Source organism: Amycolatopsis sp. NPDC051102, from assembly GCF_040682815.1.
Taxonomy (GTDB): domain Bacteria; phylum Actinomycetota; class Actinomycetes; order Mycobacteriales; family Pseudonocardiaceae; genus Amycolatopsis.
In genome coordinates this window covers 94,993-135,662 of the sequence record NZ_JBFBBT010000026.1, presented here as the reverse complement: position 1 = coordinate 135,662, position 40,670 = coordinate 94,993, and the positions used below count along the sequence as shown (strand labels likewise).

Sequence of the window (40,670 nt, the reverse complement as noted above, 5' to 3'; positions counted from 1 at the left end):
GGCGCGCCACCCCACCGGCCTGTGGGGCCCGACCCCCCCCGCGCCACCCCCCCGGGGGTTGTGTGTTACGGGTTTTAACAACGCGCCTTACCACTCACGACGTCGTCGGGGGCCTCCTCCAGGATCATGTGCGCGTTGGTGCCGCTGGCGCCGAACGACGAGATGCCGCCGCGGCGGGGACGGTCGCCGCGCGGCCACTCCCGCGGCTCGGTCAGCAGCTCGATGGCCCCGGCCGACCAGTCGACCTGCGGCGTCGGCGCGTCCACGTGCAGGGTCGCCGGCAGCTTCCCGTGCCGCAGCGACTGCACCATCTTGATCACGCCGGCCACGCCGGACGCGCCCTGCGTGTGCCCGACGACCGACTTCACCGAGCCGAGCAGGAGCGGCTGCTGCGGGTCGCGGCCCTGGCCGTAGGTGGCCAGCAGGGCCTGCACCTCGATCGGGTCGCCGAGGACCGTGCCGGTGCCGTGGCCCTCGACGGTGTCCACATCGGACGTCGTCAGGCCGGCACTGGCCAGTGCCTTGCGGATGACCCGCTGCTGGGCCGGGCCGTTGGGGGCGGTGAGGCCGTTGGAAGCGCCGTCCTGGTTGACCGCGCTGCCGCGGATGACGGCGAGGACCTGGTGCCCGCGTTCCCGCGCCACCGACAGCCGCTCCAGCAGCACCACGCCGACGCCCTCGGCCCAGCCGGAGCCGTCGGCGGCCGCGGCGTAGGACTTGCAGCGACCGTCGAAGGCCAGGGCCCGCTGCCGCGCGAAGCCGACGAACCCGCCCGGCGTCGCCATCACGGTCGAACCGCCGGCCAGCGCCATCGAGCACTCACCGCGGCGAAGTGCTTGTGACGCAAGGTGTATCGCGACCAGCGACGACGAGCACATCGTGTCCACGGTGACGGCGGGACCTTCGAGACCGAGCGTGTAGGCGACCCGGCCGGAGGCGACACCGCCCGCGGTGCCCAGGGCCCGCTCCAGGCTCATGAACCCTTCGAACCCGCTGAGGTCGGGGGCGTAGTCCTGGTGGACGACCCCGGCGTAGACACCGATGTCGCTGCCCCGCACCGAATGCGGGTCGATCCCGGCGCGTTCCAGGGTCTCCCAGGACACCTCCAGGAGCTGCCGCTGCTGGGGGTCCATCGCGAGGGCCTCGCGCGGCGAGATGCCGAAGAAGCCCGCGTCGAACTGGGCCGCGTCGTGCAGGAAGGCCCCTTCCCGCACGTACGTCGTGCCGGGGTTGTCGGGGTCCGGGTGGTAGAGGCCCTCGATGTCCCAGCCACGGTCGGTGGGGAAGCCGGTGTAGACGTCGGCGCCTTCGGACACCACGCGCCAGAAGTCCTCCGGGCCGCGGATGCCGCCGGCGTAGCGGCAGGCCATGGAGACGATCGCGATGGGCTCCGCCGCGGCCGCGGCGAGCGCGGCGTTCTCCTGCTGAAGCCGGACGTTCTCCTTCAGCGAGGCGCGCAGTGCGTCAACGATCTGCTCGTTCGGCGCGGACATGTTCTTCCTCCACGATTCGTTCGCCATCGGCGGTCAGCTCGTCTGCCCGAGGGCCCGTTGCACGAGACCGGAGATGTCCAGTGCGTCGATCAGTTCTGCGTCGCCGGCGGCCGGTTCGGGAACCGCAGGCTCGGTGTCCGCTTCCGCGTCGGTGCCGGCCAGGCCGAGCAGGGCCTCCAGCACGCCCGCCTCCTTGAACCGGGCGAACGGCACGGCCGCGAGGACCCGCCGGAGGTCGTCTTCCCGGCCCTCCAGGCCGTCGTCGGCCTCCCGGAGGAGCTCGACGCGCAGGTAGCCGACCAGCGCCTCCGGGGTGGGGTAGTCGAAGATCAGCGTCGCCGGCAGCCGCAGCCCGGTGGCCGCGTGCAGGCTGTTGCGGAGGTTGACCGCGGCCAGCGAGTCGAAGCCGACCTCCTGGAACGCCTGCCGCGGGCCGATCCCTTCGGCGCCGCTGTGCCCGAGGACGGTGGAGGCGTGCCCGCGGACCAGCTTCAGCAGGATGCGGTTCTGCTCGGCGTCCGGGACCGCCCGCAGGGAGTCCGCGAGCGACGACGCCGTGTCGCCGTCTTCGCCGTCGTCCTGCGTGGCCTGGAGGATCGCCTTCGCTTCGGGCAGGTCGGCGAACAGCGGGCTGGGCCGCACCGACGTGAACGCCGGGATGAAGGCGGCCCAGTCCATGTCGGCCACCGCCACGGCCTTCTCGTTGCCGGCGACCGCCTGCACCATCGCGGTGACCGCCAGCGGCGGCGGCATCGGGATGACACCGCGGCGGCGCAGCTGGGCGAGCGCGGCCTCATCCATGCCGATGCCGATCTGGTCCAGGGCGCCCCAGGCGATCGACGTCGCCTTGAGGCCGCGCGCCCGGCGCCATTCGACGAGGGCGTCGAGGACGGCGTTCGCCGCACCCGCCGGGCCCTGGCCACCGCCGCCCCAGATGCCGGCGATCGAGGAGAACACGACGAAGGCGTCGAGCGGGGTGTCCTCGAACAGCTGGTCCAGCCACACCGCAGTGGTCACCTTGGCGGTGAACACCTCGTCGAGGTCGGCCACGCCGGTGTCGTCGACGGAGCTGGTCTGCGCGATGTCGGCGGCGTGCACCACGGCGGTCACCTCCGAGTCCGCCACCAGCCGCGCGATCGCGTCGCGGTCGGTCTCGGCGCAGAACTCGATCGCGGTGCCGAACCCGGCCAGCTCGGCCCGCAGTTCCTCGACGCCGTCGGTGCCGGTGACGATGAGCCGTTCGGCGCCGGACTGCGCGAGCCAGACCGAGGCGTGCCGGCCGAGCCCTTCGGCGCCGCCGGTCACCAGGACCGTGCCGCGGGGTTCCCACTTGCTCGTCGCGGACTCCGGCACGGGCTTGCGGACGAGCCGCCTGCTGTAGACGCCGGACCGGCGGACCGCCAGTTGGTCTTCCCCGCCGGCGCCGTTCAGGACACCGAGCAGGGACTGCGCCGTGCGGGCGTCGAGCGCGGCGGGCAGGTCGACCAGGCCGCCCCAACGGTCGAGGCGCTCCAGCGCGACGGCGCGGCCGAGGCCCCACACGGCCGCCTGGGCCGGTGCGGTGACGGCGTCCTGGATGCCGATGTTCACCGCGCCGGAGGTGAGGCACCACAGCGGCGCGGACGTGTTCGTGTCGCCCAGGGCCTGGACCAGCGCGAGCGTCGAAGCGGTGACCTCGGTCGCGTCCGTGGGGCCGCCGTCGAGCGCGAGCAGCGAGAGCACGCCGGTGAGGTCGTGCTCGGCCAGGACACCCCGCAACCGCTCGGCCAGGTGTTCCCGGGAAGCTTCCTCGATCTCCAGCCGGACGATGTCGAGTCCCTGGCTGGTCAGCTCGGTCAGGAGCGCGTCGGTGGTGCCGGCCGGGACGACGGCCAGCCAGCGCCCGCCCGGCACGCCGGTGGCTTCGCGCTCCAGGGGCTGCCAGGTGACCTGGTACCGCAGCTTCTCGGCGGTCGAGCGTTCGCGGCGCCGGTCGCGCCACCCGGCCAGCACGGGCACGACGGTGCTGAGCGCGCCGCGCTGTTCGGGCACCAGGTCGAGCAGCTCGGCCAGGCTGTCCACATCGGACCGTTCGATCGCGGTCCAGAACTCGGCGTCCGCGCCTTCGCCGGCCTCGGCCTCGGCGGTTTCGGCATCGTGGAGCCAGAAGTGCCGCCGGTCGAAGGCGTACGTCGGCAGGTCGACCCAGCCGGCCGCGGGCACGGCGGCCGTCCAGTCCACGGCCACGCCCCGGACGTACAGCTCGGCCGCCGACGCCAGCAGGCGGCGGAGCCCGCCGTCGTCACGGCGCAGCGACCCGGTCACCACGGCGTCGTCGCTGAGTTCGCTCAGGGGCTGGACCAGCACCGGGTGGGCGCTGATCTCCACGAACACCGTGTGGCCGAGCCCGGCCAGTGCCGCCGCCGAGGGACCGAACCGCACCTGCTGCCGCAGGTTCCGGTACCAGTAGCCCCCGTCGACGACGGCGTCTTCGATCCACGTGCCGAGGACGGTGGAGTAGAACGGGATCGCCGGCGCCTGGGCGGTGATGCCGTCCAGGGCCTTGTCCAGGGTTTCGGCGATGGCCTCGACGTGCCGGGTGTGCGAGGCGTAGTCCACCGCGACCCGCCGGACCCGCACGCCGGCGCCGGCCAGGGCGTCGAGAGCCTCGTCGAGGGCTTCGGCGTCGCCCGCGACGACGACCGAGGATGGGCTGTTGACCGCGGCCACCTCGACCCGGTCCGCCCACGGCGTCAGCCGGGCGACCGCGTCTTCCTCGCTCAACGCGACCGACGCCATCCCGCCGCGGCCCGCCAGTTCCGCGGCGATCGCCTGGCTGCGCAACGCGACCACCTTCGCCGCGTCCTCCAGCGACAGCGCGCCGGACACGCAGGCGGCGGCGATCTCGCCCTGGGAGTGGCCGAGCACCGCGTCCGGGGTCACCCCGAGGGAGGTCCACACCGCGGCAAGGCCGACCATCATCGCGAAGCTCGCGGGCTGCACGACGTCGACGCGGTCCAGCAGGTCGGCGTCGCCGCGGAGCACGTCGAGCAGCGACCAGCCGGTCCACTGCTCCAGCGCGGCGGCGCACTCCTTGATCCGCTCGGCGAACACCGGCGAGGAGTCGAGCAGTTCCCGGCCCATGCCGAGCCACTGCGAGCCCTGGCCGGGGAACACCCACACGACCTTGCCGGGCTTGCCCGCGGTCCCGGTCACGACGCCAGGCGCGTTCTCGCCGCGGGCCAGCGCCTGCAACCCGGCCTGGGCTTCGCTTGCCGAGCCCGCGACGACGACCGCGCGCTCGTTCAGCGTCGCGCGGCCGGACACCAGGGCGCCAGCCACGCCGACCAGCGACTCGCGATCGAGGACCGCGGCCAGCCGTCCGGCCTGCCCGGCCAGCGAACCGGTGCTGCGCGCGGACACCACCAGCGGCACCACGGAAGCCGCCTCTTCCGCGACGGTTTCTTCCGCGGGTCCTTCTTCGATGATCAGGTGCGCGTTCGTGCCGCTGGCGCCGAAGGACGACACGCCGGCCCGGCGCGGACGCCCGGTGCGCGGCCACTCCCGGGCCTCGGTGAGGACCTCGATCGCGCCCGCGGACCAGTCCACCTGGCTCGTGCGCTCGTCGGCGTGCAGCGTGGCCGGCATGACGCCGTGGCGCATGGCCATGATCATCTTGATCACGCCCACGACCCCGGCCGCGGCCTGCGTGTGCCCGACGTTCGACTTCAGCGACCCCAGGTACAGCGGCTGGTCCCGCTCCTGCCCGTAGGTGGCGAGCAGCGCCTGCACCTCGATCGGGTCACCCAGCGCCGTCCCGGTCCCGTGGCCCTCGACGACGTCCACATCAGACGGTGCCAGCCCGGCGCTCGCCAGCGCGCCGCGGATCACCCGCTGCTGCGACGGCCCGTTCGGCGCGGTCAAGCCGTTCGAAGCACCGTCCTGGTTCACCGCACTGCCGCGCAGGACGGCCAGGACGCGGTGCCCCCGCTCCCGAGCCACCGACAGCCGTTCGAGGACGACGACGCCGACGCCCTCGGCCCAGCCCGTGCCGTCCGCGCCTTCCGCGTAGGCCTTGCACCGGCCGTCGGCGGACAGGCCGCGCTGGCGGGAGAACTCGAGAAAGGCGTCCGGGCTGGCCATCACGGTCGCGCCGCCGGCGAGCGCCATCGAGCACTCGCCCTGCCGCAGTGCCTGCGCCGCGAGGTGCATCGCGACCAGCGACGACGAACACGCTGTGTCCACCGTGACCGCCGGTCCCTCGAAGCCGAACACGTAGGCCACCCGGCCGGACGCGACGCTCGAAGCCGTCCCGGTCATGGTGTAGCCCTGGACGTCTTCGGGCACTTCGCGCAGCCGTGTCACGTAGTCGTGGTGGACGATCCCGGTGAAGACGCCGACGTCGCTGCCGCGCGCGGAAAGCGGGTCGACACCCGCGCGTTCGAGGGCCTCCCACGACGTCTCCAGGAGCAGCCGCTGCTGCGGGTCCATCGCGAGGGCTTCGCGCGGCGAGATGCCGAAGAGCCCGGCGTCGAACTGGGCCGCGTCGTGCAGGAAGCCGCCCGAACGCGTGTAGCTCGTCCCGGCGTGGGCGGGGTCCGGGTGGTAGAGGCCGTCCAGGTCCCAGCCGCGGTCGACGGGGAAGCCGGAGATCGCGTCCCGGCCTTCCGCGACGAGGTTCCACAGCTCTTCGGGGCTGTCGGCGCCACCCGGCAGCCGGGTGCTCATACCGACGATCGCGATCGGCTCGTCCGAGACGTCCCGCGTCACCGTCACCGGCGCGGCCGGGCGCTCGCCGGACAGCTCGGCCCGCAGGTGGTCCGCGAGGACGGCCGGGTTCGGGTAGTCGAAGATCAGCGTGCTGGGCAGCTCGACGCCGGTGAAGTCGCGCAGGCGGTTGCGCAGCTTGATCGCGCTGAGGGAGTCGAACCCGTGGTCCTTGAAGGACCGATCGAGGTCGAACGCGCCGGTGTCCCGGTGCCCGAGCACCACCGCGGCGCTCTCCCGGACCAGCTCGAGGACGTCTGCCACCGGCCGGGCGGCGATCGGCTCGGCAGGCGGGGCGACTTCCGCCGTTTCGCCGGTGTCCACCCAGAAGCGCTGGTGCTCGAACGCGTACGTGGGCAGCACGGTCCCGACCGCCGCACCCGGCTCGTCGAACACCGCCGTCCAGTCCACGGCCACACCACGCACGTGCAGTTCCGCGAGCGCGGTCAGGACGTCGGGGACCTCCACGCCGTTCTTGCGCAGGGTGGCGACGCAGCTCTGCTCCGGACCGCCGAGCATGCCGAGCGCCATCGCCGCGAGCGCTCCACCCGGGCCGAGCTCGAGGAACGTCGTCGCGCCCTGGGCGCTCAGCTCGGTGATGGCGTCGCTGAACCGCACGGCGTTGCGCACCTGGCGGACCCAGTAGTCCGGGGTGTCGAGCGGCGCGAGTTCCCCGGTCAGCGTCGAGACGACGGGCAGCGAACCGGGCCGGTAGGTCAGGCGTTCGGCGACCGCGCGGAAGTCGTCGAGCATCGGCTCCATGAGCGGCGAGTGGAAGGCGTGGCTGACCGTCAGCCGCCGCGTCTTGCGGCCGCGGCCCGCCAGTTCGGCCGCGACGGCCAGCACGGCGTCCTCAGCGCCGGAGAGCACGACCGAGTCCGGGCCGTTGATCGCGGCGACGCAGACGGCGTCGCCGAGCAGGGGCGCGACCTCGCCTTCGGTCGCCTGGACGGCGACCATCGCGCCACCCGCGGGCAGCGCCTGCATCAGCCGGCCGCGCGCGGCGACCAGTTCGCCCGCCTCGGCCAGGTCGAGCACGCCGGACACGTGCGCGGCGGCGAGCTCGCCGATCGAGTGGCCGGCGAGCAGGTCCGGCCGCACGCCCCAGGACTCGAAGAGCCGGAACAGCGCGGTTTCCACGGCGAACAGCGCGCCCTGGGTGTACATCGTCTCGTCGAGCAGTGCGCTGTCGTCGAACACGACCTCGCGCAGCGGACGTCCGTCCAGGTGCGAGTCCACGGCGTCGCACGCGGCCTCGAAAGCCGCACGGAAGACCGGGAACGTCCCGGCGAGCTCGCGGCCCATCCCGGCCCACTGGCTGCCCTGGCCGGTGAACAGGAACGCCAGCTTGCCGTCGACCGGCGTCCCGGACACGACACCCGGACCGAAGGTGGCCAGGTCGCTGCGGAGCTGTTCCCGGTCGGTGGCCAGGACGACGGCTCGGTGGTCGAGCTGGGCCCGCGTGGTGGCGAGCGCGTGAGCGACGTCGGGGACGCGCACGTCAGCGCCGAGGAAGTCCGCGAGGCGCGCGGCCTGCCCGCGCAGCCCGGCCGCCGAACGCGCGGAGAAAAGCACCGGCACCAGGTACTCGGCCGGCTCGGGCTCCGGCGTCACGACCGGCTGGGGAACCTCTTCCAGGACGACGTGCGCATTGGTGCCGCCGATGCCGAACGACGACACGCCCGCCCGGCGCGGGTGGCCGTTGGCCGGCCAGTCACGAGCCTCGGTCAGCAGCTCGACCGCACCCGCCGTCCAGTCCACATGGGACGACGGGCGGTCGACGTGCAGCGTCTTGGGCAGGACGCCGTGGCGCATGGCCATGACCATCTTGATCACGCCCGCGACGCCCGCCGCGGCCTGCGTGTGCCCGAGGTTCGACTTCACCGACCCGAGCCACAGCGGCTGCGCACGATCTTGGCCGTAGGTGGCGAGCAGCGCCTCGGCCTCGATCGGGTCGCCGAGGGTCGTCCCGGTCCCGTGCGCTTCCACCGCGTCGACGTCCGTTGTGGACAGTCCGGCGGCGGCCAGTGCCTTGCGGATCACGCGCTGCTGCGACGGGCCGTTCGGGGCGGTCAGGCCGTTCGACGCACCGTCGGAGTTGACCGCCGACCCGCGGACCACGGCCAGCACCTGGTGCCCTCGCCGCCGGGCCTCGGACAGCCGCTCCACCAGGAGCAGCCCGACGCCTTCGGACCAGCCGGTGCCGTCCGCGCCGTCGGCGAACGCCTTGCACCGGCCGTCGGGGGCCAGCCCGCGCTGCCGCGAAAACTCGACGAACGTCTCGACCGTGCCCATCACCATCACGCCGCCCGCGAGCGCCATCGTGCACTCGCCGCGTTGCAGCGCCTGCACCGCCATGTGCAGCGCGACCAGCGAAGACGAGCACGCCGTGTCGACCGTGACGGCCGGTCCTTCGATGCCGTAGTGGTAGGCGACGCGGCCGGACAGGACGCTCGCCGAGCCGCCGGTGAGCCGGAAGCCCTCGACGCCGGCCGCCCGGTGCATCCGCATGCTGTAGTCGTGGCTGTTGACGCCGGCGAAGACGCCGATGTCCTGCCCGGCCAGGGTGGTCGGGTCGATCGCGGCCCGCTCGAACAGCTCCCAGGACGTCTCCAGCAGCAACCGCTGCTGCGGGTCCATGGCGAGCGCCTCGTTCGGTGAGATGCCGAAGAAGGCGGCGTCGAACCCGGCGGCGTCGTCGAGGAAGGCGCCGTGCCGGACGTACGTGGTGCCTTCGTGGTCGGGGTCTTCGTGGTAGAGCCGGTCGGTGTCCCAGCCGCGGTCGGCGGGGAACTCGGTGACGGCGTCGACGCCGTCGGCGACCAGCCGCCACAGGTCTTCGGGGCTGTGCACGCCCCCGGGGAAGCGGCACGCCATCGCCACGATCGCGATCGGCTCGTCGGCCGCCGCGGCGGTCCCGATTTCGGCCGGCCGCGTCGCCGCCGCTCCGAAGAGCTTGGTGCGCAGGTGTTCCGCGAGCGCCGGTGGCTTCGGGTAGTCGAAGATCATCGCCGGGGACAGGGTGAGCCCGGTCGCGGCCGCGAGGCGGTTCCGGAGTTCCACCGCGGTCAGCGAGTCGAAGCCGGCGTCCTTGAACGTCCGTCCCGTGTGGACGGAGCCGACGCCGCTGTGGCCGAGCACTTCGGCGGCGTGCCGCCGCACCAGGTCCAGCAGGGCTTCGGCCTGCTCGGCCTCGCCCAGACCGGCGAGGCGTTCGGTCAGCGACGCCGTCTTCGCCGCCGCCCGCCGCGGCAGCGGAGCCAGGCCGCGGAGAAGCGGCGGAACCGGGCCGCCGGCCTTCGCCGCCGCCCGCAGCGCCGGCACGTCGAACTTCGCCGCGACCAGGGCGCCACCGGTGCCGATGGCGGCGTCCAGCAGCGCCATGCCCTCGTCGGCGTCGATGCCGGACATCCCGATCTGCTGGTTGCGCCGCAGGTCGGCGGCACCCAGGTGTTCGGTCATGCCGCTGACCGTCGACCAGTAGCCCCAGGCGATGGACACCGCAGGCCGACCTTCGCTGTTACGCCGGCGTGCCAACGCATCCAGCCCGGCGTTGGCGGCCGCGTAGCCGGCCTGACCGGGGTTGCCCAGCACGCCCGCCGCCGAGGAGAACAGCACGAACGCGGCGAGGTCGGCGTCCCGGGTCAGTTCGTCGAGCAGCAGTGCCGCGTCCACCTTCGGGCGCCGCGCGGTGGCGATCCGGTCGGGGGTGAGCTCCGTGACGACGCCGTCGGCCAGGACCCCGGCGGTGTGCACGACGGCGGTGAGCGGGTGCTCGGCCGGAATCGCCCGCAGGACGGCTTCGAGCTGGTCCCGGTCCGCCGCGTCGCAGGCGGCGATGGTGACGGACGCCCCCAGCGCGGTCAGCTCGTCCCGCAGCTCGGGAGCTTCACCGCGGCGGCTGACCAGCACCAGGTGCCGGACGCCGTGCGCGGTGACGAGGTGCCGGGCGGTCAGCGCGCCGAGCGTGCCGGTGCCGCCGGTGATCAGGACAGTGCCCGCGGGGTCGAGCGGGCGGGCGTCCCGCTGGGGCGCAACGCGGACCAGCCGCGGCACCGAAGCGACGCCGTTGCGCACCCTGACCTGCGGTTCGCCGCTCGCCACCACGGCGGGCAGCACGGCGTGGTCGTCGAGGTCGGCCAGCACGATCCGGCCGGGGTGTTCGGACTGCGCCGAGCGCACCAGACCCCAGATTTCGGCCGCGCCGGGCTCGTCGCAGTCCCCGGTGACGACGGCCAGCCGGGTTTCCGCGGGGTCCGCCAGCCAGCCCTGAAGCGTCGACAGGGTCGCCTCGACCGACGTGGCTTCGTACGGCAGGAAGTCGGCTTCGCCCAGGGTGGGCAGCGGGATTTCCGTCCAGTCGACGCGGAAGAGCGCGTCGGTGGCGCGCTGTTCACCCGCGTACGGCGTGCCGCGCACGGATTCGACGGTCAGGACGGGCTGCCCGGCCGGGTCGGTCAGCCGCAGGCCGGTCGCCGTCGGCGTACACGTGACGGCCGTCGCGCCGGCGGCCAGCAGGGACACGCCGGTCCAGACGGACGGGAGCAGGTCGTCGCCGACGACCGTGCGGACGGCGGCGTCCAGCAGCGCGGGGTGGATCCCGTACCGGTCCGCGTCGCGCAGGCCGTCCGCGGTGACGTCGATGGCGTCTCCCGCCGCCGGGCCGGTCGCCTCAGCGACGGCGGGAGCAAGTGTGCCGTGGGCGTGCCGCGTCCACGGTTCGTCCGCCGCACGGGAAAAGACCTCGATCGGCCGCCCCTGCTCGCCGGGTTCGCCGACGATCAGCTGGACGTCCCGGCCACCGCGGGACGGCAGCACCACCGGAGCGTCGATAGTCAGTTCCGCGAGGAAGGGCGTGGCCGCCAGGTCGCCCAGCCGGATGGCCGCCTCGACCAGCGCCGCGTTCGGGACCAGGCCGTCCACCGCCCAGGGCTGCGCCCGGCGCGTCCACCGGGCGACGGCGGTGAGGCGGTCCGAACCGGGCGTGCTGACGATCGTGCCCAGGAACGAGTCGCCGTCCGACGCCGGTTCCGCCGGCTCGAGCCAGTAGTGCCGGTGGTCGAAGGCGTAGGTCGGCAGGTCCACCCAGCCGCCCGCCGGCACGACCGCGGTCCAGTCCACGTCGACGCCGGCGGTGAACACCTCGCCCATCGAGGTCAGCAGGCGACGCAGGCCGCCGTCGTCGCGCCGCAGCGTCCCAGTCACCACCGCATCGGTGAGCTCGCTCAGCGGCTGGACCGTCACCGGATGCGCGCTGACCTCGACGAACACCGTGTGCCCCTGCTCGAGCAGCGCCGCCGCGGCCGCACCGAACCGGACCTGGTTGCGCAGGTTGCGGTACCAGTAGCCGCCGTCCAGCACCCCGGCGTCGCGAATCCACTCGCTCGTGACGGTGGAGTAGAACGGCACCGCCGGGGCCTGCGCGGTGATCCCGGCCAGCGTCTCGGCCAGGGTGTCGCGGATGTCTTCGACGTGCCGGGTGTGCGAGGCGTAGTCCACCGCCACCCGCCGCACGCGGATTCCGGCACCGGACAGCGCTTCCAGCGTTTCGTCGAGGGCTCGGGCGTCGCCGGCGATCACCACGGACGCCGGCCCGTTGACGGCGGCCACCTCGACCCCGTCCACCAGCCGCGACACGACGTCGTCTTCGCCCAGGGCGACCGACGCCATTCCCCCGCGGCCGGAGAGCTGTGCCGCGATGGCCTGGCTGCGCAGGGCCACCACCTTCGCCGCGTCTTCGAGGGACAACGCCCCCGAGACGCAGGCGGCGGCGATCTCGCCCTGCGAGTGACCGACGACGGCGTCCGGGCGCACGCCCACGGACTCCCAGACCGCGGCCAGCCCGACCATCACCGCGAAACAGGCGGGTTGCAGCACATCGACCCGGTCCAGATCGCCGTCACCGCGGAGGACGTCGAGCAGCGACCAGTCGATCCACGGCTCCAGCGCCGTCGCGCACTCGGCGATCCGCGCGGCGAACACCGGCGACGACTCCAGGAGCTCCCGGCCCATCCCGGGCCACTGCGTCCCCTGCCCGGGGAACACCCACACGACCTTGCCCGGCGTCGCAGTGGGGCGGGGAGCCAGCGTCCGCAGCCCGGCCACGGCTTCCTCGCGCGAACCGGCCACGACGACCGCGCGCTCGTCCAGCACGGCACGCCGGGACACCAGCGCCCCCGCGACCTCGGTCAGCGAGACGTCCCCTTCGAGGACGGACGCCAGCCGTTCGGCCTGCCCGGACAGCGACTCCTGGCTGCGCGCCGACACCACCAGCGGCACCACCGCAGCCTCGGGCGCGGAGACCGGCTCCTCGGCGGGCGCTTCCTCGATGATCACGTGCGCGTTGGTGCCGCTGACGCCGAACGACGACACGCCGGCCCGGCGCGGACGGCCGGTCCGCGGCCACTCGCGAGCTTCCGTCAGCAGTTCGACGGCGCCGGCCGACCAGTCCACCTCTGAAGTCGGTTTGTCGACATGCAGCGTCGGCGGCAGGACTTCGTGCCGCAGCGCCTGCACCATCTTGATCACCCCGGCGACACCGGCCGCCGCCTGCGCGTGACCGATGTTCGACTTCAACGACCCCAGCCACAGCGGCGTCTCCCGCCCCTGGCCGTAGGTCGCCAGCAGCGCCTGCGCCTCGATCGGGTCACCGAGGGTCGTCCCGGTCCCGTGCGCCTCGACGGCGTCCACATCGGACGGTGCCAGCCCGGCCCCGGCCAGCGCGCGGCGGATGACCCGCTGCTGCGACCGGCCGTTCGGCGCGGTGAGCCCGTTGGACGCGCCGTCCTGGTTGACCGCGCTGCCGCGCAGCACGGCGAGCACCCGGTGGCCCCGCTCCCGCGCCACCGACAGCCGCTCGAGGACGACCACGCCGACGCCTTCGGACCAGCCGGTCCCGTCGGCCGCGGACGCGAACGCCTTGCACCGGCCGTCGGGCGCCAGGGCCCGCTGGCGGGAGAACTCCACGAACGAACCCGGCGTCGCCATCACCGTGACGCCACCGGCCAGCGCCATCGAGCACTCGCCCTGCCGCAGCGCCTGCGCCGCCAGGTGCATCGCGACCAGCGACGACGAGCACGCCGTGTCGACGGTGACCGCCGGGCCTTCCAGCCCCAGCACGTAGGAGACGCGGCCGGACGCCACGCTCGACGCGACCCCCGTGGTGACGAACCCTTCGAGCTCCGGGGTCACCGCGCCGGCGCCGTAGCCCTGGTTCATCAGGCCGGAGAACACCCCGGTGTCGGTGCCCTTCAGCGCGATCGGGTCGACGCCGGCGTGTTCGAGGGCCTCCCAGGACGTCTCCAGCAGCAGCCGCTGCTGCGGGTCCATGGCCAGGGCCTCCCGCGGCGAGATGCCGAAGAAGCCCGCGTCGAAGAGCCCGGCGTCGTGGAGGAAACCGCCGTGGCCGACGTACGACGTCCCGGGGCGTTCCCGGGCCGGGTCGACGAGGGTCTCCAGGTCCCACCCGCGGTCGGCGGGGAACTCGGAGACGGCGTCGCCGCCCTCGGCCACCAGCCGCCACAGGTCTTCGGGCGAGGCCACCTCGCCCGGCAGCCGGCACGCCATCCCGACGATCGCGATCGGCTCGCCCGGATCGGCCGCCACCGCCGGCTCGGTGACGTCCTGGCCGATACCGAGCAGCTCGGCCCGGACGCGCCCGGCCAGCGCCGACGGCGTCGGGTGGTCGAAGACGGCACTGGCGGGCAGCCACAGGCCGGTGCGGCCGGTCAGCCGGTTCCGCAGTTCGACGACGGCCAGCGACGTGAAGCCGAGGTCGCGGAAGGCGCGGTCGCCCGGGACCGGCTGCCCCAGCACGTCGGCGGCCTCCTCGCGGACGAGCTCTTCCAGCAGCTCGACCTGCGCCCGCTCGTCCAAAGTGGACAGCCGGGCGCGCAGGGCCGCGGCCACGGCTTCGTCGGGCTCGGTCTCCCGGGACGACTCCTCGTGTTCCGCCGCGGTGTACCGCAGCTCGCCGGGCTCGTCGGCCAAGAGGCCGCGCCGGATCTTGCCCGACGCCGTCCGGGGGATGTGGGCGACTTCGAGGATCCGCTCCGGCACCTTGTACGTGGAAAGCCGTTCACGGCACTTTTCGATCAGCGCCGCCGGGTCGAACCCGGACGGCGCGGGGATCACGTACGCGACCGGGACTTCCCCGAGCGTCTCGTGGGGCGCGCCGGCGACCGCCGCGTCGGCGACGCCGTCGGCGGTGCGCAGGACCGCCTCGATCTCGCCGGGGTGGATGTTCGCCCCGCCCCGGATGATGAGCTCCTTGATCCGGCCGCGGATGGTGAAGTAGCCGGCGTCGTCGCGGCTGGCCAGGTCCCCGGTCCGGAACCAGCCGTCGCGCATCGCCGCGGCGGTCGCCTCCGGGCTGTTGTGGTAGCCGACCATGACGTTCGGCCCCTTGACCCAGACCTCGCCCTCCTGGCCCGCGGGGACGTCGAGCCCGGTTTCGGGATCAACGACCCGCACGCCGACGCCGGGCACGGGCAGGCCGCAGGACCCTTCGACGCGGGCGCCGTCCGGCGGGTTCATGGTGATGGCGCCGCAGGTCTCGGTGCTGCCGTAGGCGTCGATCAGCGGAACCCCGAAGGTCTCCTCGAACTCGCTCCGCAGCCCGGCGCCGAGGACGGCGCCCCCGGCCAGGCCGACGCGCAGGCTCGGCGCGTTGAACCCGCGCTGCCGGGCGGCCCGCACCAGGTGGTGGTAGGTGGTCGGGACGCCGGCCAGGAACGTCGTGTCCTCCGCGCGGAGCAGCCGGATGACGTCGTCGGCGGAACTGCCGTCCGTGATCCGGACGGTCGCGCCGACGACGGTGGCCGACAGCACGCAGGCGATGTGCGAAAGGCTGTGGAACAGCGGCAGCGGCCACAGCACCCGGTCCTCATCGGACAGTCCCGGGAACGGCACGTAGCAGGAGGCGACCGACCACAGGCAGTTGCGCTGCGTCGACAGGACGCCCTTGGGCCGTCCGGTCGTCCCCGACGTGTAGAACATCCACGCCGGCTCGTCGAGCCCGAGGTCGTCCGGGGCCGGCCGGTCCGGTTCGGTGACGGCGAGTTCGTCGTACGCGTGGGCACCCGCCGGGACGTCGCCCGTCACCAGCAGCCGGACCTCCGGGGCGAACCGGAGCCGCGCTGCCTGGGTGGCGTCGGTGATGACGGCCACGGCGCCGCTGTCGGCCAGGGGGTACTCCAGCTCGGCCGTCGCCGAACCGGGGTTGAGCGGCACGCCGACGGCGCCCGCGCGCAGCACCGCGAAGTAACTCTCCACAGTGGACACACGGTTGCCGAGGCAGATCGCCACCCGGTCGCCGTGCCGGACGCCCAGCCCGGCCAGGTGCCCGGCGAGCCGGCGCGTCCGCGCCTCCAGCTCGCCGTAGGTCACGGCCCGGTGGTCGTCGGCGAACGCGACCTTTCCGGCGAAACGGGTCGCGTTCTCCAGGAGTGCGACGTGAAGTGGCTTGATGAGATCGGTGCGCACCGTGCCGCAGATCCTTTCGGACATTCGGAGGGGAAGAACGCTCACCAGGCGAGCGGGAGCTTCTCCACCGAGAAGACGGAACCCTTCAGCCGCAGCGGAACCTCGTCGGCCGGGACGGCCAGGCGCAGGTCCGGGAACGCCCGCAGCAGCGCCGTGAAGCCGGCGCGGAGTTCGATGCGCGCGAGGTTCTGGCCGAGGCACTGGTGGATGCCGAACCCGAAGGCGACGTGCCCGGAGGTGTCGCGCTCGATGTCCAGCTCCGCGGGACAGCCGAACTTGGCAGGGTCGCGGTTGGCGGCGGGCAGCGACACCGTCACCGTGTCGCCCTTCTTGATCAGCTCGCCGTCGAGTTTCAGGTCCTCCAGCGCGGTGCGGTAGGTGTGGTACTGGTTGACGGTGATGTAGCGGAGGAGTTCCTCGATCGCGGCGTCGAGCTTGGCCGGCTCCGCGCGCAGCTTCGCCAGCTGGTCCTGGTGGTGCAGCAGCGCGAAGGTGCCGACGGACAGCGCGCCCTCGGTGGTCTCGTACCCCGCGAACAGCAGCAGGGTGACGATGTTGCGCAGCTCCTCCAGGGTCAGGTCCTCGTCGACGAGCGAGCTGATCAGGTCGTCCTGGGGTTCCTGGCGCCGCCGCTCGATGACCTCGTCGAAGAACGCCTGGGCCTGCGCGTAGGCCTCCGCCGCCTCGACCGGGTCCGCTTCCGCGTCGTGCAGGAGGGTCACCGCGGGCACGTACCGGTCGCGTTCGGCGTAGGGCAGGCCGACCAGCTCGCCCAGCATCCGCAGCACGAGCGGCTTGGCGAAGTCGGTCACCAGGTCCGCGGGTGCCCCGTGCGCACGCATGACCTCGATCTGCTCGGCGGCCACGGCCTCGACGCGCGGGATCAACCGGCTCGTGCGGCGGACGGTGAACTCACCGGTCAGCAGCTTGCGGTAGCGGGTGTGCTCCGGGGGGTCCATGTGGATGAACATCCCGGGGATCAGCGGGTGGGTCGGGATCACCTGACCCTGGTGCGTCACCGGGAAGTGGCCGACCTCGCAGCTGTGGCTGAACCGCGGGTCGCTAAGCACTTCACGCACCAGCTCGTAGCTGGAAACGATCCAGCCGACGTGCCCGTCCGGATAAACCATCTTCGCCAGCGGCCGTTCTTCGCGGAGGGTGTCGAATATCGCGGGCGGGTCGAACTTGTCGATTCGCGCCCACGGCCCCTCGAAGGAAATTGCCTCGGTCATGGAAACCTTTCTCCAGGGACGGGTCAGGAGTGCTATTCGGCGATTTTCGTGCGGTGCGACCACCGGAAGACCGCGATGTCGCCGGCCTGGAATTCCCCACCGTGCACGAAGTGCTCGTAGCCGGCACCGTGGCGGATCTTGAGCGTGCGGTCCAGCGCGGACGCCTGGACACTGCGTTCCGTCGCCGCCAGTTCGGCCGGCCCACCGCTCAACGCGATTTTCACCTGCGTAACATTCATCGCGGCCTCCACCTGTTTCGCCGGTTCTCCCAGCACAGACCGGTCCCTGCATTCTCGATTCAGGCTAGGCGAGCCACCACCGGGCGGCATCCCTCACTCTGGTAGAGCGGTTCAGACCCCTTCACGGGCGCACGAAAACGGGGACTTCCTTCCCCGGAAAAGGAAAGAAGCCCCCGTGGACCCGCCGTCAGGCCAGGTCGACCGGCTGCCCGGTCTGCGCTGATTCGTAGGCCGCCTGGATGATCCGGAACGTCCGCAGCGCAGCCTCGCCGTTCGGTGCCGGTGCGTCGCCTTCGCTCAGGAAGTCCCTCAACAGCAGGGAAAGCAGGTCCTCGCCACCGAGGGCGTCGTCGACGCCGTCGAGCAGCTTCGGGCCGGCGTCGTACTGCACGCTCGCCTTGTCCCCGATGAGGGTGACGGTGGGCCGGCCTGTCCCGGCCGGGTCCCGGCGGAGGTCGAACGAAGCGACCTGCCCGCTCCGGTACCGGACGGTGAGCACCGCCGCGCTTTCCGCGCTCTGTCCACCGAGGACGGAGTTGGTCTGGGCGTACACCTGCTGCGCGGGCTCGCCACCGAGGACGGCGTCCGCGAGGTCGAGCAGGTGGGGCGCGGCGGCACCCAGCACCCCGCCGTCCGCACTCGTGTCCAGCGACCCGAGGATCGTCGTGAGCTCGCCGATGCCGCCGTCCGCGATTCCCTTGCGCACCACGGCGAACGCCTCCCCGTGGCAGGCCGGGGACGCGAACGTGAGCCGGTCGCCGCCGGCGTCGACCACGGCCTTCAGGTCGGTTTCCTTGACGGCGGAGGGGTATTCGCACAGCACGCGGGCGCCCGCCTCGGCCGCCCGCAGGACCGGCTCGAACGCGTCCCAGCCCGCCGTGGCCACGACTTCGACGTCCGGCCGGCCGCGCAGGCCCTCGGCGTAGACCTCGGGCGTGGCCGAGAGGATGGCGACCTTCACGCTGCTCCCTCCACCGGAAGTTCGACGGCCCGCCCGGTCCACGCGGACTCGGCGGCGGCCTGGGTGATCCGGACGGCGGCCAGCGCGTCCTTCGCGCCGATCCGCGGCTCGGGGCCGCCCGCGAAGGCGGTGGCGAACTCGCGCATTTCGGTGGCGAACACCGACGGCCCGTAGTAGCCGAAGTTCGTGGTTTCGCCGTCGACGACCCGGACCTCCTGAGGCCATTCGGAGTCGTAACTGACCGTCCCGCGCGTCCCGGTGACGTGGTAGGTGACCCGCACGGGTGGCTTCGGCGTGGCGGTCCACCGGCTGACGACCTGGCTGATGGCCCCGCTCGCGTGGGTGAGCACGACGGTCCCGGCGGCGACGGCGCCTTCCGGCGCGGGCGTGGCGATGTCGCCCTGGTAGCAGGCGTGCACGCGGACGACGTCCCCGAAGACCCAGTGGGCGAGGTCGGCGCCGTGCAGGAACTGGTCGGTGAGGATGCCACCCGAACGAGCGGAGGCGTGCCCGGTCCACGGCCGCGGGTGGTAGGCGGAGAAGGAGAACCGCCCGAGGGCGACTTCCCCGAGCCGCCCGCTCGCGACGAGCTCGTGCAGCCGCGCGTAGGGAGCGGCGAACCGCACGTCGTGGGCGGGATAGAGCCGGACGCCGGCCGCCTTGGCCGCGGCCACGATCTCGGCGGCCTCGTCGGCGTCCGCGGTCAGCGGCTTCTCGCACACGACGCCGACACCGGCGGCGATGGCGGTCATGGCGATCTGGTGGTGACTGCCGGTCGGGGTGCAGATGTCGACGGCGTCGGCCCCGTCCAGCGCCTCGGCCAGCGACCCGGCCGCGGTGGCCCCGAACTCCTCCGCCAGCTCGTCGCTGCGGCCGTCGTCGGAGAAGACCCGCACGGCGGCCCCGGTGCCGAGCCACGCTTCCAAGTGCAGCCGGGCGATGAGCCCCGCACCGATCAGAGCCACCTCGAGCTGCCGCAACGTCTTCACGTACCGAGACTCGCCCACACCGCGGGCAGGAGCCATAACCAACGTGGGTAGTTCGGAAAACCCTACTTGGACGGTGCCGGTGAAGCCGGAGCCGACGACGGCGCCGCGGGCACCTTCGGCGCGTTGTAGGTGTCCATGTCCGTGATCTTCCACTTGTCGCCCTGCAGCTGGGCGTTCAGGTGGAGCTGCGCGGTGCCCGCGGTGGTCTTCTTCGTGTCCGTGCGGGTCGAGGTCTGGTCGACGAAGACCATCACCTTCGCCAGGTCGCCGTTCAGCATGATCACCGCCGCGCGCGTCACCTTGCACGTCACGATCATCTTCTGCTGCGGGGCCAGCCGCTTCACCTCGCCCATCAGCGAGTTGTACTTGTTCTTGACGTCGTCGTTGGCGAGCAGGTCGTTCGCCGCGTCCTCGGTCTTCTTGATGTTGTTGAAGTCGTAGGAGAACAGCGCCTCGGCCGCCTTCGACACCGCGTCCTTGACCTGCGCCGTCTTCGCGACGTCCAGCAGGGCCGTGTTGCTCGTCGCCGACGAGATCTCGGATTCCTTGGTGTGAAACCAGAACGCCAGCCCGCCCAGGATCACCGCGACCAGCACCAGCGCGCCCGCGACCAGGTACGTCCGCTGCACCTTCGGCGCCGCCGGCTCGTCCGGCGAAGCCGAATCCGTGACCGGGACCTCGGATTCCGCCGTCGGCTTCGCGATCCCGGTGTCCCGCACCTTCCGCCGCGGCACCGGCCGCGAAGGCGCCTCCTCCTCGTCGGCCGACGGCTCGCCCGTGAGCGCGTCGACCTGCGGCTCCTCGGTCTCGACCGCCGCGAACACCTGCGTGTCTTCGGCCGGCGAAGTGTCGAGCTCCCCGGACGCCGGCTCGTCGACCGGCCGCGGCACCGGACGCGGTGCCGGCCGGGGGCGCGGCTTGCGCGGTTCGGCGGGGACGGCGGGCAGCTGGCCGGTCCGCTCGGCGGCGGACTCGTCCGTCGAAGGCTTGCGCAGCCCGGCCACGCGGGGACGCCGCGACGGCGTCGGGGTGCTGCGAGGCGGCTGACGGCGGGAGGGGGGCACTACTGGCTCCTTCTGGGTGACGCTACTGGCCGGCCGCGACAAGCGGGACGCTGTCGATGCCGGACAGCTTCCAATCCTCGCCCACCCGGGTCATCGACACTTCGAGACGCAGCGGCTTCGCGCTGCTCTTGTCGCCCTGGGTGACGGTGGTGGCGATGGCGGCGAGGAAGCTGGCCTTGCCTTCGTGGTCGTCCAGCTCCTCGACGGCGATGTCCTGGACGTCGGTGGTGACCTTCGTCTTGGCGTCCGTGAGCGCCTTGCGGAACGTCGGCGCGGACTGGTCGATCTGCTGCGCCATCTTGTCGTCCGACACGGCCTTCTGCCGGGCGAAGAAGCCGTCGAGGTCGTTGTAGTCGACCTCGGTGTAGGCCTTCAACGCATTGGTGCCCGCCTTGACGACGGCCTCGCGGGAGGCCGCCAGGCCGGCGTTGTCGTCGGCCGCCGCCGCCCACCACTGGATGCCGAAGAACGCCGCGGCGATCAGGGCGGCCAGCGCCAGGGCTCCGGCGCCGAGCACCAGGATCCGCGAGGAGTCCTTCGCAGGCGTCTCCGAAGACTCCGAAGCCTCCGTGGCCGGCTCGTCGGTGCTCATGACACTCCAGGGTAGGTAACGGTCATCAAATCCACGTCAGGACAGGCCGAGCAGCGAGCCCAGGCTGTTCAGGCTGACGCCGGGGCTGCCGACGATGCCCGGAACGCCCCGGGTGTTCCGTTCCTCGGCCAGCTCCTGGGCCGGCCGGTTCGCGTTGGCCGAGACGTCGCTGTCCGACGGCGCGACCGGCACCCCGCCGTACGGCGCGTTCTGCGCCCCGCGGACGTTGATCGGGCTGCCCTTCGGTTCGGCACAGTACGCGTCTTCCTTCGCCGGCTTCGCCGAGAGGTCGTTGCCGGCGCGGTACTGCGAGTACGGCAGGTACCCCTTCGTGCAGGACGGCGGGTTGAACAGGTTGAGCACCAGGCCGAGGTGCGCGGTGCCGTCGCCGGGGGCGACGCTGCTCGCCGCGCCGGCCAGCGCCGGGTAGGTGACCAGGCCCTGCTCGATCCCGTCGAGCCGGGTGACGGTCAGGTTGGCCGTGGTGAGCAGGTTCGCCGTCAGCGCGCCCAGGCCGGGGCCCGACTCCTTCAGCACCTGGCTGACCTGCGCGGCCACCTGCGGCGTGATGCCGATCAGCTTGCGCAGGTCGCCGTCGGAGTTCTTCAGGGTGCCGGTGAGCTCGTTGAGGCTCTTGCTGAACGACGCGAAGTTCTTCGCCTCGTCGTTCTGCGTGTCGAGCACCTGGCCGCCGGCGTCCAGCAGCTGGATCGTCTGCGGCAGGTACTGCTGCGCGGTGGTGGTGAAGCTGCGCGCGGTGTCCAGCAGCTTCTGCAGGTCGCCGCCGGTGCCGCGGAAGGCGTCGTAGGACTCGTCGACGACCGTGCGCAGCGAGTCGACCGGGACCGACGCGGCGAGCGAGTCGAGGTCGCCGATCAGCCGGTCGGTGCTGACCGGGGTGGTCGTCTTGTTCGCCGGGATGACCGAGCCGGCCGCCAGGTACGGGCCCTGGTCGGCCTTCGGCTTGAGGTCGACGTACTGCTCGCCGACCGCCGACCGGTTGGCGACGACGGCGTCGAGGTCCGCGGGCACCTTCGGCGCCGACGGGTCGATGTTCAGGTCGGCCTCGAGCCCGGTCGGGGTGAGCCGCATTTCGCCGACCCGGCCGATGTTGTAGCCGCGGTAGGTGACCTCGGCGTTGGTGAAGATGCCGCCCGATTCGTTGAGCTGCAGTTTCACCGTGTAGCCGTCGTTGCCGAACACGCTGCCGAGCCCGGCGAACCGGATGAGCGCGTACACGATCGCGACGACGGAGATGACCGCGAAGGCCACCAGCTGGATCTTCGTCCGGCGGATCAGCATCAGCCCGCACCTCCCGAGAGGAGCCCGAAGAGGTTGCCGAGGCCCGGCTTCGACGACTGCTGCCCGGCGCCCGGGATCGGCAGCGGCGGTGGCTGGTTGGCCGGCGTGCCCTGGACACCGCCGGTCAGCCCGGCCAGCGGCAGCTGCCCGGACAGGGCGTTCTGCCGGCTGTTGCCCAGGTTGTCGACGATGGTCTTCAGGTTCAGGTCCACCTTCGCGTACAGGTTGAAGTAGTCGCCCTTGACGCCGTTGACGGCCTGGTCGCTGAACGGGAACGTCAGCAGGAGCTGCAGCGCCTTCGGCAGGTCGTTGCCCGCCTCGCCGAGCTTCTGCAGCGTCGGCGTCAGCGCCTTCAGGTCGGCGACGAGGTCCTTCTGCGACTTGTTGACCGTGTCGGTGGCGACGCCGGAGAGGTTGTCCAGCGCCTGCAGCATCGTGACCAGCTGACCCCGCTGCTGCTCCAGCACGCCGAGCCCGGGCCCGAGGTTGTCGACCGCGCCGACCAGCTTGTCCTTCTGGTCGTTCAGCGTGGAGGACAGCCGGTTCAGCCCGTCGATCGCGCGGGTGATGTTCTGCGACTGCTTGTCGAGGTTCGTCACCAGCTGGTTCGCGTTGTCCAGCAGCGCCTTGATGTCCGGCTCGCGGCCGGACGTGGCGTTGTTGAGCTCCTTGGTGATGGTGTTGAGCTGGTCGACGCCACCGCCGTTGAGCAGCAGCGACAACGCGCCGAGCAGCTCTTCGACCTCGACGCTGCGGTTCGTCCGGGCCAGCGGGATGGTCGCGTTGTCGGCGAGCTTGCCCTGGGCCTGGTCGGTGCCGGGCGAAGCCAGCTCGACGTACTTCTCGCCGAGCAGGCTCGACTGCTTGACGTTGGCGATCGCGTTGGCCGGCAGCTTGATGCCGCCGTTGACCTTGAGGGTGACCAGCGCGTGCCAGCCGTCCTTGGTGAGGCCGACGTTCTCGACCCGGCCGACCGGCACCTCGTCGACCTTCACCCCGGCCTGCGGGGTCAGGTCGGTCACGTCCCGGAACTCGACGTTCACCGTGTACGGGTGGTCGCCGAGGTCGGCGCCGCCGGGCAGCGGCAGGTCGTAGATGCCCTTGAAGGCGCAGCCGGACAGCGTCAGCGCGGACGCCGTTGCGAGGACGCCTGCGGTCAGGAGCTTCTTCATTGGCCACCTCCGTAGAGCTGCCCGGCGATGGGCAGCGGGAGCGGCGGCAGCTGACCGGACTGCAGGGCCTGCACGGTCTGCGCCACGGACGGCAGCGGGATCACCTTGTCGACCACGGCGGCGATGTTCTCGCAGGCGTTGCCGAGCACGTCCGGGATGCCCTTGGTGCCGACCTGCTTGAGCAGCCGGCAGATCATCACCAGCGGCGGCTGGGTCAGCTCGTTGAGGTTTGGCCGGGCGTCGAGCGTGCCGGACGCGCCGTTGTAGGTGTTGACCAGGTTGCTCAGGCCGACCGGGGCGACGTCCAGGATCTCGGCGAGCGAGCTGCGCTGGTCGACGAGCACCTTGGTGATCCCGGCCAGCTTGTCCACATTGGACTTGAGCCGGTCGTGGTTGGCGTCGATGAACGTCTGCACCGAGGTGAGCGTGGTGCCCAGCTGCTGCACGGTCGCGGCCAGGTTGTCCTTTTCGGACGCCAGGTAGCCGCTGACGTCGGCGAGCTGGCTCTCGAAGCTGCGGACCTGCTTGTCGGAGTCGGCCAGCGTCTGCGAGAACTTCCCGAGGTTCTGGACGGTGGTGAACAGGTCGTCCTTGTTGCCGGCCAGCGTCCCGGCCGCCTGGCCGAGCTTGGTGATCGTGTCGTGCAGGGCCTGGCCGTTGCCGTCGACGTTGGCCGCCGCGGTGTTCAGCAGGTTCGACAGCGACCCGCTCTTGTTGGCGCCGTTCGGGCCGAGGGTCTCGCTGACCCGGGCCAGGCTCGCCGCCAGCTGGTCGACTTCCAGCGGCACCTCGGTGCGGTCGAGGCCGATGACTGCGCCGTCGGAGATCCGCGGGCCGCCGGTGTAGGCCGGGGCGAGCTGGACGTACCGGTCGGACACCAGCGACGGCGCCACGATGAGCGCCTTCGCGTCCGCGGGGACGGCGACCGAGCGGTCGTACTCGAAGTCGACCTTCACCTGGTTGCCCATCGGCGTGATCTTGGTGACCGTGCCCATGTCGACGCCGAGCATCCGCACGCTGTTGCCTTCGTACAGGCCGACGGCGCCGGCGAAGTACGCGGTCAGGTGGTTGCGGCCGGCGTCCTTGAGGGTCCACCAGATGCCACCGGCGACGACGAGCGCGAGCACGACCGCGATGGTGAAGCCCCGGGTCAGGGCCGCGCCCAGACGGGTGTCACTCATTTCGTGTAGCACCCCTCTTCGTTGATCGGGCCGAACGACGGCAGCAGCAGGCCGCAGATGTAGTTGTCGAACCAGCGGCCGTTGCCGATGGTGTTGGTGAAGACGCGGATGAAGGGCGCGAACTTCTTGAGCCCCTCGGCCAGCGAGTCCTGGTTGCGCTGCAGCATCGACGTCAGCTGGTCGAGCTGGGTGAGCACCGGGTCCAGCTGCTTGCCGTTGTCGTCGATCAGGCCCTGCAGCTGCGTCGCGAGTTCGCGGGAGCCGTTCAGCAGCGCGGTGATCGCGTCCTCGCGCTTGGCCAGCTCGGCGAGCAGGTCGTTGCCGTCGTCGAGCAGCTTCTGCACCTCGGCGTCGCGGTCGACCAGCGTCTGCGACACCTCGCGGGTGTTGGCGAGCAGGTTCGACAGCTGCTGGTCGCGCGAGGCGATCGTGTCCGACAGCTTCGACAGCCCCGACAGCGCGCCCTTCACGTCCTGCGGCGTGTTGGCGAAGGTCTGCGAGATCGTGTCGAAGCTCTGCGCCAGCTGCTTGGTGTCGATGTTGTCGACGGTCTGGGACAGCCCGCGGAAGGCGTCGAGCACGTCGTAGGGCGCCATCGTGCGGTCGCGCGGGATGCCGGTACCGGGGTTCAGCGCCTTCTCGCCCTGCGGGTCCAGCGAAAGGTACTTCTGCCCGAGCAGCGTCTTGATCTTGATCGCGGCGCTGGTCCGGTCGCCCAGCCAGGCGTCCTTGACCTTGAACGACACCTTCACCGACGCGCCGTCGAGCTCGATGTCGCTGACCTTGCCGACCTTGACGCCGGCGATCCGGACGTCGTTGTCCTTCTGCAGCCCGGAAGCCTCGCTGAACTCGGCGCTGTAGGTGGTGCCGCCGCCGATCACCGGCAGGTCTTCGGAGTTCAGCGCGGCGGTGAAGGCGAGCGCCAGCACGACGATCCCGACCAGCGCGATCGGCACGGGGTTGCGCTTCTGGAAGGACTTCATCCCTGGCACCTCGCCCGGTTCACCGGAATCAGGGGCAGGGCGACGTCGTTGATCAGTGGCGGCAAGCTCACGCTCCCGGAGAACTCGCAGGCGTAGAAGTTGAACCAGGAGCCGTAGTCCGCGGTGCGGGTCAGCGTGCTCACCTTGGTCGGCAGGAACTGGATGAAGTGCTCCAGCTCCGGCTCGTTCTTGTTGAGCTGCTGCGTCAGGTTCCCGAGCGCGCTGATGTCGTTCTTCAGCGGCTCGCGGACCTCGCCGAGCAGCCCGGAGGTCGTCTGGGCCAGGTTGCCGAGGCTTTCGATCGCGTCGCCGATCGGCTTGCGGTCGGCGGCCAGCCCGGACACCAGCTGCTGCAGCTTCACGATCAGGTCGTTGAGCTGCGGGGTGTGCGCGTTGACCGTGTCGAGCACCGAGTTGAGGTTGTCGATGACCTCGCCGATCACCTGGTCCTTGTCGGCGATCGTGGTGGCCAGCGACGCCGTGTGCGACAGCAGGCTTTCCACGGTGCCGCCCTCGCCCTGCAGGACCTGGATGACCTCGTAGGACAGCTTGTTGACGTCCTCGGGGTTGAGCGCGGTGAACAGCGGCTTGAAGCCGTTGAACAGCTCGGTCAGGTCCAGCGCCGGCGTGGTCCGCTCCAGCGGGATGGTGCCGCCGGGCGGGAGCGTCTTGCCGGAGCTGTCGTCGCCCTCGCCGAGCGAGACGTACCGCTGGCCGACCAGGTTGCGGAACTTGATCTGCGCGGTCACCCCGGCCGGCAGCGTCCGCCCGGCGTCCACTTCGAACTCGACCTCGGCCTGCCGCTTGTCGACGATCTTGACGTCCTTGACCTGCCCGACCCGGACGCCGGCGATGCGGACGTCGTCGTTGGGCAGCAGCAGCGTCGCGTCGGTGAACCGCGCGTTGTAGGCGTTGGTGCTGGTGGTGTTGATGTTGGCGATGCTGATCCCGAGGATCGTCGTGAACAGCACGGTGACCACCACGAAGATGCCGAGCTTGATCAGCGGCGCGAGCAGGCCCCTCACTTGACCGTCACCTCCGCACCCCGGTACAGCGGGCCGACGAGCAGCGAGCTCCAGCCCGGGACGTCGGCGGCGTTCATGCCCAGCTGCGGGCCGAGCAGGTCGGCCAGGAAGCCCTGCTCCGCCGTCGAATACGCCAGATCACCACCGCTGCCGCCGTTGCCGGCCGCGTCGGCCTTGAACTTGGCCGGGTTGAGGCCCTCGCCGACGCTCTTCGGCGCGGCCTGGTGCAGCGTGCCGTCCTTGAACGCGCCGTCCGGCGGTTCGGACGGGAACGGCTTCGGAATGTCCTTGATGTCGTAGCAGCGCGGGCCGCGCTTGTCCTCGAACCGCGGCTCTTCCTTGCCCGCCTGGTAGGGCGCGCGCGGCACGATGATCTCGATCGTGGCGTGCAGGCCGGGCTGGTTGGTGCCGGCGCCCAGCGCCTGGTCGATCAACGGCACGTTCTTCGCCATCTGGGAGATCACGCAGGGGTACTCCGGCGCGTACTTCGCCAGCAGCTCGGCCGTCGGCCGGGCGGTGTCGACGAGGGAGATGATGTTGTCCTTGTTGTTCTGCAGGAACGTCTGGAGGTCCACCGACGCCTGCGTGAGGCTGCCGTAGAGGTCGCTGAGGTGCTGCCGCTCGTCGACCACGGTCCGGGTCGTCGTGCTCAGGTTGTCCAGGCTCTGCACCAGGTCCGGCGCCGCGTCCTTCAGGTGGTCGGAGAATTCCGCGAGCGCCTTCAGGTTGTGCTGCAGCTCGGGCTCGTGCGGGTTCAGCTCGCCGATGTAGGTGCCCAGCTGCGAGAGCGTGTCGCCGAGCTGGTTGCCGCGGCCCTGCAGCGCCGTCGAGATCGCGGTGAGCGTCGCCGACAGCTTCTGCGGCTGCACCGCCTGCAGCACCGGCATCAGGTGGGAGAACGCCTGCTCCAGCTCGACCGCGCTCGACGTGCGGTCCTGCGGGATGACGTCCCCGTTGGCCAGGGGCTTCGCCGACGGGTCCTTCGGGATCTCCAGCGAAACGAACCGCTCGCCGAAGAGCGTCTTCGGCAGGAACCGCGCCGAAACGTTCGCCGGGATGAGCTTCGCCGACTCCGGCTGCAACGCCAGCGTCAGTTCGGCGCCGTGGTCGGTGGCGACGATGTCCTGCACCGAGCCGACGATCAGCCCGCGCACCTTGACGTCGGACTGCTTGATCAGCTGGTTGCCGATCTTGTCGGCCTGCAGCTTGACCGTGACGACGGGCGTGAACGCCTTGTCGTAGAGCGCGATGGACAGCGCCACCCCGCCGACCATCACGGCGATGAGCAGCAGGCCGAGCAGCCTGCGTCGGAGCGTCCTCATCCCGCGATCCTTACCGTGACGTCGGTTCCCCAGATGGCGAACCCGATGAAGAAGTTCATGATCGACACCGTGACGATGGACAGCCGCACCGCCTTGCCGACCGCGACGCCGACACCCGCCGGGCCACCGGTCGCCCGGTACCCGAAGTAGCAGTGCGACAGGATGATCAGGACGCTGAACAACAGCACCTTGATGAACGAATAGAGCACGTCCTGCGGTGGCAGGAACAGGTCGAAGTAGTGGTCGTACGTGCCCGCTGACTGGCCGTAGATGTAGATGACGACCAGTCGTGATGCCAGATAGGAACTGAGCAGGCCGATGATGTAGAGCGGGATGACCGCGACGAACCCGGCGATGATCCGGGTTGTGACCAGGTACGGCAGGCTCGGCACGCCCATGACTTCGAGCGCGTCGATCTCCTCGGAGATCCGCATGGCGCCCAGCTGGGCGGTGAACCCGGCGCCGACCGTGGCGCTCAGCGCGAGCCCGGCGACCAGCGGCGCGATCTCGCGGGTGTTGAAGAACGCGGTCAGGAAGCCGGTGAAGGCCGACGTCCCGATCGAGTTCAGCGCCGAGTAGCCCTGGAGGCCGACGAGGACACCGGTGAACAGCGTCAGGCCGACCATCACGCCGACCGTGCCGCCGATGACCGCCAGCGAGCCGGAGCCGAAGCTGACTTCGGCCAGCAGCCGGAGGACTTCCTTGGTGTAGCGGCGCAGCGTCCGCGGCGTCCACAGCAGTGCGCGGCCGTAGAACGACATCTGGTCACCGAGGGTGTCCAGCGTCTGCAACGGACGGTTGGCGACGCGTTTCGCGCCCTGGAGGAACGTCATGGCGCTAGTCCAGCTTTCCGGGCACGATCTGCAGGTAGATCAGGGTGATCACGAAGTTCACGACGAACAGCAGCAGGAACGTGATGACCACCGACTGGTTCACCGCGTCCCCGACGCCCTTCGGGCCGCCGGAGGGGTTGAGGCCCCGGTAGGACGCGACGACGGCGGCGATGAACCCGAAGATCAGCGCCTTGAGCTCACCGACCCACAGGTCGGGCAGCTGCGCGAGGGCGGAGAAGCTCGCCAGGTACGCACCCGGCGTCCCGCCCTGCAGCACGACGTTGAAGAAGTAGCCGCCGAGGACGCCGATGACGCTGACCATGCCGTTGAGCAGGAGCGCGACCAGCATCATCGCGAGGGTGCGCGGCACGATCAGCCGCTGGACCGCGGAGACGCCGAGCACCTCCATCGCGGCGATCTCTTCGCGGATGGTCCGGGCGCCGATGTCGGCGCAGACGGCGGAGCCGCCCGCGCCCGCCACCAGCAGCGCGGTGACCAGCGGGCTGGCCTGCTGCACGGTGGCGAGCACGGAGCCCGCGCCGGTGTAGGACTGCGCGCCCAGCTGGCGGGCGAGCGAGCCGAACTGCAGCGAGATGACCGCGCCGAACGGGATGGCCACCAGGGCCGTCGGCAGGATGGTCACGCTCGCGATGAACCAGGACTGCTGGATGAACTCCCGCAGCTGGAAGGGCCGCTGGAACAGGCCGCGGACGATGTCCAGGCCGAGAGCGAACAGGTTCCCGGTCTCGCGGAGCATGCCGATCCCGGGGATCTTCGCCTGTGTTGCGGGAGAGCTCACCGGCCACCTGGCCCGTTGTTCGGTGGCATCCGGTGCGTGCCGGTTCTGGGCGGCTGGCCGCCGCCGGGGATCCGGGCGACCTGGTCGGCGGGCAACTGGCCGTGGTGCTGGTTCGGCACGCCGTCACCCGGCGGCCGCATCCCGGCCGGGACCTGCTGCGGCTGCCCGCGGTGCGGCCGCACGCCGTAGTGGCGCTGCTCTTCGGGGCTCAGCGACTCGATGATGCTCTCCTGGGCGGCCGGCGGCAGCCGGTGCATGATCTCCATGACCCGGTCCTTGCGGCGGATCGCGCCCATCCGGGTCGCCACGCCCGGCGTCGTCTGCATCTGCGGCGGCACCCCGCTGATGTCCTCGACGCCGCCCGCATGGTGGCCGGCGTCGAACATTGCCTGCTCGGCGGCCATCTGGGCGGAGTCCTTCTCCTCGGACATGCCGATCGGGCCCTGCATCTTGCCGTTGAGGAACTGCTTGACGACCGGCTCCTCGCTGGTCAGCAGCACCTCGCGCGGGCCGAACATGACCAGTTCCTTGCGGAAGAGCATGCCCAGGTTGTCCGGGACCGTGCGGGCCAGGTTGATGTTGTGCGTGACGATCAGGAAGGTCGCGTCGATCTGGGCGTTGACGTCGAGGAACAGCTGCGAGATGTAGGTGGTGCGGACCGGGTCGAGGCCCGAGTCCGGCTCGTCGACGAGGATGATCTCGGGGTCCAGCACCAGGGCGCGGGCGAGGCCGGCGCGCTTGCGCATCCCGCCGGAGATCTCGCCCGGCAGCTTCTTGTCGGCGCCGTTCAGACCGGTCATGTCGAGCTTCTCGAGGACGATCCGGCGGATTTCCGTCTCGGACTTCTTCGTGTGCTCGCGCAGCGGGAAGGCGACGTTGTCGTAGAGGTTCATCGAGCCGAACAGGGCGCCGTCCTGGAAGAGGACGCCGAAGAGCTTCCGGATCTCGTACAGCTTGTGCTCGGAGCAGGTGACGATGTCGACACCGTTGATCACGCAGCGACCGCGGTCGGGCTTGAGCAGCCCGATCATCGACTTGAGGAAGACCGACTTGCCGGTCCCTGACGGGCCGAGCATGGCCGACACTTCGCCCGGGGGGAGCGTCAACGTGACGTCCCGCCAGATGGTCTGCTTACCGAAGGACTTCGTCAGACCTTCGATGACCACCTCGGCACCCATCGCACCTCCAGGAGCTGTTCCGCGTCATTGCGCCCGCTGCCACACCCTGCCACCCACGCCGGCGGCGGATGTGGGCCGGTGGCGCCCACGAACCCGCGTCAACCAGGTGCAACGAGCTGAGTGCGAACAGGTTACTCACCAGTTTTCTTTTCTGGCCAGCCCCGGGCTCATCGTCACCCCGCCGTGATCGCCAATGCGCAGCACGGTAGCCCAAACGGGGCAACAGCGCAGGGTTCGCGGGCCCCGGACCCGCGGTTTAGGGACCCGGGGCTATTCGGACACCGGCCCTAGGGGATGACGGCGATGGCGGCGACGACCAGGAGGAACACCACGGGAGCGACCACGGCCGCCAGGGAGAGGGCGAGCCGCGGCTCGCGGTCGGTCAGCCGGCGGACGAGGAGCTCGAGGTGTTCGGGGTCGGTCATGGTCATCGAGTCGCTGCCGGGGCCGCGCGCGCAACACCCGGGCAAAAGGGACGGGGCGGGCATCCTGGTGGATGCCCGCCCCGTCACGAGGTGGTGCGCAGGCGCTGACGCGCCCGGGATCACTTGATGGTGATCTTGGCGCCCGCGGCCTCGAGCTTCTCCTTGGCGGCCTCGGCGGCCTCCTTGTCGACCTTCTCCAGGAGGGCCTTGGGAGCGGCCTCGACCAGCTCCTTGGCCTCCTTCAGGCCCAGGCCCGAGACGACCTCGCGGACGACCTTGATGACCTGGATCTTCTTGTCGCCGGCGCCCTCGAGGACGACGTCGAACTCGTCCTGCTCCTCGGGGGCCTCGGCAGCGGCACCGGCCGGGCCGGCGGCGGCAACGGCGACCGGCGCGGCGGCGGTGACGTCGAAGGTCTCCTCGAACTCCTTCACGAACTCGGACAGCTCGAGGAGGGTCAGCTCCTTGAAGGCGTCGATCAGCTCGGCGGTGCTCAGCTTCGCCATGATGGCTTCCTCTCAGAAAAACGAACTAGACGTTCGGGGTGGGGTGGTTCAGCTCTCGGCGGGTGCTTCGGCTGCTTCGGTACCGGCGGCTTCGCGCTGCTTCTCCTCCAGCGCGGCAGCCAGGCGGGCGACCTGGGACGCCGGCGCCTGGAACAGCGCGGCGGCCTGGGAAAGCTTCGCCTTGAACGCGCCCGCCGCCTTGGCGAGCAGGACCTCACGGCTGTCGAGATCGGCGATCCGGTTGATCTCGTCCACGGACAGCGCTTTGCCGTCCATGTAGCCGCCCTTGATCACAAGCGCGTTGTTGTCCTTCGCGAAGTCGCGAAGCGCCTTGGCGGCGTCGACCGCTTCACCCTCGACGAAGGCGATGGCGGTGGCACCGACGAACAGGTCTTCGAGACCCTGCACACCGGCGTCCTCGGCCGCCCGCTTGACGAGGGTGTTCTTCGCGACCCGGTACTTGGCACTGGTGCCGAGAGCGCGGCGCAGCTGGGACAGCTGGGACACGGAGAGGCCGGTGTACTGGGTAACGACGGTGGCCGAGCTGGTGCGGAAACTCTCCGCGATCTCGGCGACGGCCGCCACCTTGTCGGGCTTCGCCATGGGTCGCCTCCTCTCTTGGCTAGTGTTTCCACTGGCTTTCGAGGAGCCCCGAAACGACGAAACGCCCTCGCGCAGACAGGCGCGGGGCGTAGTTGGGCACCTGGGTGCCCGGCCTCGTTCCTCCTGCGCGGGCGCCCGGCGTGATGCGGGACCTTCGTTCCCCTCGCGGGGAAAACCAGCGGTCTTCGGTAGAACCGGTATCGAGTGTACGCGACGCGTTGTCGAGGATTGCCCGGGGGCCGGTCCTGACCTGCGTTTAGGGCGCCTGGGGGTTCCACGGAGGGCCCGGGAGGGCATCATGGTGACGTGGCGGAGCAGCGCGATGACGGAAAGCCGGGCTCGGACATCGAACCCGCGGGCCCCAACGCGCCCACAGGGCCCGGCACTCCGGCGCCCGGCCCAGGCTCGCCGGCGCTGCCGCAGCCGAGCAACGCTCCCGTTCCGGCACTCCCCCAGCCGAGCAACGCCTCAGTTCCGGCGCTCCCCCAGCCGTCCGCTCAGCCACCGGTCGACCCGGCGCAGCTGGAGCAGTTCCGCCAGTTCCAGCAGTTCCAGGACTACCTGCGCTTCACCCAGGCCCAGCAGGGCAACCAGCCGGCACCCCCACCGAACGCGGGCGTGGTCCAGGCGCCGCCGTCCCAGCCGGTACCGCAGCAGGGCAGCCAGCCGCCGATGATCCCGCCGGGCTACCAACTGGTGCCCGCCGAACGCCGTCGCGCGCCGAAGTGGGTCACCTGGCTCGGCAAGAAGGTCCTCGCCTGGGTGTTGGCGCTGGTGATCCTCGGTGTCGCGGGCACCTGGCTGTACAACCACTTCTTCCCGAACGACTCGGGCAAGTCCTCCGCCCAGCTCGCCCAGGAGGGGGGCGGGAAGTACCAGACGAACCACATCCTCTCGACCAGCCCGTACGAAGCCGTCCGCGAGGTCTACGACGCCATCGCGCAGAACCTCGTCCCGCAGGCGTGCGGGCGGATGGACGAGCCGATCCAGCAGAAGTTCGCCCAGGACCTGGGCTACGCGGACTGTCAGGTCGCGGTGCAGGAGCTGAACCGCAAGGTCACCAACAAGAACAAGTACGCCGAATCGATGCCGTCGAGCGTTTCGGAGCCCTATCCGGGCGACCGGTTCACGATCAGCTCGTGCCAGTTCGGCATCGAAGGCGGCCCCGCGCTCGGCGCGTTCACCGTGGCGAAGGTGCCGAAGGGCCAGTGGCTGATCGTCGAGCACACCAACGAGCCGACGCCCTGCCCGCTGCCGACGCCGAGCAGCCGCTAGCGCGGGTGCGGCGCCGCCAGGAAGGACACCAGGGCCTCCGCGAACGCCGGTGACATCACCGCCGTCATGTGGTCGCCCGGGATGCGCACCAGCCTTGCTCCCGCGATCGCCGCCGCCAGGCGCTCCGGCTCTGCCGCCAGCTGGTCCTGCTCGCCCGCCAGGATCAGCGTCGGGACCCCGATCGACGACAGGTCCATCCGTCCCTCCCGCGACGCCAGTGCCACCGCCGCCAGCGCCCGGCGGTCGCCGCCCACCGCGTCGGCCAGCAGCCGGAACGGCACTCCCGACGGCGGGACCAACGCCGGGTCCTCCGCCAGCAGCGCCGAGGCGATGTCCGCCGGCTTCACCACCCGCAGGTCGACGCCGCCGAAGTCGACGATGCCCGAGCCCACGCCGCCCGTGGCCAGGCAGCGGATGCGCTTGTCCGCCGCCGTCACCGTGAGGGCGATGATCGCGCCCATCGAGTAGCCCACCATCGAGACCTCGTCCAGGCCGAGCTCGTCGAGCAGGGCGGAGACGTCCCGGGCCATGCTGTCCTCGGTGTAGCGGGACTCGTCGTGCGGCTTTTCGGAACGGCCGTGGCCGCGTGCGTCCAGGGAAATCACCGTGAAGCCCGCCGACCGCAGGGCCGCGACGACGCCCGTGGATATCCAGTTCGCGTTCGTGTCGGCGGCGAAACCGTGCTGCAGCAGCACCGGGCGGTGGGCGCCCTCGCCCTCCCACACCGTGTAGTTCAACCGGAGGCCGTCGAACGACGCGAAAGTCGGCATGCCATCCATCAGACACGAAGAAAGGGCGCCCCCGCAGCTCGCGGGGACGCCCTTTCTGGTGATCTCAGACTCAGACTGCAGCTTCCTCGGAGAGGAGGTTGCGGGTCCGCAGCGGGTCGACCGGGATGCCCGGGCCCATCGTGGTGGTGAAGGTGACCTTCTTGAGGTAGCGGCCCTTCGCCGACGACGGCTTCGCGCGGAGGATCTCGTCCAGCGCCGCCGCGTAGTTCTCGACCAGCTTCTCCGTGTCGAAGGAAGCCTTGCCGATCACCAGGTGCAGGTTGGCCTGCTTGTCGACGCGGAAGTTGATCTTGCCGCCCTTGATGTCCTTCACGGCCTTCTCGACCGCGGGGGTCACCGTGCCGGTCTTCGGGTTCGGCATCAGGCCACGCGGGCCGAGGATGCGGGCGATGCGGCCCACCTTGGCCATCTGGTCCGGCGTCGCGATCGCGGCGTCGAAGTCGAGCCAGCCACCCTGGATGCGCTCGATCAGTTCGTCGGTGCCGACCGCGTCCGCGCCGGCGGCTTCGGCCTCGGCGGCCTTGTCGCCGACGGCGAAGACGATGACGCGGGCGGTCTTACCGGTGCCGTGCGGCAGGTTCACGGTGCCGCGGACCATCTGGTCGGCCTTGCGGGGGTCCACACCGAGACGCATCGCGACCTCGACGGTCGCGTCCATCTTGGTCTTGGAGGTCTCCTTCGCCAGCTTCGCGGCCTCGAGCGGCGCGTACAGGCGCGCCTTGTCGATGAGCTCCGCAGCCTGGCGGTATGCCTTGCTGTGCTTGGTCATGCTTCTGTCCTTACTTCAAAAACGGATCAGTGTGGTGCCAGAGCCAGCACTTGGCTCTCCCACGGTGTTGTCTGCCTCGACTCCGTCGAGGCGGCGAGATCGCCCTCAAGCCGCTTCCTGCCCGCCCGATTTCGCTCGGCCCTGGGGGCCGATCGAAATCGCTCGGTCAGAAACCGGCGCGATCTCGCGGTCGCTGCAGACCTTAGGCGTCGACGACCGTGATGCCCATCGACCGGGCAGTGCCGGCGATGATCTTCGCGGCCTGGTCGATGTCGTGGGCGTTGAGGTCGGTCTCCTTGGTCTTGGCGATCTCGCGGACCTGGTCCCAGGTGACCTTGGCGACCTTGGTCTTGTGCGGCTCGCCGGAGCCCTTCTCCACGCCCGCGGCCTTCAGCAGCAGCTTCGCGGCCGGCGGCGTCTTCAGCTTGAAGTCGAACGACCGGTCCTCGTACACGGAGATCTCGACCGGGACGACGTCCCCGCGCTGCGACTCGGTCGCGGCGTTGTAGGCCTTGCAGAACTCCATGATGTTGACGCCGTGCTGACCCAGCGCGGGGCCGACCGGCGGCGCGGGGTTGGCCGCACCCGCCTTGATCTGCAGCTTGATGATCGCCGCAAGCTTCTTCTTCTTGGGTGGCATTTCTTTTCCTGTCCTGTACTACGTTCCCCGCGTACCTGCCGTGGACACGGGGACTGCGGCCGAACGGGCGGCCGTCAGATCTTGGAGACCTGGGTGAACGACAGCTCGACCGGGGTCTCCCGGCCGAAGATCGACACCAGGACCTTCAGCTTCTGCCCGTCGACGTTGACCTCGGAGATCGTCGCCGGCAGCGTCGCGAACGGGCCGTCCATGACCGTGACCGATTCGCCGATCTCGAAGTCGACCTCGACGGCCGGGCCGCCCAGCGGGGCCGCGGTCGCGGTGGACTCGCCCTTGCCCGCCTTCGCGGGGGCTTCGCTCTCGACCTTCGGGGCGAGGAACTTCAGCACCTCGTCCACGGTCAGCGGCGACGGCCGTGAGGTCGCGCCGACGAACCCGGTGACACCCGGCGTGTTGCGCACCGCGCTCCACGAGGCGTCGTTCAGGTCCATCCGGACCAGGATGTAGCCGGGCAGCACCTTGCGCTGCACCTGCTTGCGCTGGCCGTTCTTGATCTCGGTGACCTCTTCGGTCGGGACCTCGATCTGGAAGATGTAGTCCTCGACGTCCAGGGTCTGGGTCCGGGTCTCGAGGTTGGTCTTCACCTTGTTCTCGTACCCGGCGTAGGAGTGCACGACGTACCACTCGCCGGGCGCGGCGAGCAGCTCGGAGCGCAGCTTGGCGACCGGGTCCTCGTCGTCCGCGGCGGGCTCGGCGTCCTCGTCGGCCACGGCCACGTCGTCGCCGTCCTCCTCGACGGAGGCGTCAGCGTCGTCAGAAGCGTCGGCGGCGTCAGAAGCGTCGTCGACCTCGGAGTCCGACACGTCGACGGGCTCGAGGTGCGCGGACTCCTCGTCACCGAGTGCCGCGTGCACCTGCTCGTCGGAAAGCTCGGTCAGGTCGTGACCGGCTGATGTGCCGTTGTCGGAGGTCACGTTCCGTCCTCTCAGTTGATCATTGCGGGCCAGGCCGGGACCTGGGCCCCCATCGGCGCGCGCCGGAGGCGCGTCAGCCGAAGATCTTGCCGATGCCCCACTTGAATGCCAGGTCGAGCACGCTCACCAGGCCCACCATGAAGACCACGAAGGCCAGCACGACCACGGTGTAGGTGACCATCTGCTTGCGGTTGGGCCAGATGACCTTGCGCAGCTCCGCCCAGACTTCGCGGATGAAGCGCACCAGCCGCGCGAACACGGAGGCCTTCTTCGGCTTTTGGTCCCGCTTGGGAGTCGGCGCGCCCTTGGCGTCGGCGGCGGTCTTCTCGCCCGCCTTGCCGACCGGGCGGGTCTTGTCGTCCGCACGTGCCGCGGACTTCCCCGCCGGGCGAGCGGTCGCACGGCGCTCACGCCGGGCGGCAGCTGTGACGGGACGGGACGGGCTCTCGGGCTTCTGCCCGGTGCCGTCCTGCTCCTGCTCGCCGCCGCTGGCGTCGCTGTCGCTCACGACCACTCCTCCGCTCCACCAGTTCCGTTACGCAGGGGTGACAGGACTTGAACCTGCAACCTGCGGTTTTGGAGACCGCTGCTCTGCCAATTGAGCTACACCCCTGTGGAGCCCGATCTCTCGGAGCCCCGGAGGACGCATTCCATCATCCCCACCATCCAGGCGGGGATGACCGTAGTGCGTTCCAAGTCCCGAAGTCTACGGCAAGCCTCGCGGGAGCCCGCAACCGCGCCCCCCGATCGACCACCGCACCCCGGCCGGCCTGCGGAAAACTCCCCGCCGACCTCCTGATCATGCCAGGATGTCGGCCATGACGACCACCCCCCGTCCGGCGGGGGCTCCGATGCGCCTCGGGCTCGCGCTCCCCCAGTACGGTCCCCTCGCCGACCCGGCCGCCGTGCCGCGCTTCGCGACCGCCGCCGAGGAGCTCGGCTACGCGTCGCTGTGGGTGGGCGACCGCATCCTGGCGCCGCTCACGCCGTCGGACCTCTACCCGGGCGGCGGGACGCAGGAGCACCCGTACCCCGCCGAGTTCGAGACGTTCGCCGACCCGTTCACGACCCTGGCCGCGGCGGCCGCGGTCACGAGCACGGTCCGCCTCGGGACGAGCGCGCTGACCGGCCCGGTCTATTCCCCGGTGCTCCTCGCCAGGGCCCTGACCTCGCTCGACCTCGCCAGTTCGGGACGGCTCGACGTCGGCTTCGGGCTCGGCTGGCTGCGCGAGGAGTACTTCGCCACCGGCGTGCCGTGGGCGGACCGGGGCAAGCGGCTCGAAGAGCTGCTCGACGCGCTGGACGCGTTGTGGACCGGCGACCCGGCGGAACACGAGGGCCCGCAGTGGCGGATCGCGCCGTCGACGGTGGGCCTGCGCCCGGCGCAGAAGCCGCGGCCGCCGGTGCTGCTCGGCGGGTTTTCGCCGCCGGCGCTGGCCCGAGTGGGCCGTCGCGCGGACGGCTGGCTGGCCGGCTGGATGCCGAAGCAGTACCTGAACGGCCTCTGGTCCGTCGCGCTCGAAGCGGCGGAGGAGGCCGGCCGCGACCCGGGCGAGCTGCGCCGGGTGCTGCGGATCAACCCGCGGCCGGGCACCGGTGTCGACACGGTCGCCGACGTCCCGCCCTGCCTGGACGTCGCGCGCGAGGAGGGCATCACGGAGGTCCTCCTCGACCTGCACTACGTCGCCAAGGACGTCGACCACGCACTGGAACTCGCGGTGGAGCTCGTCGCGGACTGATCGAGCAAGGAAGTGACGCAAGTCACTCCTGTCGCCGAATAGTTCTATTATAGTTAGAACTATGTTGGTCCGGATCGACCCCAGCTCGGCCGTGCCGCTCTTCGAGCAGGTGGCGGCGTCGCTGCGCCGCACCCTCGCCGACGGCCGCCCGGCCCCTGGCGAGCAGCTGCCGCCCGCCCGCGAGCTGGCGTCGGCGCTGGAGATCAACGTCCACACCGTGCTGCGGGCGTACGCGCTGCTTCGCGACGAGGGCCTGATCGATCTGCGGCGACGGCGTGGTGCCGTCGTCCTCGGCGGCGCGCCGTCCCGGGCGCGGCTCGCCGAACTGGTCGCGGAGCTGGTCCGCGAGGCCAAGCGCACGGGCGTCGGCCTCGACGAGCTCACCGGGGTGCTGAAGGAGAAGTACACATGAGCAAGCTGATCCGGGTCCTCGCCGCGACGACCGTCCTGCCGGGTGCCGCGCTGGCCGTCGCGGCCGCGCTCGCGCACGCGTGGGCGGGCCGGCTGCCCGACCCCGTGGCGACGCACTGGCACGGGGCGCCGGACGGCGCCACCCCGCTGGGCCTGTTCGCCGGGGTGTGCCTGGCGCTCGGCGCCGTCGTCACCGTCATGATCACCACGACGGCGTTGACCGCGTTGCGCCGCGGCCGGCCGTTGCCGCGGCTGAGCGTCGGGATGGGCGCCGGGTTCGCCGTCCTCCCGCCCGCCGTCCTGCTGTCGGTGCTCGTGCCGAACCTCGACGTGCCGGACTGGCACGCGGCCCGCAGCGGCGCCGTCGTCCTGTTCTTCCTGCTCGGCACGGTCGCCGCCGGCGTCGCGGCGGGGTTCGCCGGCGGCTTCCCGGCGCCGGTCGTCGAAGACCGGGCGCCCCGGCCGAGCGTCGGGCTCTAGCCGGGGCAGCGCGCGTTCTGGTCGGGCCGGGCGGCGAACCCGGCGATGCTCTGGGCGCTGGCGCTGATCCCGCTGGCGATCGCCTTCCTGCCCGCCGGGCTCCCGGCGCCGACGGCCGTCTGGATCGCCTTCGTCGGCGCCGCGGTCACCGCGCTGACGTACCGGGTGAAGGCGGCCGTGGACGCCAAGGGCGTGACGATCCGCTTCGGCCTCCTCGGCTTCCCGTGGCGGCACATCGCGCTGGCGGACATCCACGAAGCCACCACCCGCGAGCTGGCGACGTTGCGCGACGGCGGCCTCGGCCTGCGCTTCGACCCGGTCACCGGCACGACGGCGTACAAGGTCCGCGGCGGCCCGGCGCTGGCGCTGGCGCTGGCGAACGGCCGGACGGTGCTGGTGAGCGTCGACGACCCGGAAACCGGCGCCGGACTGGTCAACGACCTGATCGCGCAGCGCGTCACCCGGATTGCCTAGCTCGCCGCGGGACCGGTTTCGGTAGAAACGAAGAAGTGGCGAAGAAGAGCGGTGGCGGCGGCTGCCTGGTGGTCGTGCTCGTGGTCGGCTTGCTGATCTACGGGTACTACAAGTGGCAGCACGGCTCGTCGTCGGCGCCCCCAGGCGGCGCGGACACCGGCGGCGGCACCGGCCGCTACGTCGCTCTCGGCGATTCGTACACGTCTTCGCCGCGCACCGGCGGCCAAGCCGGCACGCCGGCGGGCTGCGAGCGCTCGGACGACAACTACCCGCACCTGGTCTCGGCGAAGCTGAAGCCGGCGCAGTTCGCCGACGTCAGCTGCGGCGGCGCGACGACGGCGAACATGACGGCGGCCCAGAAGACGGGCGACGGCACGAACCCGCCCCAGCTGGACGCCGTCGACGCCGACACGACGCTGGTCACGCTCGGCATCGGCGGCAACGACGTGGGGTTCTTCTCGTACGCGTCCGGCTGCGCGACGACGCACCCGAACGCGTCACCGTGCAAGGACCGCCTGACCGCGGGCGGCCACGACCAGCTGGCCGAGCGGATCGACGCGACGGCCCCGAAGGTCGGCGCGCTCCTCGACCGGATCCACACGAAGGCCCCGAAGGCGAAGGTGGTGGTCGTCGGCTACCCGACGGTCCTGCCGGACGGCGACGGCTGCTGGCCGGCGTTGCCGTTCGGCGCGGGCGACATCGCGTACTTCCGCGGCGCGCTGGAGAAGCTGAACAAGATGCTCGAGGACCAGGCGGACGCCCACCGCGCGGGCTACGCGGACACGGCGACGCCGGGGAAGGGCCACGACGTGTGCTCGGCGTCGGACAAGCGGTGGGTGGAGGGCCTGCTGCCGGCGTCGCCGGCCGCGCCGCTGCACCCGAACGCGCGGGGCGAGCAGGGCATGGCCGACGCCGTGGTGGCGGTGTTGAAGCTGCCGTAGCCGGTCTGCCGCAGCCGGGGGGGGGGGGGTGGGGGGGTGTGTAATATTACATATAAAAACAAAAACCGCCTGCCCCGGCCACGCGCC

At 71.2% G+C, this 40,670-nt stretch carries 30 protein-coding genes, 1 tRNA gene and 1 pseudogene; 6 read left to right on the top strand and 26 right to left on the bottom strand.

The genetic code is table 11. The features are described 5' to 3' along the window. Positions 1-104 precede the first annotated feature (104 nt). The 20 genes and pseudogenes from AB0M93_RS42370 to rplJ form a co-directional block, all read right to left on the bottom strand. Positions 105-1,520 (bottom strand): annotated as a pseudogene (locus AB0M93_RS42370) (beta-ketoacyl synthase N-terminal-like domain-containing protein); the annotation flags it as partial. A 6-nt stretch (positions 1,521-1,526) separates the two neighbouring features. Beyond that, on the bottom strand, positions 1,527-15,722 hold the full coding sequence (locus AB0M93_RS42365; RefSeq protein ID WP_364285338.1) for a type I polyketide synthase: 14,196 nt from the start codon (positions 15,720-15,722) through the stop codon (positions 1,527-1,529). Positions 15,723-15,763: 41 nt separating this feature from the next. Beyond that, entirely contained in the window at positions 15,764-16,954 is a 1,191-nt protein-coding gene (locus tag AB0M93_RS42360; protein ID WP_364285336.1) for a cytochrome P450, read from the bottom strand. A gap of 32 nt (positions 16,955-16,986) precedes the next feature. Further along, a complete protein-coding gene (locus tag AB0M93_RS42355) occupies positions 16,987-17,193 on the bottom strand; it encodes a DUF5988 family protein (protein WP_364285334.1) in 207 nt (68 codons plus the stop codon). 187 nt (positions 17,194-17,380) lie between these two features. After that, positions 17,381-18,154: a Gfo/Idh/MocA family oxidoreductase gene (locus tag AB0M93_RS42350; RefSeq protein WP_364285332.1), complete on the bottom strand. Its 774-nt coding sequence runs from the start codon at positions 18,152-18,154 to the stop codon at positions 17,381-17,383. Beyond that, a complete protein-coding gene (locus AB0M93_RS42345) occupies positions 18,151-19,143 on the bottom strand; it encodes a Gfo/Idh/MocA family oxidoreductase (RefSeq protein WP_364285330.1) in 993 nt (330 codons plus the stop codon). The genes AB0M93_RS42350 and AB0M93_RS42345 overlap by 4 nt, the downstream gene beginning before the upstream one ends. Before the next feature lie 62 nt (positions 19,144-19,205). Continuing rightward, a complete protein-coding gene (locus AB0M93_RS42340) occupies positions 19,206-20,147 on the bottom strand; it encodes a hypothetical protein (RefSeq protein ID WP_364285348.1) in 942 nt (313 codons plus the stop codon). Between the two features lie 82 nt (positions 20,148-20,229). Then, complete coding sequence (locus tag AB0M93_RS42335; protein WP_364285328.1) at positions 20,230-20,799, bottom strand: hypothetical protein; 570 nt, start codon at positions 20,797-20,799, stop codon at positions 20,230-20,232. A 36-nt stretch (positions 20,800-20,835) separates the two neighbouring features. Beyond that, complete coding sequence (locus tag AB0M93_RS42330; protein ID WP_364285326.1) at positions 20,836-22,101, bottom strand: MlaD family protein; 1,266 nt, start codon at positions 22,099-22,101, stop codon at positions 20,836-20,838. Further along, a complete protein-coding gene (locus tag AB0M93_RS42325; protein WP_364285324.1) occupies positions 22,101-23,273 on the bottom strand; it encodes an MCE family protein in 1,173 nt (390 codons plus the stop codon). Before AB0M93_RS42325 ends, AB0M93_RS42330 begins: the two co-directional genes overlap by 1 nt. Then, on the bottom strand, positions 23,270-24,454 hold the full coding sequence (locus tag AB0M93_RS42320; RefSeq protein ID WP_364285322.1) for an MCE family protein: 1,185 nt from the start codon (positions 24,452-24,454) through the stop codon (positions 23,270-23,272). The genes AB0M93_RS42325 and AB0M93_RS42320 overlap by 4 nt, the downstream gene beginning before the upstream one ends. After that, positions 24,451-25,437: an MCE family protein gene (locus tag AB0M93_RS42315; RefSeq protein ID WP_364285320.1), complete on the bottom strand. Its 987-nt coding sequence runs from the start codon at positions 25,435-25,437 to the stop codon at positions 24,451-24,453. The genes AB0M93_RS42320 and AB0M93_RS42315 overlap by 4 nt, the downstream gene beginning before the upstream one ends. Continuing rightward, positions 25,434-26,462, bottom strand: coding sequence for an MCE family protein (locus AB0M93_RS42310; protein ID WP_364285318.1), 1,029 nt, complete (start codon positions 26,460-26,462; stop codon positions 25,434-25,436). Before AB0M93_RS42310 ends, AB0M93_RS42315 begins: the two co-directional genes overlap by 4 nt. Further along, positions 26,459-27,784, bottom strand: coding sequence for an MCE family protein (locus AB0M93_RS42305; protein WP_364285316.1), 1,326 nt, complete (start codon positions 27,782-27,784; stop codon positions 26,459-26,461). Before AB0M93_RS42305 ends, AB0M93_RS42310 begins: the two co-directional genes overlap by 4 nt. Further along, positions 27,781-28,617 (bottom strand): ABC transporter permease, encoded by an 837-nt coding sequence (locus tag AB0M93_RS42300; protein WP_103351766.1) that lies wholly within the window; start codon positions 28,615-28,617, stop codon positions 27,781-27,783. Before AB0M93_RS42300 ends, AB0M93_RS42305 begins: the two co-directional genes overlap by 4 nt. A 4-nt stretch (positions 28,618-28,621) precedes the next feature. Continuing rightward, on the bottom strand, positions 28,622-29,374 hold the full coding sequence (locus AB0M93_RS42295; protein ID WP_013222532.1) for an ABC transporter permease: 753 nt from the start codon (positions 29,372-29,374) through the stop codon (positions 28,622-28,624). A 38-nt stretch (positions 29,375-29,412) separates the two neighbouring features. Next, positions 29,413-30,594: an ABC transporter ATP-binding protein gene (locus AB0M93_RS42290; protein ID WP_364285314.1), complete on the bottom strand. Its 1,182-nt coding sequence runs from the start codon at positions 30,592-30,594 to the stop codon at positions 29,413-29,415. Positions 30,595-30,881: 287 nt separating this feature from the next. Beyond that, a complete protein-coding gene (locus tag AB0M93_RS42285) occupies positions 30,882-31,025 on the bottom strand; it encodes a hypothetical protein (RefSeq protein WP_364285312.1) in 144 nt (47 codons plus the stop codon). Positions 31,026-31,138: 113 nt separating this feature from the next. Then, the gene (rplL, locus tag AB0M93_RS42280; protein ID WP_308675396.1) at positions 31,139-31,525 is read right to left on the bottom strand and encodes a 50S ribosomal protein L7/L12; all 387 of its coding nucleotides are present in this window, start codon (positions 31,523-31,525) and stop codon (positions 31,139-31,141) included. Positions 31,526-31,573: 48 nt separating this feature from the next. Further along, on the bottom strand, positions 31,574-32,128 hold the full coding sequence (gene rplJ, locus AB0M93_RS42275) for a 50S ribosomal protein L10 (RefSeq protein ID WP_364285310.1): 555 nt from the start codon (positions 32,126-32,128) through the stop codon (positions 31,574-31,576). Between the two features lie 306 nt (positions 32,129-32,434). On the opposite strand from rplJ, the gene AB0M93_RS42270 reads away from it, so the two are divergent. Further along, a complete protein-coding gene (locus tag AB0M93_RS42270; protein ID WP_364285308.1) occupies positions 32,435-33,403 on the top strand; it encodes a hypothetical protein in 969 nt (322 codons plus the stop codon). On the opposite strand, the gene AB0M93_RS42265 is transcribed toward AB0M93_RS42270, so the two are convergent. The 6 genes from AB0M93_RS42265 to AB0M93_RS42240 form a co-directional block, all read right to left on the bottom strand. Further along, positions 33,400-34,173: an alpha/beta hydrolase gene (locus tag AB0M93_RS42265; RefSeq protein ID WP_364285306.1), complete on the bottom strand. Its 774-nt coding sequence runs from the start codon at positions 34,171-34,173 to the stop codon at positions 33,400-33,402. The genes AB0M93_RS42270 and AB0M93_RS42265 overlap by 4 nt on opposite strands. Positions 34,174-34,243: 70 nt before the next feature. Next, positions 34,244-34,963: a 50S ribosomal protein L1 gene (rplA, locus tag AB0M93_RS42260; protein WP_086842353.1), complete on the bottom strand. Its 720-nt coding sequence runs from the start codon at positions 34,961-34,963 to the stop codon at positions 34,244-34,246. A 202-nt stretch (positions 34,964-35,165) separates the two neighbouring features. Next, entirely contained in the window at positions 35,166-35,603 is a 438-nt protein-coding gene (rplK, locus tag AB0M93_RS42255) for a 50S ribosomal protein L11 (protein WP_043781763.1), read from the bottom strand. A gap of 74 nt (positions 35,604-35,677) precedes the next feature. After that, the gene (gene nusG / locus AB0M93_RS42250; protein ID WP_364285304.1) at positions 35,678-36,538 is read right to left on the bottom strand and encodes a transcription termination/antitermination protein NusG; all 861 of its coding nucleotides are present in this window, start codon (positions 36,536-36,538) and stop codon (positions 35,678-35,680) included. A gap of 73 nt (positions 36,539-36,611) precedes the next feature. Next, the gene (gene secE / locus AB0M93_RS42245; protein WP_364285302.1) at positions 36,612-37,052 is read right to left on the bottom strand and encodes a preprotein translocase subunit SecE; all 441 of its coding nucleotides are present in this window, start codon (positions 37,050-37,052) and stop codon (positions 36,612-36,614) included. 26 nt (positions 37,053-37,078) lie between these two features. After that, positions 37,079-37,151 (bottom strand) — tRNA-Trp (locus tag AB0M93_RS42240). A 205-nt stretch (positions 37,152-37,356) separates the two neighbouring features. Here AB0M93_RS42240 and AB0M93_RS42235 point away from each other — a divergent pair. The 5 genes from AB0M93_RS42235 (at position 37,357) to AB0M93_RS42215 (ending at position 40,583) form a co-directional block, all read left to right on the top strand. Further along, complete coding sequence (locus AB0M93_RS42235) at positions 37,357-38,277, top strand: TIGR03619 family F420-dependent LLM class oxidoreductase (protein WP_364285300.1); 921 nt, start codon at positions 37,357-37,359, stop codon at positions 38,275-38,277. Positions 38,278-38,338: 61 nt separating this feature from the next. Next, positions 38,339-38,689, top strand: a complete 351-nt coding sequence (locus AB0M93_RS42230) for a GntR family transcriptional regulator (RefSeq protein WP_364285298.1) — start codon at positions 38,339-38,341, stop codon at positions 38,687-38,689. Continuing rightward, entirely contained in the window at positions 38,686-39,168 is a 483-nt protein-coding gene (locus tag AB0M93_RS42225) for a hypothetical protein (RefSeq protein ID WP_364285296.1), read from the top strand. The genes AB0M93_RS42230 and AB0M93_RS42225 overlap by 4 nt, the downstream gene beginning before the upstream one ends. Before the next feature lie 45 nt (positions 39,169-39,213). After that, positions 39,214-39,642, top strand: coding sequence for a hypothetical protein (locus tag AB0M93_RS42220; RefSeq protein ID WP_364285294.1), 429 nt, complete (start codon positions 39,214-39,216; stop codon positions 39,640-39,642). Positions 39,643-39,677: 35 nt separating this feature from the next. Then, positions 39,678-40,583 carry an SGNH/GDSL hydrolase family protein gene (locus tag AB0M93_RS42215; protein WP_364285292.1) on the top strand — a complete coding sequence of 302 codons (906 nt, stop codon included), beginning with the start codon at positions 39,678-39,680 and terminating at the stop codon, positions 40,581-40,583. Positions 40,584-40,670: the final 87 nt, after the last annotated feature.

What these genes read in the sequence shown, in the direction of transcription:
- AB0M93_RS42360 (WP_364285336.1), bottom strand. Translation starts at nt 16,954, where the DNA reads ATGACCGAGGCAATTTCCTTCGAGGGGCCGTGGGCGCGAATCGACAAG.
- AB0M93_RS42355 (WP_364285334.1), bottom strand. Translation starts at nt 17,193, where the DNA reads ATGAATGTTACGCAGGTGAAAATCGCGTTGAGCGGTGGGCCGGCCGAA.
- AB0M93_RS42335 (WP_364285328.1), bottom strand. Translation starts at nt 20,799, where the DNA reads ATGAGCACCGACGAGCCGGCCACGGAGGCTTCGGAGTCTTCGGAGACG.
- AB0M93_RS42330 (WP_364285326.1), bottom strand. Translation starts at nt 22,101, where the DNA reads ATGCTGATCCGCCGGACGAAGATCCAGCTGGTGGCCTTCGCGGTCATC.
- AB0M93_RS42325 (WP_364285324.1), bottom strand. Translation starts at nt 23,273, where the DNA reads ATGAAGAAGCTCCTGACCGCAGGCGTCCTCGCAACGGCGTCCGCGCTG.
- AB0M93_RS42320 (WP_364285322.1), bottom strand. Translation starts at nt 24,454, where the DNA reads ATGAGTGACACCCGTCTGGGCGCGGCCCTGACCCGGGGCTTCACCATC.
- AB0M93_RS42315 (WP_364285320.1), bottom strand. Translation starts at nt 25,437, where the DNA reads ATGAAGTCCTTCCAGAAGCGCAACCCCGTGCCGATCGCGCTGGTCGGG.
- AB0M93_RS42305 (WP_364285316.1), bottom strand. Translation starts at nt 27,784, where the DNA reads ATGAGGACGCTCCGACGCAGGCTGCTCGGCCTGCTGCTCATCGCCGTG.
- AB0M93_RS42300 (WP_103351766.1), bottom strand. Translation starts at nt 28,617, where the DNA reads ATGACGTTCCTCCAGGGCGCGAAACGCGTCGCCAACCGTCCGTTGCAG.
- AB0M93_RS42295 (WP_013222532.1), bottom strand. Translation starts at nt 29,374, where the DNA reads ATGCTCCGCGAGACCGGGAACCTGTTCGCTCTCGGCCTGGACATCGTC.
- AB0M93_RS42290 (WP_364285314.1), bottom strand. Translation starts at nt 30,594, where the DNA reads ATGGGTGCCGAGGTGGTCATCGAAGGTCTGACGAAGTCCTTCGGTAAG.
- AB0M93_RS42285 (WP_364285312.1), bottom strand. Translation starts at nt 31,025, where the DNA reads ATGACCATGACCGACCCCGAACACCTCGAGCTCCTCGTCCGCCGGCTG.
- rplL (WP_308675396.1), bottom strand. Translation starts at nt 31,525, where the DNA reads ATGGCGAAGCTGAGCACCGCCGAGCTGATCGACGCCTTCAAGGAGCTG.
- rplJ (WP_364285310.1), bottom strand. Translation starts at nt 32,128, where the DNA reads ATGGCGAAGCCCGACAAGGTGGCGGCCGTCGCCGAGATCGCGGAGAGT.
- AB0M93_RS42265 (WP_364285306.1), bottom strand. Translation starts at nt 34,173, where the DNA reads ATGCCGACTTTCGCGTCGTTCGACGGCCTCCGGTTGAACTACACGGTG.
- rplA (WP_086842353.1), bottom strand. Translation starts at nt 34,963, where the DNA reads ATGACCAAGCACAGCAAGGCATACCGCCAGGCTGCGGAGCTCATCGAC.
- rplK (WP_043781763.1), bottom strand. Translation starts at nt 35,603, where the DNA reads ATGCCACCCAAGAAGAAGAAGCTTGCGGCGATCATCAAGCTGCAGATC.
- AB0M93_RS42235 (WP_364285300.1), top strand. Translation starts at nt 37,357, where the DNA reads ATGACGACCACCCCCCGTCCGGCGGGGGCTCCGATGCGCCTCGGGCTC.
- AB0M93_RS42230 (WP_364285298.1), top strand. Translation starts at nt 38,339, where the DNA reads ATGTTGGTCCGGATCGACCCCAGCTCGGCCGTGCCGCTCTTCGAGCAG.
- AB0M93_RS42225 (WP_364285296.1), top strand. Translation starts at nt 38,686, where the DNA reads ATGAGCAAGCTGATCCGGGTCCTCGCCGCGACGACCGTCCTGCCGGGT.
- AB0M93_RS42220 (WP_364285294.1), top strand. Translation starts at nt 39,214, where the DNA reads ATGCTCTGGGCGCTGGCGCTGATCCCGCTGGCGATCGCCTTCCTGCCC.